General features: G+C 63.0%; 51 protein-coding genes. 44 read left to right on the forward strand and 7 right to left on the reverse strand.

All coding sequences use genetic code 11. The features are described from left to right. A partial coding sequence (locus tag F4Z81_03570) for a bifunctional NADH dehydrogenase FAD-containing subunit/selenide, water dikinase SelD (GenBank protein ID MXW04130.1) occupies positions 1 to 1,241 on the reverse strand: 1,241 nt, incomplete at its 3' end. A 166-nt stretch (positions 1,242 to 1,407) separates the two neighbouring features. Between F4Z81_03570 and F4Z81_03575 the strand changes: the two genes are divergently transcribed. The 9 genes from F4Z81_03575 (at position 1,408) to F4Z81_03615 (ending at position 12,923) form a co-directional block, all read left to right on the forward strand. Further along, a complete protein-coding gene (locus F4Z81_03575) occupies positions 1,408 to 1,941 on the forward strand; it encodes a hypothetical protein (protein MXW04131.1) in 534 nt (177 codons plus the stop codon). A gap of 228 nt (positions 1,942 to 2,169) precedes the next feature. Continuing rightward, positions 2,170 to 2,904 (forward strand): RraA family protein, encoded by a 735-nt coding sequence (locus F4Z81_03580; GenBank protein ID MXW04132.1) that lies wholly within the window; start codon positions 2,170 to 2,172, stop codon positions 2,902 to 2,904. Continuing rightward, positions 2,904 to 4,385 carry a sulfatase gene (locus F4Z81_03585; protein ID MXW04133.1) on the forward strand — a complete coding sequence of 494 codons (1,482 nt, stop codon included), beginning with the start codon at positions 2,904 to 2,906 and terminating at the stop codon, positions 4,383 to 4,385. Before F4Z81_03580 ends, F4Z81_03585 begins: the two co-directional genes overlap by 1 nt. 41 nt (positions 4,386 to 4,426) lie before the next feature. Beyond that, positions 4,427 to 6,223 carry a peptide ABC transporter substrate-binding protein gene (locus F4Z81_03590; protein MXW04134.1) on the forward strand — a complete coding sequence of 599 codons (1,797 nt, stop codon included), beginning with the start codon at positions 4,427 to 4,429 and terminating at the stop codon, positions 6,221 to 6,223. Positions 6,224 to 6,270: 47 nt separating this feature from the next. Beyond that, positions 6,271 to 7,095, forward strand: a complete 825-nt coding sequence (locus tag F4Z81_03595; GenBank protein ID MXW04135.1) for a phytanoyl-CoA dioxygenase family protein — start codon at positions 6,271 to 6,273, stop codon at positions 7,093 to 7,095. Between the two features lie 9 nt (positions 7,096 to 7,104). After that, entirely contained in the window at positions 7,105 to 8,454 is a 1,350-nt protein-coding gene (locus F4Z81_03600) for a sulfatase-like hydrolase/transferase (protein ID MXW04136.1), read from the forward strand. A gap of 46 nt (positions 8,455 to 8,500) precedes the next feature. Further along, entirely contained in the window at positions 8,501 to 9,910 is a 1,410-nt protein-coding gene (locus F4Z81_03605) for a hypothetical protein (protein MXW04137.1), read from the forward strand. A gap of 69 nt (positions 9,911 to 9,979) precedes the next feature. Further along, entirely contained in the window at positions 9,980 to 11,506 is a 1,527-nt protein-coding gene (locus tag F4Z81_03610; GenBank protein MXW04138.1) for a sulfatase-like hydrolase/transferase, read from the forward strand. Between the two features lie 112 nt (positions 11,507 to 11,618). Then, complete coding sequence (locus tag F4Z81_03615; GenBank protein MXW04139.1) at positions 11,619 to 12,923, forward strand: anaerobic sulfatase maturase; 1,305 nt, start codon at positions 11,619 to 11,621, stop codon at positions 12,921 to 12,923. A gap of 69 nt (positions 12,924 to 12,992) precedes the next feature. Here the strand turns inward: F4Z81_03615 and F4Z81_03620 are convergent, their stop codons facing one another. Both F4Z81_03620 and F4Z81_03625 read right to left on the reverse strand, forming a co-directional pair. Next, positions 12,993 to 13,646: a GPP34 family phosphoprotein gene (locus tag F4Z81_03620; protein MXW04140.1), complete on the reverse strand. Its 654-nt coding sequence runs from the start codon at positions 13,644 to 13,646 to the stop codon at positions 12,993 to 12,995. A 184-nt stretch (positions 13,647 to 13,830) separates the two neighbouring features. After that, entirely contained in the window at positions 13,831 to 16,239 is a 2,409-nt protein-coding gene (locus tag F4Z81_03625; GenBank protein ID MXW04141.1) for a TonB-dependent receptor, read from the reverse strand. A gap of 281 nt (positions 16,240 to 16,520) precedes the next feature. Here F4Z81_03625 and F4Z81_03630 point away from each other — a divergent pair, with 281 nt between their 5' ends. Beyond that, entirely contained in the window at positions 16,521 to 17,471 is a 951-nt protein-coding gene (locus F4Z81_03630) for a porin family protein (GenBank protein MXW04142.1), read from the forward strand. Positions 17,472 to 17,651: 180 nt separating this feature from the next. Here F4Z81_03630 and F4Z81_03635 read toward each other — a convergent pair whose 3' ends face one another. After that, a complete protein-coding gene (locus tag F4Z81_03635) occupies positions 17,652 to 17,852 on the reverse strand; it encodes a cold shock domain-containing protein (GenBank protein ID MXW04143.1) in 201 nt (66 codons plus the stop codon). Between the two features lie 256 nt (positions 17,853 to 18,108). Continuing rightward, a complete protein-coding gene (locus tag F4Z81_03640) occupies positions 18,109 to 19,830 on the reverse strand; it encodes a M1 family metallopeptidase (GenBank protein ID MXW04144.1) in 1,722 nt (573 codons plus the stop codon). Positions 19,831 to 19,868: 38 nt separating this feature from the next. Here F4Z81_03640 and F4Z81_03645 point away from each other — a divergent pair, with 38 nt between their 5' ends. Continuing rightward, positions 19,869 to 20,654, forward strand: coding sequence for a phytanoyl-CoA dioxygenase family protein (locus tag F4Z81_03645; GenBank protein ID MXW04145.1), 786 nt, complete (start codon positions 19,869 to 19,871; stop codon positions 20,652 to 20,654). 50 nt (positions 20,655 to 20,704) lie between these two features. Here the strand turns inward: F4Z81_03645 and mtnP are convergent, their stop codons facing one another. Further along, on the reverse strand, positions 20,705 to 21,568 hold the full coding sequence (mtnP, locus tag F4Z81_03650) for an S-methyl-5'-thioadenosine phosphorylase (protein MXW04146.1): 864 nt from the start codon (positions 21,566 to 21,568) through the stop codon (positions 20,705 to 20,707). A gap of 233 nt (positions 21,569 to 21,801) precedes the next feature. Here mtnP and F4Z81_03655 point away from each other — a divergent pair, with 233 nt between their 5' ends. The 33 genes from F4Z81_03655 (at position 21,802) to F4Z81_03815 (ending at position 55,507) form a co-directional block, all read left to right on the forward strand. After that, positions 21,802 to 22,152, forward strand: coding sequence for an NADH-quinone oxidoreductase subunit A (locus tag F4Z81_03655; GenBank protein ID MXW04147.1), 351 nt, complete (start codon positions 21,802 to 21,804; stop codon positions 22,150 to 22,152). Continuing rightward, entirely contained in the window at positions 22,143 to 22,613 is a 471-nt protein-coding gene (locus F4Z81_03660; protein ID MXW04148.1) for an NADH-quinone oxidoreductase subunit B, read from the forward strand. The genes F4Z81_03655 and F4Z81_03660 overlap by 10 nt, the downstream gene beginning before the upstream one ends. Beyond that, complete coding sequence (gene pyrE, locus F4Z81_03665) at positions 22,613 to 23,254, forward strand: orotate phosphoribosyltransferase (GenBank protein ID MXW04149.1); 642 nt, start codon at positions 22,613 to 22,615, stop codon at positions 23,252 to 23,254. The genes F4Z81_03660 and pyrE overlap by 1 nt, the downstream gene beginning before the upstream one ends. Next, positions 23,255 to 23,803, forward strand: coding sequence for an NADH-quinone oxidoreductase subunit C (locus tag F4Z81_03670; GenBank protein ID MXW04150.1), 549 nt, complete (start codon positions 23,255 to 23,257; stop codon positions 23,801 to 23,803). It begins immediately after the preceding gene. 125 nt (positions 23,804 to 23,928) lie between these two features. Next, a complete protein-coding gene (gene nuoD / locus F4Z81_03675; GenBank protein MXW04151.1) occupies positions 23,929 to 25,104 on the forward strand; it encodes an NADH dehydrogenase (quinone) subunit D in 1,176 nt (391 codons plus the stop codon). 1 nt (position 25,105) lies between these two features. Beyond that, positions 25,106 to 25,597, forward strand: coding sequence for an NAD(P)H-dependent oxidoreductase subunit E (locus F4Z81_03680; protein ID MXW04152.1), 492 nt, complete (start codon positions 25,106 to 25,108; stop codon positions 25,595 to 25,597). 4 nt (positions 25,598 to 25,601) lie between these two features. Continuing rightward, positions 25,602 to 26,978 (forward strand): NADH-quinone oxidoreductase subunit NuoF, encoded by a 1,377-nt coding sequence (nuoF, locus tag F4Z81_03685; GenBank protein ID MXW04153.1) that lies wholly within the window; start codon positions 25,602 to 25,604, stop codon positions 26,976 to 26,978. After that, the gene (locus tag F4Z81_03690) at positions 26,965 to 28,596 is read left to right on the forward strand and encodes a molybdopterin-dependent oxidoreductase (GenBank protein MXW04154.1); all 1,632 of its coding nucleotides are present in this window, start codon (positions 26,965 to 26,967) and stop codon (positions 28,594 to 28,596) included. Before nuoF ends, F4Z81_03690 begins: the two co-directional genes overlap by 14 nt. Before the next feature lie 10 nt (positions 28,597 to 28,606). After that, positions 28,607 to 29,659, forward strand: coding sequence for an NADH-quinone oxidoreductase subunit NuoH (nuoH, locus tag F4Z81_03695; protein MXW04155.1), 1,053 nt, complete (start codon positions 28,607 to 28,609; stop codon positions 29,657 to 29,659). Positions 29,660 to 29,675: 16 nt separating this feature from the next. Further along, the gene (locus F4Z81_03700) at positions 29,676 to 30,245 is read left to right on the forward strand and encodes an NADH-quinone oxidoreductase subunit I (GenBank protein MXW04156.1); all 570 of its coding nucleotides are present in this window, start codon (positions 29,676 to 29,678) and stop codon (positions 30,243 to 30,245) included. 29 nt (positions 30,246 to 30,274) lie between these two features. Then, a complete protein-coding gene (locus F4Z81_03705; GenBank protein ID MXW04157.1) occupies positions 30,275 to 30,790 on the forward strand; it encodes an NADH-quinone oxidoreductase subunit J in 516 nt (171 codons plus the stop codon). Between the two features lie 30 nt (positions 30,791 to 30,820). Then, positions 30,821 to 31,123, forward strand: coding sequence for an NADH-quinone oxidoreductase subunit NuoK (nuoK, locus tag F4Z81_03710; protein MXW04158.1), 303 nt, complete (start codon positions 30,821 to 30,823; stop codon positions 31,121 to 31,123). Between the two features lie 39 nt (positions 31,124 to 31,162). After that, positions 31,163 to 33,088: an NADH-quinone oxidoreductase subunit L gene (gene nuoL / locus F4Z81_03715; protein MXW04159.1), complete on the forward strand. Its 1,926-nt coding sequence runs from the start codon at positions 31,163 to 31,165 to the stop codon at positions 33,086 to 33,088. Positions 33,089 to 33,127: 39 nt separating this feature from the next. Continuing rightward, positions 33,128 to 34,708: an NADH-quinone oxidoreductase subunit M gene (locus F4Z81_03720; GenBank protein MXW04160.1), complete on the forward strand. Its 1,581-nt coding sequence runs from the start codon at positions 33,128 to 33,130 to the stop codon at positions 34,706 to 34,708. Beyond that, positions 34,705 to 36,171, forward strand: a complete 1,467-nt coding sequence (locus tag F4Z81_03725) for an NADH-quinone oxidoreductase subunit N (protein MXW04161.1) — start codon at positions 34,705 to 34,707, stop codon at positions 36,169 to 36,171. The genes F4Z81_03720 and F4Z81_03725 overlap by 4 nt, the downstream gene beginning before the upstream one ends. A gap of 78 nt (positions 36,172 to 36,249) precedes the next feature. Beyond that, entirely contained in the window at positions 36,250 to 37,269 is a 1,020-nt protein-coding gene (locus F4Z81_03730; protein ID MXW04162.1) for a polyprenyl synthetase family protein, read from the forward strand. 7 nt (positions 37,270 to 37,276) lie between these two features. After that, the gene (locus F4Z81_03735; protein ID MXW04163.1) at positions 37,277 to 38,152 is read left to right on the forward strand and encodes a glycosyltransferase family 2 protein; all 876 of its coding nucleotides are present in this window, start codon (positions 37,277 to 37,279) and stop codon (positions 38,150 to 38,152) included. 6 nt (positions 38,153 to 38,158) lie between these two features. Continuing rightward, positions 38,159 to 39,145: a radical SAM protein gene (locus tag F4Z81_03740; protein ID MXW04164.1), complete on the forward strand. Its 987-nt coding sequence runs from the start codon at positions 38,159 to 38,161 to the stop codon at positions 39,143 to 39,145. A 94-nt stretch (positions 39,146 to 39,239) separates the two neighbouring features. After that, positions 39,240 to 40,385: a glycosyltransferase family 4 protein gene (locus F4Z81_03745; protein ID MXW04165.1), complete on the forward strand. Its 1,146-nt coding sequence runs from the start codon at positions 39,240 to 39,242 to the stop codon at positions 40,383 to 40,385. An 18-nt stretch (positions 40,386 to 40,403) separates the two neighbouring features. After that, positions 40,404 to 42,329, forward strand: a complete 1,926-nt coding sequence (locus F4Z81_03750) for an ATP-binding cassette domain-containing protein (protein MXW04166.1) — start codon at positions 40,404 to 40,406, stop codon at positions 42,327 to 42,329. Between the two features lie 10 nt (positions 42,330 to 42,339). After that, on the forward strand, positions 42,340 to 43,485 hold the full coding sequence (locus F4Z81_03755) for a glycosyltransferase family 9 protein (GenBank protein MXW04167.1): 1,146 nt from the start codon (positions 42,340 to 42,342) through the stop codon (positions 43,483 to 43,485). A gap of 53 nt (positions 43,486 to 43,538) precedes the next feature. Then, a complete protein-coding gene (locus F4Z81_03760) occupies positions 43,539 to 44,087 on the forward strand; it encodes a class I SAM-dependent methyltransferase (protein MXW04168.1) in 549 nt (182 codons plus the stop codon). Between the two features lie 28 nt (positions 44,088 to 44,115). Further along, entirely contained in the window at positions 44,116 to 44,457 is a 342-nt protein-coding gene (locus F4Z81_03765; GenBank protein ID MXW04169.1) for a DUF4212 domain-containing protein, read from the forward strand. 9 nt (positions 44,458 to 44,466) lie between these two features. After that, the gene (locus F4Z81_03770) at positions 44,467 to 46,320 is read left to right on the forward strand and encodes a cation acetate symporter (GenBank protein ID MXW04170.1); all 1,854 of its coding nucleotides are present in this window, start codon (positions 44,467 to 44,469) and stop codon (positions 46,318 to 46,320) included. 18 nt (positions 46,321 to 46,338) lie between these two features. Further along, a complete protein-coding gene (locus F4Z81_03775) occupies positions 46,339 to 47,124 on the forward strand; it encodes a glycosyltransferase family 2 protein (protein ID MXW04171.1) in 786 nt (261 codons plus the stop codon). A gap of 25 nt (positions 47,125 to 47,149) precedes the next feature. Further along, on the forward strand, positions 47,150 to 47,938 hold the full coding sequence (locus F4Z81_03780) for a glycosyltransferase family 2 protein (protein MXW04172.1): 789 nt from the start codon (positions 47,150 to 47,152) through the stop codon (positions 47,936 to 47,938). Positions 47,939 to 47,958: 20 nt separating this feature from the next. Then, on the forward strand, positions 47,959 to 48,915 hold the full coding sequence (locus F4Z81_03785) for a glycosyltransferase (GenBank protein ID MXW04173.1): 957 nt from the start codon (positions 47,959 to 47,961) through the stop codon (positions 48,913 to 48,915). A gap of 7 nt (positions 48,916 to 48,922) precedes the next feature. Then, entirely contained in the window at positions 48,923 to 49,981 is a 1,059-nt protein-coding gene (locus tag F4Z81_03790) for a glycosyltransferase family 9 protein (GenBank protein ID MXW04174.1), read from the forward strand. A gap of 4 nt (positions 49,982 to 49,985) precedes the next feature. Further along, positions 49,986 to 51,035: a glycosyltransferase family 9 protein gene (locus tag F4Z81_03795; protein ID MXW04175.1), complete on the forward strand. Its 1,050-nt coding sequence runs from the start codon at positions 49,986 to 49,988 to the stop codon at positions 51,033 to 51,035. An 85-nt stretch (positions 51,036 to 51,120) separates the two neighbouring features. Next, positions 51,121 to 52,653 carry an Rne/Rng family ribonuclease gene (locus tag F4Z81_03800; GenBank protein ID MXW04176.1) on the forward strand — a complete coding sequence of 511 codons (1,533 nt, stop codon included), beginning with the start codon at positions 51,121 to 51,123 and terminating at the stop codon, positions 52,651 to 52,653. A 29-nt stretch (positions 52,654 to 52,682) separates the two neighbouring features. Continuing rightward, positions 52,683 to 53,009 carry a 50S ribosomal protein L21 gene (gene rplU, locus F4Z81_03805; GenBank protein MXW04177.1) on the forward strand — a complete coding sequence of 109 codons (327 nt, stop codon included), beginning with the start codon at positions 52,683 to 52,685 and terminating at the stop codon, positions 53,007 to 53,009. Between the two features lie 19 nt (positions 53,010 to 53,028). Further along, entirely contained in the window at positions 53,029 to 53,283 is a 255-nt protein-coding gene (locus F4Z81_03810) for a 50S ribosomal protein L27 (protein MXW04178.1), read from the forward strand. Positions 53,284 to 53,287: 4 nt separating this feature from the next. Then, positions 53,288 to 55,507: a hypothetical protein gene (locus F4Z81_03815; protein ID MXW04179.1), complete on the forward strand. Its 2,220-nt coding sequence runs from the start codon at positions 53,288 to 53,290 to the stop codon at positions 55,505 to 55,507. A 4-nt stretch (positions 55,508 to 55,511) separates the two neighbouring features. On the opposite strand, the gene F4Z81_03820 is transcribed toward F4Z81_03815, so the two are convergent. Beyond that, positions 55,512 to 57,303, reverse strand: a 1,792-nt coding sequence (locus tag F4Z81_03820) for a hypothetical protein (GenBank protein MXW04180.1), incomplete at its 5' end; no start/stop codon positions are given.

Below are 57,303 nucleotides of genomic sequence, written 5' to 3' on the forward strand. Positions count from 1 at the left end.
CTGCCGGCCGGCTCCATGGGCGGCAGCAGGGCGGGGTCGAATTTCCGCATCCAGCGCCGATCGATCCAGTCCTTCAGCCGCCACACCCAGGGGCCGTGGAAGGAGGCGTGGCGACGGCTCGCGACGGCGTTGCGCGTCCCGGTCATGAGCAGTGCGAGCGCGGAACCCTGGGGCCTGTAGGGAACCAGGGATCGGTGCTCGAGCCAGGCATGGAGGTTACGGGCCAGGACCGGTCCCTCCCGGACCGCGTAGACCCCCGATTTGGGCAGGGAACGGGAAGGAAATTCAATACAGTCACCCGAGGCGAAGACGTTGTCGTAACCCATGGCCTGCAGGGAGGGCCGGACGCGGATGAACCCGGCGCCGCTGGTCTCCAGGTTTGTATCTTTCAACAGACCGGGCGGCGCTCCGCCCGTTGCCCAGAGCAGGAAGTCGCAGGGCAGGGACGGATGATCCTCGAAATGGACACCCGTTTTATCCACGCCCATGACTCGATTGCCGGTCAGGCAGGTGATCTCCTTTTCTTCGAGGTACCGTCCGATGATCGCGGCGACACGGGGACGGTGCCCGGTCAGCAAAGTCGTCTGCGAATCCACGAGGGTGATCCGGACGGGCGCAAATTTCGCTCCCCATCTCGAGTGCATGGCGAAGGCCAGTTCCACGCCCGCCGCGCCGCCTCCCGCGATGACGATCCGTAACGGGCCCCCGTCGCTCCGGTGGTTTTTCTCGAACTCGTGAACGCGCTTCAGCAGCAGGCCGAGCGGCCTCGTGGGCACGGCGTGTTCCCGCACGCCCGGGGTGTCCATGCCCCTGGGGATCGAACCGACGTTGATCGAGAGGGCATCGTAGGCAAGGGGTGGTCGGCCGTCGTCGAAGTAAACCTGCTGGAGGTCCGGGTCGAGGCCGGCCACCCGGGCCCGGACGAACCGGATGCCCGCCCAGTTGCAAAGCGGCCTCAATTCCATTTCCATCTCGTCGGGCCGGTACAGGCCGGCCAGGCAACCGGGCAGCATGCCGGAATAGCAGACGGTGGACTCGTCCGAGATGAGCGTGACGCGGATGCCCCCCAGGGCCTTCTTCATGGCCAGCATGCGGATCACCTGCACGTGGGAATGGCCGCCGCCGACCAGCACGAGGTCCTTTTTGAAAGGGACGGTCTGGATCATTAACGGAATATACTTGGCGAGACCGTGCAGCCAAAGTCCATAATGACTTGCGAGACCGTATCGACCATTGACCATGAAGATCTCGGCAGATAACCGAAAATGCCCGTTTTTCGGAGTCGATATCGAAACCTGATCGACCTTGACACGCGCAGTAGATTATCCTGACGATGCGGCCTTCCCTTAACACGGTGAACCGTATGCGAGAGATCCTGAGAAACCTGAACTTCCAAAAGGAGTATCAATGGCATTCAACATCAAAAAGCGCGGCAAGCTGACCTACTATTACCACGGCGAAAACCCGGTGCTGTCGGCCCTGGTTACGGAAGCGCAGCCGGATGGGGACATTAAGATCTACTTCGCCGGTCTCACGGGCGGCTATTCCGCCAAGGGTGTGCTGGAGCGGGATGAACTGATTTCGATGGAACCGGACCAGGAGATCCCCCTGGTCTTTCAAAGTTGGGAGAAGTGGCTGATTGACGCCGGCCTGTGCGAGTCGCTTCGGGATATCGACTTCATCGAAGTGCACGCCTTCGGGTGCCAGCCCAAGTCGCCGAATCCCCTCGTGGACCCGGTGGGTTACGCCGCCGAGCAGGATCGGCTGAAGGAAGCGTATGCCCGGGCGTATAGCAGCTTCTTCAGGGATTGTCTGCCGGACAACGGTGTGCCGTGCCGCTTTACGGTCCATCTCGTCGACGTCCCGGATAAAGCCGCGTCTTACGAGTTCTACTCAACAGCCCTGTGGCAGCGGTCGCTCCAGTCCGGTTCGTCTGATTAACGCGTGTGGATCCGACCCGGCGTGAAAGTTGAAGTCATTCGACCGACCGGGGGCCGGCTGCCGGCTGGACACGCAGTCGATTCGCCGTGCCCGCCGGGCTCGATTACCGGCTTGACACCCCGTCGAATCAGGACCATATTCACCGGGTTCATTCCACCGATTTGACGGACCGATTTTACGGTCTGATTTCCTACCTCTTTTCAGCACGCACCCCGGAAGGAGCGATGCATGCCCACGCGGTCCCCGCAGGAGACGCTGGAGGCGCTGAAACAGTTCGACACCCCTACGATCACCAACGTGGTGGCCACCTATCCCACCCATCCCCTCTGCCTCGGTCTATACAACCCGTGGGCGGTGAACTGGTACACGGACCAATCCATTAAATGCATGTATCCCGAACTCGGGCGCACCGTGGGCTACGCCGTCACCTGCGTCTTCGGCCTGCCCGAGCCGGGTTTCAAGAACCTCTCCTTCATCGATGTCATCGACGCCCTGGACGAATCCCCCGGGCCGACGATTCTCGTGATCCGGCAGAATTTCCCCGAGGAGATCGCCGGAAAAGTGGGATTGGCGGGCGGGAACATGACGGCTTCCGCAAAGGCCGTGGGTTGCGTGGGCGTGGTTTCCAACGGACCGTCGCGGGACATACACGAGATCCGGCCGATGGAGGTCCAGTACCTGCTCAGCGGCGTCACGCCGGGCCACGGGGACCAGGCCGTGCACGCGGTGAACGTGCCCGTATCCGTGGGCGGCATGGACGTGGCGCCGGGCGAGATCATCCACATGGACGAGAACGGCGCGTGCAAGTTTCCCGCCGACAGGATGGACGCGGTGCTCGAGAACGCCACCGCGCTGGCGGAGGAGGAAGAAGCACGCATCGATGCCTTCGAACGCGCCCGGTCGGCTGACGACGTCAAGGCGATCCTGGGCGGACACAGCTACGGCAAGAAAGAAGATGAATAATGAAATGCGTATTCATCGTACTTGATACCGTCCGCCGGGACTACCTTTCAACTTACGGCAACGACTGGGTGCATACGCCCGCCCTGGACCGATTGGCCGAACGGGGCGTCGTTTTCGACAATCACTGGGTGGGCTCGCTGCCCTGCATGCCCGCGCGGCGGGAGTTCATGACCGGGCGGTACAATTTCATCTACCGGGGTTGGGGTCCCATCGAACCCTACGACGATACGCTGCCGGGCGAGTTGCGGAAGAACGACGTCTTCACCCACCTGCTGACCGATCATTACCACTACTTCGAACTCGGGGGCGAGAACTATCACACGGCGTTCAACACCTGGGACTTCTTCCGCGGCCAGGAGAACGACTGGTGGGCGTCCCACGTGGACCGCATGGCCCTGCCCGACTACCTGGGGCAACTCAGCCAGCAGAATTTCGGCAACCGCAAACTGCAGCAGCGCGAGGAGGACTTCTCCGGCCCGAAGACCGCGCAGGCGGCCATCGAGTGGCTGAAGACGAACCGGGCGTCCGACGACTGGTTCCTGCAGGTCGAGATCTTCGATCCCCACGAACCCTTCTACTGCACCGAGAAGTACCGGGCCATGTACGGCGACGATTACGACGGGCCTTTCTACGACTGGCCCAGCTACGACGAGGTCCACGAATCCCCCGAAGCGGTCGAACACATCCGGAAGTGCTACGCCGGACTGCTCACGATGACGGACCACTGGGTGGGCCGGATATTCGATACGCTCGACGACCTGGGACTGTGGGACGACACGTTGGTCGTGTTCACGACGGATCACGGGACCATGCTGGCGGAGCATGACTTCTGGATGAAGAACATCATGCCCCTGTACAACGAGATTGTCCGGATTCCGCTGATCGTGAGCCTGCCCGGCAACGAGCGGGCCGGCACGCGCACCGGAGCGCTCACGCAGACCATCGACCTGATGCCGACTTTTCTCGACTACTTCGATACCCCGCCGCCTCCCCACGTCCAGGGACGTTCCCTGCGGAAGGTGCTGGACGGCGACGGAGGCCGGAAGGACGGCATCTTCGGATATTTCGGGATGGCGATGAACATCACGGACGGAAGGTTCGTGTACATGCGCAACCCGGTCAACGAGGACGCGGGACCGCTGTATGCGTACACGGCCATGCCCACGGGCGGCTTGAACCGCTGGTATCCCAGGGAGGTGTACGACCGGGTCGAAACCGGCCGGTACTTCGGCCACACCTACAACCTACCGTTGTACAAAATCCCCACCGACGGGAAGGTCCCGCGGCACCACCCCGACGAAGCGTCCTACGCGGGGCGGAACCAGCTGTTCGACGTCGCGGCGGACCCGGCACAGCAGCACCCTATAGAAGATCCGGCATTGGAAGCCCGGTTCACAGAACGGATCGCCGGGCATCTGAAGGCCTGCGAGGCCATGCCCGAACAGTTCTCCCGCCTGGGCATCGACCCGCCAGGAGCGTAGGCAGGTCCATCGATCCGCTCGGAGCTTTGGATGGAAAGATCATGAAGAAGACGCTAGTCCTTCGACGTTTCCCGGCGACGCTCCTGCTCGCCTTCGCGCTGATGTTCGTGAACTGCGGCGGCCAGCCTGCGCAGGACGATCCCGATGAAAGTGCTCCCGAGTTGTTCTTCGGCCAGACCGCGGAAATGAAGGAGGCGGCCCACGCCGCGCTGATGGAGCGCCTGCCCGACGACGCCGCGCCCCTGGAGTACCAGGTGTTCCGGTACATGGCCGCGGAACCCAAGAGCATGGACCAGGGCGTCTCGATCTACGTGGCGGGCGGAAGCGAGTTCCACTTCGAGCGTCTCGTCATGTTCGGACTGAACGGGGAGCTTATCCCCGGCGCGGCGCAGTCGTGGGAACCCACTGAGGACGGCAAGACCTGGACCTTTCACCTGCGCCGGGACGGCCGGTGGAGCGACGGCCGGCCCGTCACGGCCCATGATTTCGAATATACCTTCAAGCGGTTTCTCCATCCCAACGCGGGCAACGTCTACGCCTTTCTCTATTACGACATCAAGGGCGCCCGTGCCTACAACCAGCGGGAAACGGACGACGTGAGCACTGTGGGCGTTACGGCCCTGGACGACTACACCCTGGTCATCGAGACGGAGCAGTCCTGCGCCTTCCTGCCCCATATCACCGCCTACCTCACTTCCGCACCCGTCCCGCCCTGGCAGGTGGAGAAGTACGGGGATCAGTGGGCGCTTGCCGGCACCTGCCTGACCAACGGACCCTTCCAGCTCGAGACGTGGAAAACGGGCCAGTACATGACTTTCGGTCTGAACCCCCATTACACCGGATCCAATCCCGGTCATCTCCGCCAGATCGTCCGCATATTCAACGCCATGGTCGGATCGGCCAGCGCGGCGAACGACATGGGACTACTGCCTTACGAGAACGACGAGATCGACGTGATCGACGTCAGCCCCATGGTCTACGGCGGCCTGCGTAACGACCCGGAGTGGAACGAACGGGCGTGGTCCTACGACCAGTTCACGACGATCTACCTGTTCTTCCGGACGCGCGAGCCCCCCTTCGACAACCTCAAGGTCCGCCAGGCCTTCGCCCACGCCATCGACCAGGAGTCGCTGAACGAGACGATTCTCCAGGGCATGATGATCCCCGCCTACACCATGCTGCCGCTCCATTTCCCCGGCTACGTGGGTGACAAGTACCGGGACCACCAGCGGTTCGACGTGGACCTCGCCCGGCAGCTGCTTGCCGAGGCCGGCTATCCGGAGGGCAGGGGATTCCCGCGGATGGATATATGGCTCGCCGACGCCACCCCCGCTTCCGCCATCAGCCAGGTGGCCCAGGCGATCCAGGAGATGCTCAAGGAGAACCTGAATATCCAGATCGGCATCCAGAACACCGAAGGAGCAGCGTACCGGTCGGCCATGTACAACTGGGAGTTTCCCATGAGCATCATCGGGTTCAACTACGACTTCCCCGATCCCCACAGCATGCTGGGCATCATCTGGCGGTCCCAGCCCAGGGGCTACACGCGCCACGACTGGCTGAACCCGGAATTCGACCGGCTGATCGACGCGGCGGCCGGAGACCTGAACCACGAAGCACGCCTGGCGATGTACGACGAGGCCGAGGGGATACTCGCCTCCGAGGCCGCGGCCGTCTTCCTGTGGCATGTCAAGACCTACCAGTTGCGCAAGCCCTGGCTGAAGGGGTTCCGTGAAGACCGGTGGGGCAACTTCCCCAATTACCGGAACGCAAACACGTACTATGACCTCTACATCGGTGAAGAGGCCGTGGAAAGCGACCGACGCATTGACTATTAAGGCGCCGGGGCGACAGGCACGCTTTGACCGAAGGATCGACTACTGACATGGAAAACGGACACCAGTACATCGAGATGACCGATGCGCAGCGGGAACATATCGACCAGTACGGATACCTGGTTATCGAAGACGCCCTGCCTCCGGCGGTCGTCGGGGAGTTGAACGGGGCCATCGACGAAGTGTACGACCGGGCCCGGAAGGAAGGCACGCTTGGGAAAGGCGGCGATCTGAACATGCGGAACTGCATCGTGGCCCACGACGCCTTCCTGCAACTGCTGGACTGGCCGGCGACCATTCCCCTGGCCTGGGGCGCGCTCAGCTGGAACATCCAGATGATCACCTCCCACCTCATCGTACTGCCATCGGGACCGGAACCTACCGAGGAGGCCAAGCGCGGACACGGCATGCACCGTGACGGCGGCCGGTCCTTCGTGGAAATGCAGGAACCCCATCCCCGCATCCTGCTGAAGATCGCCTACGTGCTCAGCGACCAGACGGATCCTTCCTCCGGGGCCACTTCCCTGGTGCCCGGCAGCAACCGGATTACGGGGCAGCCGCCCAGGGACCCGGACACGGGATGGCCCTATGGCGCCATCCAGATGAACCTGCCCGCCGGCAGCGCATTCCTGTTCGAGCAGCGCACATTCCACTGTATCGGACACAACTGGAGCGGCCACGACCGTCGGACCATCTTCATGGGCTATGCGTACCGCTGGGTCAAGCCCATGGATTACATCCAGATGCCGAAGTCCCTCGTGGAACGCTGCTCGCCGTTGCAGAAACAGTTGATCGGCGAGGTGGGAGACGCCCTCAGCTACTACCTGCCGGAAGACGAGGACGTCCCGCTGAAGGCATTCCTCGCCGGGAAATGATACCCGCCCATGTCCAATGTCCTCCTGCTCATCTCCGACGAGCACAACCCTTTCTATTCCTCGGTCTACGGCCATCCTTTTGTTCAGACGCCAGCCATGGACCGTCTCGCGGCGAACGGGGTCGTCTACGATAGCGCCTACTGCCCGTCGCCCCTGTGCACACCCAGCCGGTCCGCCTTCATGACGGGGCGCAGAGTGCACGAGATCCAGGCCTATTCCAACTGCATCCTCGGTGTCGAACCGGACATTCCCACCTACGGAGGCGCCTTGTCGGAACAGGGCGTATACTCCGTGCACGCGGGCAAGACACACGTCTTCGCACCGAGCGGTGAGTTGGGTTTCAGCGAGGTGCGCCTGGGCGGCAGGGAACGAGGCGCCGGCGATCCGGAAATCGGTCGTCGGCCCTTCCGGATCAGGCAGGCAGCCGCAGAACGGGCGGCCCAGTTCGGGGTAAAGGAGTCCCATCTCCGCCTCGACCTGGATCGCGTCGATGCGGCCGTGGACTGGCTGACGCATGTCGCGCCATCGCTGGGGCGACCGTGGACCCTCACGGTAAACATCATCCATCCCCATTTCCCCCATTACACCTCGCAGGAGCTGTGGGATCTCTATTCCCAGGGCGGCGATCTGCCGGAATACGGGGTCGACGAGGATACCGCGAACCATCCCCGCGCCCGTGAAGTGCGCGAACATTTCCAAACGGATCATTTCACCGAGGATCAGGTGCGGGGCCAGCGCCGCGGTTACCTGGCCTGCGTGACCTTCGTGGACCGGCAACTGGCGCGCCTGGTCGAGGCGCTGCAAGCAGCGGGGCTGTATGACTATACCAATGTTATCTACACGTCGGATCACGGCGAGATGCTCGGCAAGTTCGGCATGTGGTGGAAATGCTCCCTCTACGAAGACGCAAGCCGCATTCCCTGCATCGCGGCGGGACCCGACTTCCCGCCCGGGCTGCGGGTTTCGACACCGGTGGACCTCCACGACGTCCAGGCGAGCCTCTTCGCGTCGACGGGCGCAGAACGGCCGGCAGACTGGGTGGGCCGTCCCCTGCAGCATGTGCCCGAGGACGATGATCAGCGCATGGTGTTCTCGGAATACCATGGCCATGGAGCCCGGCACAGTGCTTTCATGATCCGGAAAGGAAAATGGAAATATCTCCATCACATCGGCACGCCCCACCAGTTGTTCGATCTGGAAAGAGATCCCGATGAACTTCGGAACGTGCATGAGGCGCACCCGGCGGTCGCTGCCGACCTGGAACGGGAACTCCGCCTAATCTGCGATCCAGAGACGGAGGACGACCGCGCGGACCAGTTCATCGAGGCGCAGCTCGCGTCCATGGCGTCCGCCGGCTGAGTGAAGACCGCCGACAGACTGACCACCGCCCACCCAACGGAGACCGATGAGCGAGAAACGACTGCTGGGCATCACCGTCCTGGCCGATTTCATCCTGAACGAAGGGGTGGAAGCCGTGCTGGACAACCTGGTGGACCGGGCGGGCGCCACGGCCGTGGCGGTGAATCCCACGGTGACCGCGCCGTCCGAGGAGGGCGTCGGTTCCTTCCAGCCGCCCAGCGACGCCGGCAGCAGTCCCCGCCTCTTCGACCGGCCGCTGTGGGGCCGACGTTCGCTTTGGGTCCGGAGTGCACCGAGTTACAAACCCCGTCTGTCGTATTATGCAGAAACCCCGTACAAGCCCCGTGAACCCAACGAACTGACGGACGCCTGCGGCGACCTGATCGAACGGTTCATCGACGCGGCGCTGGACCGTGGGCTCGAGGTCTATCTGCAGCTGAGCGGCGCGACACCGCCGGGCCTGTCGGACGAGGACCGGCCGCGAAGGCCGGACGGGGAGCTGCCGGACCGCATGGCCGACACGGGCTGCCTCGCCAGCGAGGCGATCCGGGCTTTTATCGCCGCTTACGTGCGTGACCTGCTTGAACAGTATCCCCGCGTAACCGGCTTTCGCCCCGACTGGCCCGAGTATCCCTGTTACAAGCTGGACGAGGCCTTCCAGGACTTCAATCCCCAGGTGGCGCGGTGGGCCTCGGCCAACGGGTTCGACTTCGAAGCCATCCACCGGGACGTGCGGGCGGCCTACGTTTACCTGCACGGAAGGCTCGAAAACCGGGACCTGCTCGACCTCGGCGGCCCCGGCCGAGGCGCGGCGACGCTGGCCGCCGTATTCCGGTCCTTTCCCGGCATCGCGGAATGGCTGCGACTGAAATCCGCCTTGTCAGGCGACCTGCTGCGGCACTGGAGAACGGTCATCACGACGCACGGCGGTCCCGATAAGAAGCTATCGGCCAACGCCTTCATGACGCCACTCACCTTGTGGACCGGCTTCGATTTCCGCGGCGCTCCGGAGACCTGCGACGCGGTGTCCCCCAAGCTGTATACCATGCACTGGTCGGTCATGGTGGAATTCTGGGGAAAGGTGCTGCTGGAACATAATCCCGGCCTGGACGAACGGCTCCTGGTGCGTTCGCTCGCCCACCTCTTCGACCTCGGAGACGAAATCACGGCCACCCGGATCGACGATTACGGGTACCCCGATCCCGATGAGCCCCATCCTATCCCCGATGACGCCCAGCGGCGGCGCATCGAGCAGGTCTGCGCGGAGGTGAACGGGCGCGCGCTCGTCACGCCACTCATGCACGGCTACGGCCCCCTGCATGATTTCGCCCGCCGTTTCCGGGTGGTGGCGGAGAGTCCGGCCGACGGCGTATGGATCAACCGGTACGGGTACCTGAGCGACGACAAGCTGGACGCGGTGGGGCGTATCTGGCGGCAGGCCCGTCGAGCATCTTGAAAACGCGCCCTGGACGTGATCGGCCGGCTCCGGCGGCACATCGACGGCAGACCCGGTAGAGGAAACCCGATGACCCGTCCCAACATCCTCTTCATCATGACGGACCAGCAGCGTTTCGATACGATCGCCGCGCTGGGCAACGAGCATATCTATACCCCCAACATGGACCGTCTCGTGCGGCGGGGCGTGTCCTTTACCCAGGGCTACTCGACCTGTCCTGTCTGCGTGGCGGCGCGGACGACCATCCGTACGGGATGCGATCCGCCCACGACGCGGGTATTCAGCAACGGCCGGTCCGCGCCCGTGCCCGGCCAGGCCGATACGCTCGAGGGCCGGTGCGGAGACTATCTTGCCCGTACCCTTTCGGCCGCGGGCTACCGGACCTTCGGCGTGGGGAAGTTCCACACCTTCCCGTGGAACGAGGACGTGGGTTATGCGTCCCAGCTCCACAGCGAGGAACTCTACGGCAGTGAGGAGCAGCGGCGCGGAGACGCCTACGCGGGCTGGATCGCCCGCGAGCATCCGGATTTCGACTATATCGAAGCGCTCATGGGGGAGCGGACCGAGATGTACTACATGCCCCAGGCAAGCCCGCTGCCCGCCCACTTGACCGTGGAGTCCTGGGCCGCGGACCGCGCGATCGAGGCGCTAAGCGCGTTCGATGACCGGCCGTATTTCGGTTTCGTGTCCTTCATCGGTCCCCATCCGCCCTTCGCGCCGCCCGTGCCCTTCAACCGGATCTACGACCCCGACCGCATGCCGGGGCCCGTGTGCGGCGACCAGAACGTGGACCACCTGGACGAGCAGATTCCCTTCATGAACCGGATCATCTGGGCCGATGAAATCAACGACGCGCTGACCCGCGTCCTCAAGGCCCGCTATTACGGAGAGATCACCTACATCGACGATTGCCTGGGCCGGATACTGGACGCCGTCGAGACCCGCGAGGACGCCGGCAACACCCTCATCTGCTTCTTCTCGGATCACGGCGACCACCTCGGGGATCATACCGCATGGCAGAAGGAGAGTTTCTTCGACGTCTCGGCGCGCGTGCCCTTCCTGGTAAGCTGGCCCGACCGCCTGCCGCGTGACGTTCGACGAGACGACCTCGTTTGCCTGACCGACCTCTTCGGCATCGCTACCCACGCCGCCGGACAGCCTCAGGCGCGCGACGGCGTGGACGTGATTGGAGTGCTAGAAGGAACAGCCCCGCCCAGGGAGACCCTCTTCGGGTATTACGGCGAACCGGGTACGGACCGGTTCAAAATCATGGTACGAAGCGGCGATTGGAAGTATATTTACCTTGCGAACGGCGGCAGGGAGCAGCTGTTCAACACCGCCGAAGACCCGCCCGAAGTTACGAACCGGGCCACGTCCGACCGGGATGTCGCCGACGACCTGTACCGGCGGGGCGTGCAGGCTTGCGGCCATCCGGGCGCCACCGACGCTCTGGATGGCGACCGCCTGCGGTCCTTTCCCTATACGAAGTGGAAGGCCTCCCGTATCTACCAGTTCGACCGGTCGCGGGGCGTGCGGGGGTTTCCAGGTCATCCGCGCGAAGTGCTGGATCCGTGGATCCGGCACGGCCGGCAGTAGTCCCGGATTGGCGGCATGACGTCATGTCGCAGGTTCGTATCTGCAAGAACGAAAAGACCCAGGATTTACCGTGAACCCAGTCGACACAACCACCGCGGTCCCGGCATCGTCCATGCCCTCGGCCGGAGGAGATCCGGTCCCGGTCCCGGCGTTTCACGTGATGATGAAGCCCCGGGGGGCCATCTGCAACCTCGACTGCAAGTACTGTTACTTCCTCGCCAAGGAGGATCTGTATCCCGGCAGCGGGTTCCGCATGTCCGACGATCTGCTCGAGGAATACACCAGGCAGTATATCGAAGCCCAGCAGGTGCCGGAAGTCACTTTCGCCTGGCAGGGCGGAGAGCCCACCCTCATGGGCCTCGAGTTCTTCCAAAAGGCCGTCGAGTTCCAGAAGAAATACCAGAAACCCGACACGCGTATCTACAACTCCCTGCAGACCAACGGCACGCTCCTCGACGCGGACTGGTGCCGTTTCTTCCACGAAAACGACTTCCTGATCGGCCTGAGCCTCGACGGCCCCAAAGCGCTGCACGACGCCTACCGGGTCGACAAGGGCGGCAAGCCGACCTTCGACGCGGTGATGGGCGCGGCGGAGATGATGCAGGTCCATGAGGTCGAGTTCAACATCCTGACCACGGTGCACGCGGCCAACGCGGAACATCCAACCGAAGTCTATCGCTTCATGCGGGACGTGGTGAAGACGCGGTTCCTTCAGTTCATCCCCATCGTGGAACGGGACAACGACACCGGGTACCAGGAAGGCAACGAGGTGACGAAGCGGTCGGTGACGGGGAAGCAGTACGGCCGGTTCCTGATCCGGATTTTCGACGAATGGGTGCGCCGGGACGTGGGGAAAATGTACGTGCAGATCTTCGACGTGTCGCTCGCCGCCTGGTCCGGCCAGAGCCCGGGGCTGTGCATTTTCATGGAGACCTGCGGCGATGCACTCGCCCTGGAGCACAACGGGGACCTCTACGCCTGCGACCACTACGTCGAGCCGGACTACTTGCTGGGCAATATCACCGAGATTCCGATGATGGAGATGGTCCTGTCCGAGCAGCAACGGGCCTTCGGGCAGGCCAAGCTGGACACGCTGCCGCAGTACTGCCTGTCATGCGACGTGCGGTTCATCTGCAACGGGGGATGTCCGAAGAACCGCATCATCACGACGCCAGACGGCGAACCGGGCCTGAACTACCTGTGCGAGGGGTACAAGGCCTTCTTCCACCACATCGACGGCCCCATGCGGTTCATGGCCAACGAACTGCGCCACAGGCGGGCTCCCGCCAACGTGATGACGTACATCCACCGGAAGGAAGCCGAGCTCAGAAGGCAGAAGGCGTTCAAATCGGCGGGGAGAAACGACCCCTGTCCGTGCGGAAGCGGCCTCAAGTACAAGCGGTGCCACGGCAGGTAGTCCGGTGACCGGTCCGTCGCGCACCGCGCCGGAAGTCCATCCTCCGCGCACCACACCGCCACTCGATCCTCACATATAGTAGCCGCGTTCCACCGCGAGGGTGAGGGACAGTTCGATGTCCGAGATCGCCCTGGACATGGCCTGGCCGATGAGGTCCAGCTTGCGCACCTGATCGATGCGATCGGAGGCCTGAGCGAGTTCCCGCGCAGACAGGATCTCTTTGAAGAGGTTGCACGCGTGGGCGAGGTTGATGATCACGACGTCGCGCGGGCTGGGAATCATATCGCTGAACAGCACTTCCATGATGCGTAGCTTGACTTCACGCTCGGCCGTTCCATCGATGATCGGATAGCGCCGCGACCGGAATACCCACAGGAACTGGCCTTCTTCCTTTTTCAGGATTCCCCGTTCGACGAGCCGGTCTATGGCTGTCTCCCGGATGTCTTCGGCGCGGTCGACGACGTGCTCGATCCAGTACCGCGCCCCGTGCGTTTCGGATGACGCCGCGATATCCGCCAGCACGGGGTCGAGAAGATTGTCTCCCAGGGGTTTCGAGTCCACGAGGACCAGCTTGTCGACATCGGTATCGATACGGTTTTCGAGAGCGAGGTCCATCAACACGCCACCGGCGAGACCGTATCGTAACAGACGATCGGGCACGCCCACGAATTTCCCGTCGTCGTCGAGCATGAGCAGCATGATCTCTTCCGCGAATCTTAACATCGTCTCTCCCCGGTCGTTGTTCGGATTTAGTGTGTGCCGCTGGTGTCCCCGTCATCCCTGAGAATTTGATCTGAAACCATAATAACCAGCCACTATTTATTTAACAATATGTAACTTTAATACGTGTCCGATTTCGTGTCCGGTGTCAAGGGAATAAAGCATCTCCAGAACCCGCGGGATCGCTTCAGAAATGGCGCGCAAGTTCCACGCCCCAGTAAGGCGGTTCGTTGACGAATCCGGTCAGGTTGTTGAAATCGATGCCGCCGGTAAGCGATACGTCATCGAAGACGTTTCGGCCGACCAGGGAGATCTCCGTCCCGGTGTTCCCGAACAGATAGGAGAGGCGCACGCCGCATTCCAGCAGCCGGTCGTCCTGGAATTCCACGGATTCGTAGAGAAAGAAGCGCACCGCGCTGCGGTAGGCCAGGTCGGCGGAGGCTACGAGAAAGGACCCGCCCGGCAGGGCCACCGGATAGCGCAGGGCCGCATCCGCGATCCATCGAGGCGCCTGGGGCAGCCCGTTGCCGTCGATCAGGACCGTACCGGGCTCCGGCCCCGGTGGATCCAGCACGGTGCACGGTGCGCCGCAGGGCTGCACGGCGAGTCGCTTGTCGTCGATGCGGGTATGATTGTAACTCAGGCCGCCCGTGACTTGTATCCCGCCCGGCCGCGCAAGGGCCACCTCCGCCTCGAAACCCCGTCCCAGGGTTCTGTCCGCGTTGACCAGCCGGTTGAAGTTGGTCTCGCCGCCTACGGCGGTGAGTTGCTGGTTCCGCAGCCGGTAGTGGAACGCGGACAGGTCGAGGTGGAGCCGCCCGTCCCACAGGCGCATTTTGGCCCCGCCTTCGATGGAGTGTATCGTTTCCGTCCCGGCTATGGAAACCTCGTCGCCGAAGAGCAGGCGGCCCTGGATGCTGGGTGCGCGGAAACCCCGGGCGGCGCGCAGGTAGGTCTGGACCCGGGGCGACGCGGCATATCGCATGCTCAGGTCACCGCTCCAGGCGTTGTCGGTCGGACTGCGCTGGATGGGTCCGATCGTGCCGGCGCCGGTGACCGCAGGCGCCTCGTCCCGCCACGCCGAGTAGTCTTTCGCGTCGCGGGAGAACCGGAGCCCCCCGGCGACCTCCAACGCGTCTCCCAGGTGCAGGGTGGATGCGAGGAACGCGGCCCACGCCTCGGCCTCCTGGTGCTGCCGGGTGAATCCGTCGGAGGTCCCGCCTGAGAGCGTATCGTAGTTGTAATCCTCGATGTCCACCGATTCGTTCAGGTAGTACAGGCCGATTTGGTAGTCCAGGGGCCGGTGTTCCTGGCTCACCAGGCGTAACTCCTGGCTGATCTGGCGCAGGAAGGGGATGCCCCCGGAGGTTTCGGAGGGGAAGGGAATAACCCCCGGTCCGCTCGGTGGGCTGAATACGGCGCCGAAGCCGCCGTCGATATCGCCTCGTGAGAAGCTCTCCAGCCGTTCCAATCCGGTCAGGGACACGAGTTGGTGCCGGTCCATCTGGTACCGCAACTCCATGGACATGCCGTAGGCGCGCAGTTCCTGGCTGTTGCGTCCGTCGATTGCGATCCGGTCCCGGGAGAAGCCGCTCACCAGTCCGCCGCGTCCGGGTTTAATCGCGTTGGCACGGAACGCCCGCGCGGAGCCGTCAAAGTTGCGGGCATGGAGCTTGACCAGCGATTCGAAATCCGGCGACGGTTTCCAGCTCAACTGGAGGCGGCCGGCCAGTTCCCGGTATCCGGCTATGGCTTCATTCGGACCGTCGTGTTCGTTTTCCACCCAGTCGTCCCGCCGTTGCAACAGCACCGAGAGACGCGCTGTGAGCCCGGAGGATCCGAGCGGTCCTGATACCGCTCCCTCGAAAACGGCGCTGTTGAAACGTCCGTAACCCAGGCGGCCGAAACCCCCAGGCGTTTCGGTCGGCCGCGCCGATTCAAGCTTGATGATGCCCGCCGGCGTGTTCCGGCCGAACAGGGTCCCCTGGGGGCCGCGCAATACCTCGATCCGGTCCAGGTCGAAGGCGGGATAGCCCTTCAGCATGACGTTTTCCAGTACGATGCCGTCATAGACCACGGAAACGGGTTGCGAGGCGTTCAGGTCGAAGTCCGTATTGCCGAGTCCCCTTATGTAGATGCGCGGAAAAACCCGGCCGTAGGAGGACTCCAGCTGCAGGCTGGGCACCCGGTTCGAAAGGAATCGAAGGTCCATGCCGGAAGCGCGAAGTGCGGTGGACTTCGCTTCCTGGATAGTGGACAGGGACAGCGGGACTTCGAAGGCTGGCTGCGCACGCTTGCGCGCCGTGACCACGACTTCCTCCATCACGATGGCGGGTTCATCGGGCGGTCTCGTGCTTTCTGTGCCTGCCTGTTCGGACTGCCCGGGAGATTCGGACGGGCTCGGTTCTGCCAGTTCATCGGACTCGGCGGACTGGGCAGGATCCTGGGGCGCCGGTCGGTTCTCCTGCGCGACTGACGCGCCGGCGGTGAAGACGAATGCCAGGCACAGAAACGTACGCAGTACAGTGGAGACGACCGCATCCGATGCAAGCGGCAGCATAGCGTTAAGGGAAGGGTACAAGATGCCGGTTTTCATCTGTCATCGCCCCGGGGTTGTACAGGTTAAACAAGGATGCACCGATGCCGGATACGGCTGCCCGGTAATCAGGCGAATCATCCGGCGCGCGCAAGGATGTCGGAATGAAAAACTGGCTGGATCGTTACGTCCTGTCAAGCCCAACGTCACCGTATGGAGAGAGGTCATACCACGCACCCTGATGATCGGGGACTTCCCTTCGAAAACGCTTGTTGCTAGAAGTGGACAACTCTATTTTCCGGCACAACATAACCACCCCGTTACCAGGAGATCGCATAAACATGAAGACAACCCGCGCCGTACCGGCCCTTTGCATATGCATGCTGGCGTTCCTGTCTTTTCCGGCCGAATCGGCCGCACAGGACCAGGAAGACGAAAGCCGCCGGGGATTCTATTTCGGCATGCAGGCCGGCGTATCCGTGCCTGGAGAATACGAATCCACGAGAACAAACACCAGGAGCGTTCCCACCAACTGCGATCAGTGGCTTCCCGGAGAGATCCTGAACGACGGAACCCCGGTTCCTCTTCCGCTGTCCGAGTGTTCGCCGCGCCTGTTTCCCGGGAGTCCCAACGGATTCGAACTGGGAGAGGGTATCCTGGCCGGTGTCCAGGCCGGGTATGTCCTGAAGGCCCTGCGTATCGAGGTCGAGTATTTTCGCAGAGGCCAGAGCGGGGCTTTCCTTCCGCTGGTCATTCCAGGCGACGCGAAACAGGCCGAGTTCGTGGAACGCAGCGAGAAGATCAGCGATTTCCGGACGGACAACCTCTTCGCGAATCTCTATTACGACTTCCGTGGCATGCTCTCACCCAACGCGACACCTTACCTTGGCGTGGGCGCCGGTCTGGCGCAACAGAAACTGTTCTACTCGGCAGTTTCCGTCCGAACCAACGACCGGGACAGAATGCGTCAACTGGGACGCAACAGCCATGCCGCCGGGCTGGCTTCTCTCGCCGATGCGAAGCTCTCTGACAGGATTTTCAGTTTCCAGTTACTTGCCGGCGTGGACTACGCGGTGGACGAGCGATTCTCGGCCGGCCTGAAACTGCGGTACGGCAGCGTCGGAGAGTTCCTGGATGGTGAAAACCCCTGGAGGTTGCTGCGGGGACATGAATCCACCGTGGGTCCGACTTCGGGAACCGGCTACGATATGCCCGTTCAGTACGAGATCAAGGGAAGCCCCTCGCATTTCTGGGGGATATCCCTGGGGTTGCGGTATCGTATCGGAGGGTAGCGGCGAACGAACTCAATGTCCGGCTGGGTTGGGCAGAAGGGTCGATGCCAGGCGAACACTATCCTGACGAACGCTATCCCGACGAACGCTACAGTAGATTGTCAAATTCACATTAAAAAACGGGCGCCGGAACAGAATGCTCCGGCACCCGTGTCGTTTCGTCTGGGTTCGTTACCGCTTTTACTGCTTTACGACGTTAGCGGCCTGGAATCCCTTGGGCCCTTCCGTGATATCGAACTCGACCGCATCACCTTCCGACAGGGACTTGAATCCCTCTCCCTGGATCGCGGAGTAGTGGACGAAGACGTCATCGCCACCATCGTGCTCGATAAAACCATAGCCCTTGTGGTCGTTGAACCACTTTACTTTACCGACTGCCAATATTGCTCACCACCTTTCAGGCATGTATAGATACATCTACAACGAAGTCCCTGTTCGACTTTCACCCGCATATAGAAAAACGGCAGGACCGTTAGTTCTGATCCGTGCCGCATCGTCTTTTTTATAATACGATCATGCAGGAGACAGAGACAAATCCTGATAAACAATAAACCGTTACTTCTGGAAAAGTCAACATTTTTTTATTGTCACACAGATTGTAACGACAGATCGATCACCATTCGGCTCGTCTGCCCGCTTAGCCATCCCCCCGCCTTACCCGCGCCTCCATCAGCAGCCAGGTATCGGGGTCGACCACGACTTCTCCCGGTGCTTCTTCCAGTTTGAAGCGAAATTCGTGCGACCGCTCACGAAGCTCGACCTGCCGGCGTTCCAGCCGGTCTCCCGCCACGAAGGCGAGGGTTACGGACAGCCTGAAAGTCTCCTGGGGCTGTGTCTGACGCAGGCGTACCGATACCTCGCCGCGCTGTTCGTCCCAGGACCAGGTCACCTCGACCACGGGATGGCCCGCACGGTAGATCCACTGGTCGAAGAACCACCCGAGATCTTCTCCGTGACGGGTTTCCATGACGGACTGGAAATCCCGGGTCAGCACGGTCTGGTCACGGAACCTGGCGTAGAAGTCCCGTATGCCCTCGAAGAAGGCGTCGTCGCCCATCAGGCCCCTGAGCATGTGGAGCACCAGCCCGCCCTTGCTGTAGTTGTAGGCGTTCAGCAGGTCGAACAGGTCGGTTATGCCCGGATTGAAGACAGGCGCCGGCGCGCGGCGGTCCGCGTCGAAAACCCGGGACCGGCTTCGGGCCAGCATTTCGTGAAAACGCTCGTCGCCGTCGGCTTCTTCAAAGAATACAGCGCCGAAGTAGGTGGCGAACCCCTCGCTGAGCCACAAGTGGTGCCAGTCGGACTCGGTCACCGAGTCGCCGAACCATTGGTGGACGATCTCGTGGGCGACCACGGCTTCGTTCCGTCTGGTGCCCGTTATGCTATGTTCCGAGAAGAAGATGGCGCTGGCGTTCTCCATGCCGCCGAACCGGGTGGAAGACTGCACCAGCGCGAGTTTCGCATAGGGATAGGGTCCGATCAGGTCGGTGTAGAAGGCCAGCATGTCCGTGGAACGGGCGAAATCCGTGGTTCCCGCGTCCCGGTCGCCGGGAAACAGGTAGTACGAAACGGGGATCCCCCGCCAGGATCCCGGCCGGACGATGGAAAAGCGGGCCGCTCCGACCACCATGCAGTAGGTGGGGATGGGCGCGTCGGTCTTCCAGTGCGTCCGCTTGCGTTCCGGCGAGACGGCCGTCGTTCCCAGCAGCCGGCCGTTGGCCACGACGTCGTAGGCCGCGGGCGCCGTGACGATGAATTCGACCGTGGCCTTGTCATAGGGATGATCCACCCCGGGGAACCAGTGCCGCGCCCGGTTCGGCCAGTTGTCCGCGAAGACCGACCGGTCGCCGAACTTGTTCGGCTGAATGAACAGCCCGTCCACGGGCTCCCCGCCATACGAGACGATCACCGTGACCGTGTCGCCTGCCGCATAACTTTTCTCGAAGGTTATGTTCAGGCGGTGGTCGCTGTGCGTAAAAACCGCGTTTCTTCCGCCGACCGTGACTCGGCCCACGGTGAGCGGGCCCAGGTCGAGGGGCAGGACGTTCCGGCCGCCGGCCAGCATCTCCGCCTGGATCGTGGTCTCGCCCTGGATGGTCCGGCCGGTTTCGCCGATCTCCAACTGGATCCGGTAGTGGAGGATGTCCACGTCATCCATGCGGGGGTAGCCGTCGTTGGCCAGGGCCGCGCCGGGCGTCAGGCCCAGGACGAGCAGCAACGCCTTCGGAGTGAGGCTGCGGACGAGCAGCACAACCTTCGGAGTGAGGCCGAAGACGAGCGCCGCCGCCGCGACGGTCCACTTGCCGATCCACTTCCTCACGTGGTGTTCCTCCTTGACACGTTCCTCGGTTCGTCCCATATATTCTCCGCACAAACCCACACCAACCGACAGGATGGATGGTCATGGTCCGGCTGACCGACGACGACATCCGGTTTTTCGTACGCGAAGGCTACCTGGTCAAGCGCGGCGTCCTTGATCCCGATCTGATGGCCCGGGGCAGGGAACGCATGTGGAGCAACCTGCCGCCGCCCCTCGAGCGCGAAAAACCGGAAACCTGGATCGGTCCTTTCCCGGAGCCGGTGGACGACGGTTCGTCCCATCGCCATCAGTACATGTGGAAGTACCGCAAGCCGGGCGATGAGGACTGGATGGTTCGCCTCCTCGCCACCGATCCTTCCGTGATGGGCATGGCGGAGCAGTTGCTTGGCGAGGGCAAGCTGGTCGTACCGGACCGGATCCGCGGTATTTACTGCGTCCTGCCCGAAGGCGATGCGCCGCCCCGTCCCATGGGTTGCCACGTGGACGCCCATCCCTTTCACCTCGGCGTCGTGGGTTACATCGACGACGTGGATCCCGGAGGCGGCGGATTCACCGTCTGGCCGGGCAGCCACCGGATTTTCTACCGGGATTTCACCCGGCGCTACGTCTTCGACAAGACGCCCGAATACCTGGCCGACAAGGACGAGGTGAGCGGAATGCCCCCCATGGACTGCCACGGCAAGGCCGGCGACATCGTATACTGGCACCACCGCATGGGCCATTCCGTCGGCCACAACCGGACCGGCCGGATCCGCCAGGCGGTCCTTTACGACTACAAGCGGGCGGACCTGGACGAGAACGCGCCTCCCGGCGACGACATGTGGGTGGACTGGCCCGGCGTCCGTGCCGTTTTGGCACCATGACATGTGGGTGGACTGGCCCGGCGTCCGCCCGTTACACCTCTCCTGATGCGCTACTCGTAATAACGGCCCACGATCGGCCTCAGCTTCTCCAGCGTGCCGACGGGCACCGCGCCGCGGTCGGAAACGATGGCATTGGCCAGCGCGTTGTGACAGCGGCACGTCCTGTCCAGCGGAATGGCCGGCACGACGTGGCGGATGACCTGGCGCGCGTGGTCCACGTTCGCGTGCAGGTTCTCGATGATCATGTCGACGGTCACGGAATCGTGTTCCTCGTGCCAGCAGTCGTAGTCGGTGGAACACGCGATGGCGGCGTAGCAGATCTCCGCCTCCCGGGCGAGCTTTGCCTCCGGCGCCGCCGTCATCCCGATGACCGAAAAACCCCAGCCCCGGTAGACGTTCGACTCCGCTTTGGTCGAGAACTGCGGTCCTTCCATGCAGAGATAGGTGCCGCCGTCGTGCACGGTCAGGCCCGTCGATTCGGCGCCGCGGACAAGCAGCTGGCGCAACGGTCCGCAGAACGGTTCGCCGAGGCCTACGTGCACCACGAGGCCGTCGCCGAAGAAGCTCGTCGCGCGATGCCGGGTATGGTCGTACAACTGGTCCGGTATGACGAAGTCCCGCGGCCGGATATCTTCCTGTAAGCTGCCCACGGCACTTACCGAGAGTATCCACCGGACGCCCAGCGTCTTCAGCGCGAAGATGTTCGCACGCACGTTGATTTCGGACGGCCCCAGGCGATGGCCCCGGCCGTGCCGGGCCAGGAACGCCACGCGCCGGCCCTCCAGGGTGCCGATCACGATGGCGTCGCTGGGGTCGCCGAAGGGGGTGTCGGGCCGAACCTCCTCGAGATCCGTCAGCCCCTCCATTCCGTAGAACCCAGTGCCCCCGATGACGGCGATCTGTGCTTCAGGCATACAGCAACGCTCCGGCTGGTTTGAGAAGTCGATTTCAGTCCTTGCAATGCGCGTGAAATCGTACCGGAATAGACATATAACGAGCCCGCCTTTTTATATCAATAAATAAAAACGATTAGTCCTTGACAACGCACCCCGGCGGTTTATCTTGATCGGCGAGTTCAAGGATAGATGTACCAGGAAGCCGCGTTTCGTCGACCGATCTGTTCTGTACATCACTGAAATTCGGTTAAATGTCATACCTTCCCCTGATCCTGCTCGTAGTCCTCGTACTGATCGTCGCGGCCGTAATCGTTACCCTTTCCTCTTTCATCGGCAGAAAAAAGACCAGCGCATCCAAGCTCGCCTCTTACGAATGCGGCGTTCCGCTGAAGGATTCCGCGCGGAAGAACTTCTCCGTCAAGTTCTACCTGATCGCCATCCTTTTCATCCTTTTCGACGTGGAGATCATTTACCTCTACCCATGGGCCGTCGTTTATGGTGATCTTCAGTTATACGGCGCCGCAGCCATGGGGGTGTTCTTCCTCCTGCTCGTCATCGGATTCCTGTACGAATGGAAACGGGGTGCCCTGGAATGGGATTAGAAGACCAGTTGCAGGAAAACGTCATGACCACCAAGGTCGACGAGATGGTGGGCTGGGCCCGGAAGAACTCGCTCTGGCCGATGCCCTTCGGCACCGCGTGCTGCGCCATCGAGCTCATGGCGACCCTGGCGTCCCGCTTCGACCTGGCTCGATTCGGGGCCGAAGCCATCCGGTTTTCACCACGGCAGTCCGACCTGCTGATCGTTTCGGGGCGGGTGTCCATCAAGATGATGCCCGTACTGAAGAAGATCTACGACCAGATGCCGGAGCCCAAATGGGTCATCTCCATGGGGGCCTGCGCCTCCTCCGGCGGCGTATTCAATACCTACACCCTGGTGCAGGGCGTGGACCAGTACATCCCGGTGGACGTGTATATCCCCGGCTGTCCGCCCAGGCCCGAAAACGTGATCCAGGCGTTGATGAAGATCCAGGAGAAAGTAGCCCAGGCTAAAGCGAACTGATGAACAGAAAAACCATCGCAGAGCTTCTGCTCGACATCAAAGCCGTCACTATCAACGTCGAAGCACCCTACCATTACAGTTCCGGTATCATCTCCCCGATATATTGCGATAACAGGCTGATCATATCCTGCCTGGAAGAGCGCAAGGTGATTGTCGATACGTTTCTCGAGATCATCGACTCCCTCGACACTGCCCCGGACGTCATCGCGGGCACGGCGACGGCCGCCATACCCTTCGCCGCGTGGGTTTCCAACCGGCTGGACCTGCCGATGGTCTACGCACGGTCGGGGCAGAAGGGATATGGCAAGGAACACCGGGTCGAGGGCACCCTGACAGCCGGCCAGAAGGTACTGTTCACCGAGGATCTGGTCACCACGGGGGGAGGCGTCCTGAAGGCCGTCGAAGACGTGATCAAGTTCGACGTGGACGTAATCGGCGTGGTCACCATATTCGAATACGGCCTGCCCGCCGCCACCGAGGGATTCGGGAAAGCCGACCTGCCGAAATGGAGCATGGCGGACTTCGTGACCGTACTGGACGTCATGAGCGAGCGGGGCGAGCTTTCGGCAGACGACCGGGAGATCGCCATGGACTGGCAGTCGGACCCGCGCGGCTGGGGCGGCAAGATGGGGTTCGAATAAATGGGGTCAGCGATGGAAAACCAGGAGGAACGCGAAACCGAAGGCGTTGGCAGTCCTGAATCTGAGCCGGGCGCCGTTACGAAGCGCATCCGTGCCCGGTTCGGCGACGCGTCTGTTGGCACCGGCAACGCGGTGGGTTGCGAAAGCGTCATCGCGGAGCGGGATGCGCTCCTTCCGTTCATGACCTTCCTGAGAGACGATCCGGAACTGTCCTTCGACTATCTCGTCGACGTGACCGCCGTGGACCGCCTGCGGCTGGACGAGGAAATCCGGTTCGCCGTGGTGTACCAGCTCTATTCCTACAAACACAACCGACGTTTCAGCGTCAGCGTGCCCGTTCCGGAAGCGGACTCCCGGATCGGTTCGGTGGTGTCCGTCTGGCCGGGCGCCAACTGGCTGGAGCGGGAAGTGTACGACATGTACGGGATCGTCTTCGAAGGCCATCCCGACCTGCGCCGGATCCTGATGCCCGATGATTTCGGTTCCTACCCCTTGAGAAAGGACTATCCCCTGCACGGCAAGGGGGAACGGGACAACTTCGTTTTCTAGCGCATATTGTGAACGCCGGACCACCGGAAACACGCACCGTGAATACCACGCCGATCGACAAGCTCGCAGAGACGGACCTCGAGGAAATCCGCAACGAACGGGTGTCTTTCGAGCGTACGCCGGACATGCCGACCGAGCACATGATCCTCAATTTCGGTCCCCAGCACCCGGCGACCCACGGGACGCTGCACATGGTGCTGGAACTGGACGGAGAAAAGGTCGCGGGCGCCACGCCCCATCTCGGCTACCTGCACACCGGTTTCGAAAAACTGGGCGAGTACAGGAGCTACAACCAGTTCGTCACGCTGACCGACCGGATGAACTACCTTTCGCCCCTGTGCAACAACATCGGCTATACCCACGCGGTCGAAAAGCTGATGGACATCGAGATCACGCCGCGGTGCCGGAATGTCCGGGTCGCCCTGGCCGAACTCTCCCGCCTCGCCGACCACCTGCTGTGCATCGGCACGGCCGCTCTCGATATCGGGGCCTTCACCGCCTTCCTGTACGGGTTCCGGGCCCGGGAAGTCCTGTACGACCTGTTCGAGGCGGTTTGCGGCACGCGGCTGACCACCAGCTACACGCGTGTGGGCGGGCTCCTGCGCGACGTGCCGGAGAATTTCGCGGAAATGGCCAGGGAGTCCGTGGAAGAGACCCTGCGAGCCACCTCGGAAATCGACCGGCTCCTGACCCACAACCGCATATGGCGCGACCGGACCGAAGGCGTGGGCGTCCTATCGGCGGAAGACGCCGTTGCCTGGGGCGCCACGGGGCCTGTCCTCAGGGCTTCCGGCGTAGACTGGGACATCCGGAAGAACGAACCCTATCTCGGTTACGAAGCCTACGATTTCGACATCCCCATCGGCCGCAACGGGGACGTGTATGACCGCTATCTCGTGCGGATGGAGGAGATCAGGCAGAGTGCGAAGATCGTTCGACAGGCCGTGGCGGACCTGCCTTCGGGACCCGTGAACGCCGACGAGGAACATGCGGTGCTGCCCGAGAAATCGGAAGTGTACGAATCCATGGAGTCCCTGATCTATCATTTCAAGATGACCATGGAAGGACACGGGCCGACACCGCCGGTGGGCGAGGTGTACGCCGCCACCGAGGCGCCGAACGGAGAACTCGGGTTCTTCATCGTCAGCGACGGCAGCCGGGAACCTTACCGGATCCGTGTGCGTCCGCCGTCATTCGTGAACTTTTCCCTATTCCCCATGTTGATCAGGGGGCATATGCTATCGGACGTGGTGGCGATACTGGGCAGCCTGAACGTCATCGCTGGAGAACTGGACCGCTAGAATGGCGACACCGCTCGAATTCACGGACGCGGCGCGGGAACGGGCGGCGGAGATCCTGGACCGCTATCCCGCGGAGTACAGGAAGTCGGCCGTCGTACCGCTCCTCCACCTCGCGCAGGAGGAATGGGGGTACGTCTCGCCCGAGGCCATGGCCTGCGTGGCCGGTCTGATCGGCTGCTCGCCCGTCAAGGTCGCGGAGATCGCGACGTTCTACCCCATGTTCAACAAGGAACCCGTGGGCGAACACGTGCTGGCGGTATGCCATACGCTGCCCTGCGCGCTGACCGGCTGCGGGAGCGTATTCGATCACCTCTCGGAAAAACTCGGCATCGGGCTGGGCGAGACCACGGAGGACGGCCGGTTCACGCTGAGGAAATCGGAATGCCTCGCGGCCTGCGACCGGGGCCCCGTGCTCCTGGTCAACCGGCGCCTGCACACCCACGTTACCCCCGAGAAGGTCGACGAAATCCTCGCGGAACTCGATAAGGGTTAAGGTAATGGCCGCACCGATCGAAATCCTGACGGCGCCCCTCCCGGCGGAAACCGATCCCGGCGACATCGACGCCTACCTGGCCGGCGGCGGTTACGGCGCGGTACGGAAGGCGCTGAAGTCCATGAGCCAGGCCGAACTGATCGAGGAGATCAACGCCTCGGGGATAAAGGGCCGCGGCGGGGCCGGGTTCTCGACGGGCATGAAGTGGAACCTGTGCGCCGACCGGTTTCCCCGGTACCTGTGCGCCAACGCGGACGAAAGCGAACCCGGCAGCTTCAAGGACCGGCTCCTGCTGGAGTCGAAGCCCCACCAGATCATCGAAGGCATGATCATCACCAGCTACGCCCTGGGGATCAACCTGGGATACATCTACATCCGGGGCGAGTTCTTCCAGATCATCGACCAGATGGAAGCCGCGCTGGCGGACGCCCGGAAACACGGCTTCCTCGGCGCCGATATCCTGGACACGGGCTACGACCTCGAGTTGTACGTCCATCCGGGCGCGGGAGCTTACATCTGCGGAGAAGAGACGGGCCTGATCGAATCCCTCGAGGGCAACCGGCCCTACCCCCGGCTGAAGCCGCCCTATTTCCCCGCCGCCATCGGGCTCTGGGGCCAGCCCACGATCGTCAACAACGTGGAGACCATGGCCCAGATAACCACCATCGTCGACATGGGCGCGGAAGCCTACAAGCAAATCGGTTCGGAGGAGGATACGACCGGACCCCGGCTGTTCGGCCTGTGCGGCCACGTGAAGAAACCCGGCATCTACGAGTACGATTCCGATATTACGCTGCGGGAGCTGATCTACGACGCGGCCGGCGGCATCCGGGACGGCAACCGGCTGAAGGGTGTCATTCCGGGCGGCATCTCGGCGCCGATCCTGACGCCGGAAGAGATCGACACGCCCATGGGCTTTGGCGCCCTGGGCAAGCTGGGATCCATGGGCGGTACCGGCGGGATCATCGTGATGGACGAGACCACCAGCATGGTGGACGCCCTGCTCAACGCATCCTCCTTCGCCGCCCACGAGTCCTGCGGCCAGTGCACGCCCTGCCGCGAGGGGGTGCCATGGATGAACGACATCCTGCGGCGTATCCGCAATGGCCAGGGCAGGGACGAGGACCTGGACCTGCTGCTCGACATCTGCAAGCAGATCCACGGCCACACCGTCTGCGTCTTCGGCCAGGCGCCGGGCGTCTGGCCCGTGCGCACCATTCTCGTCAAGTACTGGCCCGAGTTCAGGGCCTGCATCGAACGGAAGGAACTGGTCGTCCCGCCCCTGGAGGAATCCTTTCTGCGGCCCGATCAGTATGAGCACATTCCACCCGTACCCGGCAATTTCCGGCTGAAGACCGAAGAAGCCGATGCCGCCGGATGAGCAGACCATGGCAACCATTACCATAGACGAAAAGCAATACACCGTGGAGGAAGGCCGCAACCTTATCGACGCGGCGGCGGACCTGGGCATCGACATCCCCCATTTCTGCTATCACCCCGGCCTGGCGCCGGACGGCAACTGCCGGATGTGCCTGACCGAGATGGAGATCCGGCCCGGGCAGTTCGGCATCGTCACCTCGTGCACGATACGGATCAAGGACGGGATGAATTTCCGGTTCAATTCCCCGGCGGTGCTGGACAACCGGAAGGGGATCATGGAGTTCCTGCTCATCAACCACCCCCTTGACTGTCCCTGGTGCGACCAGGCGGGGGAGTGCAAGCTGCAGGACCATTCCTTCGACCACGGCCGGGGCCACAGCCGGTTCGTCGAGACCAAGCGCGTACCGCCGAAGAAAGACCTCGGACCGCACATCACGCTGTACACGACGCGCTGCATCCTGTGCCAGCGCTGCACCCGCTTTTGCGACGAGATCACCGGAACTTCGGAACTCGGCGTCGTCCAGATGGGCAGCAAGTCCGAGATCGCGACCTTCGAAGACGTTCCCCTGGACAACAAGATGTCGGCGAACGTGGCGGACATCTGTCCCGTGGGCGCCCTGGTCACCAAGGACTTCCTCTACAAGCCCCGCATCTGGCATTACGACAAGGTGGATACCCTCTGCCCGGGATGCGCCACGGGATGCAACACCACGCTGGAAGTCATGCACCAGAAGATCTACCGGACCAAACCTCGTTACAACGAGGCGGTAAACGGGTACTGGATGTGCGACGAAGGGCGGTTCTGCTACCACGGCTGGCAGGACGCGGACCGGCTGACGGCGCCGCTGATGCGGGTAGACGGTGAACTCGGGCAGGCCACATGGCCCGATGCCATGGACGCGGCCGTCAGCGGCATCCGGACCGTCCTGGACGGTGAAGGGGATTCCGCCATGGGGGTGGTCGGATCGTCCATGGCGACCAACGAGGAGAACTACCTGCTGCGAAAAATGGCCGTGGAGGCCTTCGGGTCGCCGCGGACCGGCCTCGACCGCAAGCCCGATGGAGAAGCGTGGACGTCGAAAAGCGGATTCCACATCGACGCGGACAAGACGCCCAACACCCGGGGTGCCCGCGACATGCTCGGCGCCGGCTCGCTGGAGGATATCCTGCGGGGTATCGGTGACGGCTCGATCCGGGGGCTCTACGTACTGGGCGGCGACATCGGCCGGACCCTGTCGACGGCGGAGGCGGAGGCCTTCCGCAAGCTCGAATTCCTGGTGGTGCACGACGTGTATCGTTCCGACCTCGCCGAACTGGCCGACGTGGTCTTCCCCGGGGCGATTCCCTTCGAGAAGAACGGGACCATGACCAATGCGCAGGGCCGCGTACAGCGGCTGGGCCCCGCCTTCCCGCCGCCCGGCGGCGCGCGGGAGGACGGCGCGATTCTCCGGTACGTGGGACAGCGCATGGGCGTCGAACTGGGCGGGACGGACCCCGCCGGCGTCCTGGAAGAAATCGCCGGAAATGTGGAAGGATACGCGGGACTCACCTATGACCTGATCGGCGATCAGGGCGCCATGACGGGCGGCGAAGGGCCGTCCGAGGCCGCGGGAGGTTAGTGGATTGGTCGTGGACCCCATGATCCTGGAAGGCGCCATTGCCCTGGTCAAAATCGGCATCCTGCTGGGGGTGGTGTTCACCACCGTTGCCTACCTCACCTTCATGGAACGCCGGGTAAGCGCCCTGATCCAGGACCGGCTCGGTCCCAACCGCGTCGGTCCCATGGGTCTGCTGCAGCCGCTGGCCGACGGGATCAAGTTCATGTGGAAGGAAGAGTTCATCCCGTCAAGTGCCGACCGGAAGCTCTTCGCCGTCGCGCCGGCCCTGATCCTCGTGCCGGCCCTGCTGATCTTCGCCGTGATCCCCATAGGCGGCGAAGTGACCATCCCCGCCTTCACCCTCTTCGGTCTGCAGATCCAGGAGACGACGACCACGCTGCAGATCATCGATCTCAACGTCGGAATTCTGTACATCCTGGGCATGACCTCCATCGCGGTGTACGGGATCGCCCTGGGGGGATGGAGCGCCAACAACAAGTTCACCCTGCTGGGCGGGATCCGGTCGTCGGCGCAGATGATCAGCTACGAACTGTCGCTGGGCCTGTCCATCGTCGGCATCCTCATGCTCACGGGGTCGCTCCAGATGAGCAAGATCGTCGCGGCGCAGGACGGATTCCTCGACTGGTTCATCTTCCGCCAGCCGCTGGCCTTCGTCATCTTCGTCATCGCGGCCTTCGCCGAAAACAACCGCCTGCCCTTCGACCTGGTGGAGTGCGAGCAGGAACTCGTAGGCGGTTACCACACCGAATATAGCAGCATGCGTTTTTCCATGTTCATGATCTCGGAATACGCCAGCATGATCGCGGCCTCCGCCCTGATGGCAACCCTCTTCTTCGGCGGGTGGCACATGCCCTTCGAGGACCAGGTCGGCCCGGGACTGGTCACCCTGTACCAGGTGGCCGGGTTCCTGCTCAAGACGGGATTCTTCCTCTTCGTCTATATCTGGGTGAGGTGGTCGCTGCCGCGTTTCAGGTACGACCAGCTGATGGCGATCGGTTGGAAGGTGCTGCTGCCGCTGGCCCTGTTGAACGTCGTAGTCACCGGAATCTGGATGCTGGTCTGATTGGGGAGTGTGATCCATGGCAATCATTGTTGAAGCGCGCAAGATGACCCTGGCGGAGCGGCTTTACCTTCCCGCGGTGATCAAGGGCATGCTCCTGACCCTCGCGCACCTCTTCAGGAAGAAGGTCACCATGCAGTACCCGGAGGTGCAGAAGATCCTGCCGCCCGGATACCGCGGCGCCCACCGGCTAAACAAGGACGAGCAGGACCGGGTCAAGTGCGTGGCCTGCGAGATGTGCGCCGTGGCCTGTCCCGCCGACTGCATCACCATCGAAGGCATGGAGACGGAATGGAACGACCGGGAGAAGATCCCCCGCACGTTCCAGATCGACATGCTCCGGTGCATTTTCTGCGGCATGTGCGTGGAAGCCTGTCCCGAAGACGCCATCGACATGACGGACGACATCGAACTCGTGGCCACGTCGCGGGAGGAGATGATCTGGGACCGGGAACGCCTGCTGAAGAACTACGATGAAACCAAAGATCAGGAGGGCACGCTGGGCCAGGTCCTTCGAAAGAGCCGGGAGGCCTTCACGCGCCCCCGGGGAGATCAGCTTCCCGACCCGGGTGGTCCGGGCGGTCATTGAGCGGCCGGGGACCGCCCCGACGAGATGCCATGGAACTCTACTTCTTTCTTTTTTTCGCCATTGTAGCCGTCGCGAGCAGCGTGGCCATGATCCTGCAGCGCAACCCGATCTACTGCGTGCTGCTGCTCATCATGGTCATGATATCCATCGCCGGCCTGTACCTGATGCTGGACGCCCAGTTCGTCGCGATCATACAGATCGTCGTGTATGCCGGCGCCATCATGGTCCTCTTCCTCTTCGTTATCATGCTGCTGAACCTGAGCCGCGAGGAGGGCGGGGTGTTTCGCATCCAGAAACCGCTGGCCGTACTCCTGGCCGCGCTGCTGTTCCTGCCTGTGGCGGCCATGATCATGTCCTATGCGAGCGGCGGAACGACCCCTCCGGCGGATGGCGGCGGAAACGGATTCGGCGAGGTGGAACAGATCGGAACGCTGTTGTTCACGAAATACCTGCTGCCCGTGGAGATCGCGGCCGTGCTCCTGCTGATCGCCATCGTGGGCGCCGTGGTACTTACGCGCAAGGGCACCGTTTCCGTGGGCGAGTGAGGGGCTGACCGTGCCGGAGTCGACGAAGCCATGATCCCTGTCACCTATTACCTGGTCCTGAGTGCCGTGCTCTTCCTGGTCGGCGCCACCGGCGTGCTGGTTCGGCGGAACGCTATCATTGTGCTGATGGGCATCGAGTTGATGCTCAACGGGGCCAATCTCTCTTTCGTGGCCTTTGCCCGGCAGTTCGGCATGGCCGACGGCCACATCTACGTGTTTTTGGTGATAACCGTGGCGGCTGCCGAAGTGGCTATCGGCCTGGCCCTGGTGATCCTGCTGTTCCGCAACCGCGGAACGGTCAACATCGACGAGGTCCGGTCCCTGCGCTGGTAGCGGTTTAGGCCGGCCAGCCCAGGACCCTTAGTTAACCCCATGACCGAATCCTTCAGTTACGTCTGGCTGATCCCCTTCCTGCCCCTCCTCGGGGCCTTCATCAACGTATTCTTCAACCGGAACCCCCGCGTATCCGGGATGATCGCCTGCGCGATGGTGGCCGCGTCCTTCCTGCTCGCGCTGGGTGTCTTCCTCCAGCTCATAGGGCTGCCGGATGGAGAACGCAGCGTCGACGTGGTCGTCTATTCGTGGATCACGACGGGCACCTTCGCGGTGGACGTGGCCTTCCTGGTCGATCCGCTTTCGACGGTCATGATGCTGGTGGTGACCGGGGTCGGACTGCTGATCCACGTCTATTCCATCGGCTACATGGGCAAGGACGCCTGCTGCGTCCGGTATTTCTCCTATCTGAACCTGTTCATGTTCGCCATGCTCATCCTCGTGATGGGCAACAACTTCCTGCTGATGTTCGTCGGCTGGGAAGGGGTCGGGCTCTGTTCCTACCTGCTGATCGGGTTCTGGTGCGAAAGGCGATCCGCGGCGAACGCGGGCATGAAGGCCTTCGTGGTGAACCGCATCGGCGATTTCGCCTTCATTCTGGGCCTGCTCCTGATCTTCCTGTACGCTGGCTCGCTCACCTATGCCGATGTGTTCGCGGCGGACCCGGCCGTGCTCGCCCCGGTCATCACGGCCGTCACCCTCTTGCTATTCATCGGGGCCATGGGCAAGTCCGCCCAGGTGCCCCTCCACGTCTGGCTGCCGGACGCCATGGAAGGCCCCACGCCCGTCAGCGCGCTGATCCACGCGGCCACCATGGTGACCGCGGGCGTGTACATGGTCGCCCGGTGCCACGCGCTCTTCGCGCAGTCCGCCACGGCCATGACCGTCGTGGCCGTCGTCGGCGCGGTCACGGCCATCTTCGCCGCGTACATCGCCCTGACCCAGTACGATATCAAGCGCGTCCTGGCCTATTCCACCGTGAGCCAGCTGGGGTACATGTTCCTGGCCTGCGGCGTCGGCTACTTCACCGCGGGGATCTTCCACCTGGTCACCCACGCGTTCTTCAAGGCCCTGTTGTTCATGGGCGCGGGCAGCGTCATACACGCGCTGGAACACGCTTTGGAAAAGGGCAGGGATCCCCAGGACCTCCGCAACATGGGCGGGCTCCGCGACCTTATGCCGGTGACCTACAAGTCCATGCTGCTGGCGACCCTGGCCATCGCGGGGATCGCGCCGTTCGCGGGTTTCTTCAGCAAGGACCTGATCCTGCTGGGCGCCTTCGTCAACGCCCCAGTGCTGTGGCTGGTCGGTCTGGCCACCGGAGCCATGACCGCCTTCTACATGTTCCGGCTGCTGTTCATGACCTTCGGCGGCGAGACCCGGCTGAGCCGGGACGAAACCGAAAAGGTCCGCGAGTCGTCCCGCGTCATGACCATACCGCTGGTCCTGCTGGCCGTGCTGTCCACCGTGGGCGGATTCATCGGCATCCCCCACGTGTTCGCAGCGGGCATGGACCGGTTCGGCGGATTCCTCGCGCCGGTGTTCTCCGGGCTGCCGGAGGCGCAGGTTCCCTCCGCGAGCGTCGAGCTGGCCCTGATGGTCCTGGCCCTGCTGGTGGCCGCGGCCGGTATCTGGGGCGCGTACACCGTGTACATTCGCGGCAACAGGGTTTTCGACCGCCTGGTACCGCGGGCGCTGTATACGCTGTCGCTGGAGAAGTTCTACGTGGATGAGATCTACGACACCGTCATCGTGGGACCGGTGAGGAAGATCGCCCGGGGATGCTGGCGCATCCTGGATTCCACGATCGTCGACGGGGGGCTGACCCTGGCCGCGCTCACGGTCCGCAGCATGGGGAACGCGATCCGGTATACGCAGACGGGGGTCGTTCAGAACTACGCGTTGATCATGGTCATCGGCGCGCTCGTGGTCTTCGCCTATATCACCGGTTACCTGGGACCGTAACCCGGGACCGCAACCCCGAAGGAATCGAAGGTACTGTACATGACGGAACTGCCTTTCCTGTCCCTCATCATCTGGCTGCCGGTCGTGGGCGCCGTCCTGCTCCTCTTCGTCAAAGGGGACACGGCCGCCCGGTGGGTGGGATTCGGCGTTTCGGCCCTGGTGCTCGTCCTCTTCGCGGTCTGCTTTGGCGCTTTCAAGGCGCACCTGGGCGAACCGCAGTTCGTGGAGCGCATGCCCTGGATCGAATCCCTGGGCGTGTCCTATCACGTAGGGGCGGACGGTATCAGCATCCTCCTCGCCGGGATCACCGCGCTCATGTGGCCCCTGGCCTTGCTCGGCACCTGGACGATCGTAAGCGAGCGGATCCGGGCCTACCAGGTTTTCATGCTGCTGATGGAAACCACCCTGATGGGCGTGTTCTTCTCCCTCGACCTGTTCCTGTTCTTCCTCTTCTGGGAAGGCATGCTGATCCCCATGTACTTCCTGATCGGCATCTGGGGTTATGAAAACAGCGCGCGGGCGGCCCTGAAATTCTTCCTGTTCGCCGTCTTCGGCAGCCTGCTCATGCTGGCCGCGGTCATCACCCTGGCCTTTCTCCACCACCAGGCCCATGACGTCCTCACCTTCGAGATGGCGGCGCTTTACCAGCTGTCCATACCGCCGGAGGTCCAGTTCTGGCTCGCCCTCGCCTTCATCGCCGCCTTCGCGGTGAAGGTGCCCATGGTGCCCTTTCACACGTGGCTGCCCGATGCCATCGTCCTCGCCGTGGTGCTCGTCAAGATGGCGGCCTACGGGTTCATACGCCTGACCCTTCCGCTGTTCCCCGATGCCCTTACCGAGCTGGCACCCCTGATGTGCGCCGTGGCGGCGGCCGGTATCGTCTACGGCGCCCTGATCGCCCTGGCGCAACGGGATATCCGGCGGATGATCGCCTATTCGACGATCAGTCACGCGGGGTTCGTCGTGCTGGGCGTATTCGCCCTGAACCAGCACGGCATACAGGGCGCGGTCGTGCACATCGTCAGCCTGGCGCTGTCCACGGGCGGACTGTTTCTGGCCGCCATGATGCTCGTCCAGCGTCGGAATACCTGGGACATGGAAGCATATGGCGGGTTGTGGCACACGATTCCGGTGTTCTCCGCTTTCCTGCTCGTGTTTACCCTGGCCTCCGTGGGCCTGCCGGGCCTGAGCAGTTTCGTCGGAGAGTTTCTCATACTGGTCGGCGTGTTCCAGCAGAACATCCTGATCGCGGCCGTCGCGGCCACGGGGATCATCCTGGCGGCCGTCTACATGCTCAGGATGTACCGCAAGGTGGTCTTCGGCCCGTTGACTCGGGAGGAGAACCGGGGGATCAGGGACCTGTCGTTCCGGGAGACGGCCGTGCTTGCCTGCATGACGCTGTTCATTATCTGGATCGGGGTGTATCCCAATCCTTTCTTGAGGACCATGGAGGCTTCGGTGCAGAAGCTGCTGGTCCAGACCCACCGTCTCGCCGAAACGCCTCCGGCCGGGATGGTCCCTTCGACCATCGAATCGATGGCGATGCCGGCGGATCCGGCCGGCCCGGGTGATCCGGCCGGCCTCGATGCCAACCCTGAAACCAGCCAGGATACGCGATGAATACGGCCCTGCCCGCCATAAACCTCTACGCCGTGTTGCCGCAGATCGTGCTCGTGTCCGCCGCGACCGTGGTCCTGATCGTCGGCCTGTTCGAACGGTTTCGCAAGGGGATCCCTTATCTTTCCCTGCTGCTCCTGGCGGTATCCGGCGTCTTTGCCGTGAACCAGCTGGGCCGGGCACCCGTCGCCTTCTCGGATACGTCGCCCATGATGGTGATGGACGACTTCAGCCTGGTGGCCACCCTGGTGTTCATCGCCGGCGCCATCTTGACCGTGTTGGTCTCCATCTCCTATGCCGAAGCCCGTTCCATCGACCGCGGGGAGTACTATGCGCTGCTCATCTACGCCGTGTCCGGCATGAGCATGATGGCGGCGAGCACGGACCTCTTCACCTTTTTCCTGGGTCTGGAAGTTCTCTCCATTTCGCTTTACGTGCTGATCGGATTCGAACAGCGGGACGCCGGATCGAACGAAGGAGCGCTGAAGTACTTCCTGCTGGGCGCTTTCGCCAGCGGATTCATTCTTTACGGCATGGCCCTGCTCTACGGCGCGAGCGGCAGCACGGAGTACGAGGCCATCGCGCGCACGCTGGGCGAGGAGCGCGGTGACGCCGTGAATCTCCTCCTGCTCGGCGGATTGGGCCTGCTCCTGGTCGGGATCGGTTTCAAGATCTCCATGGTCCCGTTCCACGCCTGGACGCCGGACGTGTACCAGGGCGCGCCGACGCCTGTCGCGGCTTTTCTGTCCACCGGTTCCAAGGCGGCCGCCTTCGTGGTGTTGATCCGGCTGCTCGGTTCGGTTTTTCCCGGCCTTCAGATGGAGTGGATCCCGCTGATCTCGGTGCTGGCGGTCCTCACGATCGCCGTCGGCAACGTCGTGGCGCTGGTTCAGACGAACCTGAAGAGACTGCTGGCCTACTCGAGCATCGCCCATGCCGGCTACATGCTGCTGCCGCTCATGGCCGACAGCCAGGACGGCAGTGCGAGCATCGTCTTCTACCTGATCGTGTACACGGCGATGAATCTGGGCGCCTTCGGGGTGTTGGCCGTGCTTGCCGCCCGCGGGATTCCCTGCGCGACCATGGACGACCTGGCCGGCCTGGGAAGCCGCCGTCCGCTCGTCGCCGCGGTCATGGCCGTGGTCATGTTTTCCCTGGCCGGCATACCGCCCACGGCCGGGTTCATGGCCAAGTTCTACCTCTTCAGTGCGCTGGTATACGGAGGATACGTGGAACTGGCCGTGATCGGCCTGCTATTCAGCGGCGTGTCGTTGTACTACTACCTTCGCGTCGTGGTATGGATGTACATGCGGCCCGCGGCCGAAGCGCCGGCCGAAGCCGCCGGCCACCTGTCCTACAGCGGCATGACCGCGCTTTGCCTCTCCGCCCTGGCCATCCTGGCTGTGGGCGTTTTCCCCTCCGTATTGCTTCAACTGGCCGAGCGGGCAGTCATGACGCTGCCGTAAGCCTGGCCGTTCCGCCGTTTCCACCCATGGGCCGGCATCGGCGAATTGGGTTGACTTCCGGACGGTTTCACGCCATATATTCAGGTATTTCAGCGGGCGCCAACGCCAGCCAACCGGAGGGCATTCATAGACTTCCGAACCATCAGCGCGCCGGTCCAGATCCATCTCGACCAGTTTGAGCAGAAGATCAGCGAGATCTCCCGGTCCGACGTGGAGGTCATCAACCAGATCTGGGCCCACCTGGTTCGCACCAAGGGAAAACGGCTGAGACCCGCGCTGGTATTTCTTTCGGCCTCGGCATACGGTACGCCGTGCCGGGAGACCATGCTGGCGGCGTTCATCATCGAGCTCTGCCACACCGCGACGCTGATTCACGACGACGTGGTGGACCGCGCGACCACGCGCCGCGGTCTGCCCACACTGAATTCCAAATGGGACAACCACGTTTCGGTGCTTATGGGCGACAACGTGATCGCCAGGGTGTTGACGCTGATCGCGAAACTCGACTGTTCGCGGATCACGGCGAAGATCGCGGCATGCGTGGAACGGCTGACCGAGGGCGAGTTGCACCAGGCCATCCGCCGGTTCAACATCCGGACGACCGAGGCGGAGTACTATCGCATCATCAGCAACAAGACGTCCTCGCTCATCGCGTGCGGGTGCGATTCCGGAGCATATCTCTCAAGCCGTTCGGCCGAGACGGCCTGCCGGTTCGGCGATTTCGGCGAGAAGCTCGGCATGGCTTTCCAGATCACCGATGACATCCTCAATTTCACGGGAGACGAAGACGTCATTGGAAAACCGAGGGGAAACGACTTCCGCGAAGGGACGGTCACCCTGCCGTTGATCCACGCCCTCCGGAACGCTTCCACCGAAGGCAACAGGCGCGTGGAGCAGTTGATGAAGGAGGAATGGAGCGACCGCGTCTGCGACGAGATCGTCGAGTTCGTCCACGTCCACGACGGCATCCGCTACGCGAAAGGCAAGGCGCTGGCCTACGCGGAGGAAGCCAAGCGTAGCCTCCGTGACGAGCCGGAGACCCGGGCGAAGGACGCGCTCCTGAACATGGTCGACTACGCCATAGAACGGGATCGATGATGCAGGTATGGATACGATATCCGTAATCGTCATTACCTATAACGAAGAACCGCATATCGATACCTGTCTGCAGAGCGTTTCCTGGGTGGACGAAATCGTGGTGGTGGACTGCGGAAGCACCGATCGGACGGTCGAGATCTGCAACGGCCACGAAAAGGTCCGGTTGTATCACGAAGACCGGCACGGCAGCGGACAGCAGAAGCAGCAGGCGCTGGACCGGGCGGTTTCCGAATGGGTGTTGAACCTGGACGCGGACGAGCGGCTCAGCGAGCCGCTTGAGTTGGAGATCCGAAGCCTTCTCGCGTCACCCGCATCCTGCGACGGCTATCATGTGCCCAGGGAGAACTACTTCCTCTCCCGGCACATCCGCCATGCGGCCGGCTGGGGAGACGACCGGCCGCTCCGGCTGTTCCGCCGGAGCAAGACGCAGGTCACCCGGACCCAGGTCCACGAGACCTTCTTCGTCGACGGGTCTACCGGCTGCCTCGATGCACCGCTGGTACACGATGCCTATACCAGCCTGTACCAGTATATCGAGAAGCTGAACGAGTACACGTCGATCGAGGTGAGGAACCGGCTGAAAGCGCGGCCGGACCGTAAGATAACCTGGGTGCACATCGCCATCGCTCCCCTGGGCGCGTTCTGGAAGTTGTACGTGATGAAAAGAGGGTATCTGGATGGGATGCAAGGACTTCTGCTATGCCTGCTCTCATCGGTTTCGGTCATGTCCGGGTACGCGAAGACCTGGGAATACGGGATGTACAGGAAGCGGGGCGGCCGGATGTTTCCGCCCATACGAACCGAAGAGGTACGGACCCGGCAGCCGGGCTACAACCGGCTGATCCGGGGTGGCGACGACGAATTCAACTGGAAGGACGACTGACCACCGATGGGCCTTAAAGACTCCCTTTACAAGACGGCTTCCCGGTACGAGCCGGTTCAGCGGGTCCTGCGCAATGCCATTGTTGCGCGGAAACTGCGGTTTCCGGAAGTGATCAGTATCGAGGGGTCGAGTTACTGCAACGCCGACTGCATCATGTGCCCGCGTGAACTGTTGAGCCGCAAGAAGGGCAACATGTCCATGGACCTGTACCGCAAGATCATCGACGAATGCGCCGAAAACGCCCGGTACATCCGGCTCATACAACCCTTCATGTTCGGAGAGTCCTTCATCAACAAGAAACTCGTCGACATGATCGCGTATACGAAGCAAAAGCTGCCCCGCGTGCCGGTCAGCGTAAGCACCAACGGTTCCCTCATCACACCGCAGAAGGCGCAGGAGCTCATCGATTGCGGGCTGGACAAGATCAACATCGACATCGACGGGGCGACGGCGGAGACCTTCGAGGCGGTGCGCGTCGGGCTCGACTATGAACAGGTGGTGGAGAACGCACGGTACCTGATGGAACTGAAGCGTTCCGTCCGCAGCAAGACGCCGGAAATCACGGTAACCATCATCAACATGGCCGAGACCCAGCACGAGATCGACGCGTTCAGGGACCTCTGGAAGCCCATCGCCGACCACGTGGTAGTGCAGAGCTACACGACCTGGACGGGCAGCGTGGAAGACAAGAACGTGGGCGACCAGGCCGAGGCGTCGGCCGCCGGCGGTTTCACCTTCCCCTGCAAGCATCCCTGGGAGGAGTTCGTCATCGCGAACGACGGCCGGGTATCCATCTGCTGTCTCGATTTCGACTTCAAGGTGGAAGTGGGCGACGTCTCGAAGCAGTCGATCAGGGAAGTCTGGAACGGTGCGCCGATCCAGGAGATCCGCCAGAAGATGATCGAGAACAGGTATGACGAACTCGAGATCTGCAGCCAGTGCAACAACTACATCTTCCAGACGGAATGCGCCTGGCACCAGGTGTGGAAATGATGCCGGAGGAAGTGATACTGGCGGACTCGCCGGGATACCCGTAATCGTCCCCGATCCGATCCCGATCCCCGATTCCATCGATTAAAGGATTGCCATGACCGGCATGGCACCCGCGCGCATCCTGCAGGTATGCTCCTCCCTGGCCTGGGGCGGTACGGAGATGCACGTTCCGATCCTGTCGGCAAAACTTCGGGACCGCGGTCACGACGTGCGCCTGGTGCTTCATCCAAAAGGATCGATTGTCGGCGAGGCCCGTGAACGGGGCTTCACGGTGGAATCCGTCCCCATCGGTGGTTACGTGAATCCTCTTTCGACCTGCGCGCTTCGGCGCTGCATCCGCCGCTTCCGGCCCGGCGTCCTCCATCTTCACCTTTCCCGCGACCTCTGGCAGGCCGTGCCCGCCGCGCGGCTGGCAGGGTTCGGGGGACCGCTCCTGCTCACCAAGCACGTCGGTTCCTACGTAACGAAAAAGGATCCGCTTCACCGCTGGCTGTACCGGCGCGTTTCCCGCGTCATCACGGTATCGGAGACGCTGAACCGGAACGTGCGGGAGACCTGTCCCGTCCCGCCGGACCGCGTGGTGACGGTGCATCCGGCCCTGGACCTGGAAAGATTCGATCCGGCCCGCTACGACCGGGAAGACACGAGAAGATCGCTCGGGATCACCTCCGAAGCGCGGTTGGTGGGGACCGTGGGCCGTGTGTCTCCGGGGAAGGGCTACGAGGAGTTCCTGCAGGCCGCCCGGTTGCTTCGGGACCGCCATCCGGAGTTGCCCCTGCGGTTCGTCGTGGTGGGCGAGGCGAGCTACGGCGAGGAAGCGTACCACGACGGAATCGTTCGACATGCCCGGGAACTCGGCCTCGGTGAAACCGTGCTGTTTACGGGCTTCAGGCGTGATATTCCCGCCTTGCTGTACGCCATGGACGTTTTTATATTCCCCTCCAGAGCGGAGGGATTCGGCGCGACGGTCATCGAGGCGATGGCCATGGGCGTGGCCTGTGTATCGACCCGGTCGGACGGCACGCTGGACACCGTGGAGGACGGCGAAACGGGCCTGGTCTTCCAGGGCGGCGACGCGGAGGGGCTTGCGCGGTCGGTCGAATCGCTGCTGATGGACGAGCGTCTGCGCGCGCGTATCGCGGAGACCGGCCGCGCACGGGCCAGGGCACGCTTCAATCTCGACGCCATGACCGACCGGGTGGAAGCGCTCTACGCCGCCTCAATGGCCCCTCCCGCCTGACCCCATAATCGACCCCCCATGAATCTGTATCTCCGAGTACTTTCCTACGTAAAACCCTACTGGTACTTCATGGCCGGCGCCATGGTATGCATGGCCTTTTTTGCGCTGACCAGCAGCGCCACGGTCTGGGTGGCCCTGCCCTTTCTGCAGACCCTCTTCGGCCAGGAAACCGTCCAGACGGTTCCGGACGGGCAGTCCGGGCAGGACGGGCGGTCCGGACTGCCCGGGCAGGGCGGGCAGCTCGGCGTGGCGCAGGATTCGGCGAACCGGCTGGAACAGCGCACCGGGATGACGGGCCTGCGCGAGACCTTGAAGGAACGCACCAACGACCTGATCAGGCGGCCGACCAAGCAGGCCACCCTCGAGCGCCTCTGCCTGATCATCCTGTTCATCCTCCTGCTCAAGAACATCAGCAGTTACCTGCAGGCCTACCTGATGGCCTACGCCGAGAACGGGGTCATCAAAGATCTCAGGAACCACCTGTATATCCATCTGCACCGCCTTTCCCTGTCCTATTTCCACCGGGAACGCACGGGGGAGCTCATCTCCCGCGTATCCTACGACGTCATGAAGATCAACGGCACGATCTCGGCCGCCTTCGGCACGCTGGTCAAGGAGCCCATGCTGGTCGTGGTCTTCCTCGCGATCCTCCTGATCCTCAGCTGGCAGTTGACGCTGGTCTCGCTGGTCTTGCTTCCCCTGAGCGTCCTCGTCATTACCACGGTAGGCCGGCGACTTCGCCGGAGCAGCACGGCCTCCCAGGAGGCCATGGCCGACCTGACCTCGACGCTCCAGGAGACCGTGGCCGGCGTGCGGGTGGTCAAGGCCTTCAACATGGAGTCCTTCGAAATCGGCAAGTTCAAGCGGCAGACGCAACACTACTTCCGCACGTTGCTCCGCCTGACTCACATGCACAACCTGGCCAGCCCCGTCACGGAGATCCTGGGCGGCGCGGTGGGCCTGGCGATCCTCTGGTACGGCGGGCGGCAGGTGCTGGAAGGCGGCCTGCTGGCGCCCGAGGACTTCCTGACCTTCTTCCTGGCCCTCTTTTCCATGATGAAACCGGTCAAGGAACTCGGCCAGGTGCACAACCGGATCCAGGAGGGGATCGCGGCCGCCGACCGCGTGTTTTCCGTGCTGGACACGGCCCCGGAGATCACGGACGCTCCCGGCGCGGCCCCGTTGCCCGACCTGCGGCGTGAGATCCGGCTCGATCGCGTGACTTTCCGTTACGATACGGTCTCCGATCCCGCCCTGGAAGAGATCGACCTGGTGGTCCGATCGGGCGAGACCGTGGCGCTTGTGGGACCCAGCGGAGGCGGCAAGTCCACCCTGGTGGATCTCGTCGCGCGGTTCTACGATCCGACCGGGGGGCGCATCGAAATCGACGGGAAAGACCTGCGTACGGTCACCGTGGCCTCCCTCCGGGAGAAGATGGGGATCGTTACCCAGGACGTGATCCTCTTCAACGACACGGTCCGCAACAATATCGCCTACGGCGTGGTGGACATGCCCCTGGACCGGATTCGGTCCGCAGCGGCCGCCGCGAACGCGGACGCCTTCATCGAGCAGTTGCCCGATGGGTACGATACGTTTCTCGGGGAGCGGGGCGTGCGCCTTTCCGGGGGGCAGCGCCAGCGCATCGCCATCGCCCGGGCCATCCTGAAGGATCCCCAGATTCTCATATTCGACGAGGCCACGTCCAGCCTGGACACCGAGTCCGAGCTGCTGGTCCAGGAGGCCATCGATCGGCTGATGAAGGGCAGGACGGCCCTGGTCATCGCCCATCGCCTGTCGACGGTGCAGAAGGCGGACCGGGTGGTCGTGGTCGACCGCGGCCGGATCGTCCAGTCCGGCGTCCACGCGTCGCTGGTCCAGGAAGACGGCCTGTACCGGAAGCTCTACAACCTGCAGTTCCGGGACCAGGAACCGGTCGCGGATTAACGGACGGCCGATGATGTGGTATCCTATCGAGAAGCGACTCAAGACCCGGGTGCTCAAGTGGCTGGCCAGCCATCCACTGGGCAATCGCCGTACGCCGCCCGGCGAGGTCGACATCGAACGCATCGGCCGGATCCTGATTATCCGGCAACACGATCAGTTCGGCGATTTCCTGCTGACCACCCCCGCGATCCACGCGCTGCGGGCGCGGTTTCCCGCCGCGCACCTCACCCTGGTGGTCCGCGCCTACCTGTACCCCGTGGCCCGAAACAATCCGGACGTGGACGAGGTCCTGCTGTTCCACGAATCCGGTTTCCGCTGGCGGCCCCGGGACATCCGGTCTTTCGTCGATCTCATGCGGAACCCCGTCGACCTCGCCGTCGTGTTCAACACGGTTTCCCATTCCCTGTCCAGCGACCTCATCGCCTGGCTTTCGGGCGCTTCCGTGGTCATGGGACCCGAAACGCCCACCTTCGACCACCTCGACCACAATCCTTTCTACACGATCAACGTGCCCGTGAATCTCGATCCCAGGCACCAGATCCAGCGGAACCTGGACGTGGTGCGGCACGTGGGCGCCGATACGGACGACCTGTCCTACCGTTACGCCATGGCTGCGGAAGAACGGGCGACCGGCAGGGCGGTGATCGATGGCCTGGACGGAGATCCCGGGAAGCCCGGAGGCCCCGTGGTCGCCGTCCACTTCGGCACCGGGGACGCGAGGAAGCGATACCCCGTGGAGCAGCTGGCCCGTGTCTGCGATGAGTTGGCCGCCCGGCGCTCCGCCCGGATCCTGATCATCCCCGCGCCTGGAGAAGAAGGACTGCTGCGTGCGCTGCGCGAAGCGGCATCCGCTCTGTTGCACAGCGCGCCGTCCCTTTCGCTGCGGGAGGTCGCCGGCGTGATCCACGCCGCGGACCTGCTCGTATGCAACGACACCGGGGTCCTCCACCTGGCCGCCGCCGTGGAGACGCCGACCCTGTCCTTCCACGCCACCAGCGATCCGGCCTACTGGAAGCCGCCCGGCCGAAGGCACCGCGCCTTCTACGCCGCCAGTCAACGGATCGAGGAGATCCCGCCGGACCGCGTGTGCCGCGAAATCATCGCCATGCTCGACGATTCCGGTAGCGGCGAATCGGGCGAGATCATCCGGCTCTGAACCCGGTCCGTGACGGCCTAATTCACTTGACACGACCCCAGCCCGATCATACCATGTTGCCCGCTCAGGCGAACGCCTCCATGGCACGGGAACGGGTGAACATGGCGACCAAACTCGATCTGGGCTGCGGACCTTTCGGGAAGCTGGAAGGGGCCGTCGGCCTGGACATCAACGATGCGGCGCACGTGGACGTCGTGCACAGCCTGGACGACTACCCCTATCCCTTCGACGACGCACAGTTCGATCACGTCGAGATGTCACATATCCTGGAGCACATCCTCCAGCCGGCCCGGGCCATGGACGAAGTGTACCGCATCGCGCGGCCCGGGGCTTCGATCCGCATCGTCACGCCCCATTACTCGTCGCAGCTGTCCTATGGCGACCTGACGCACTATCATCACTTCGGCTACGTGACGATCACCCAGATGTGCCGGGACGGACGGTTTCGGATGGACGAATGCAGGCTGATCTTCAGCGACGTCTACCGGGTACTGGGCATCAGCCTGCTCGCCAACTGGTTTCCCCGCCGATGGGAGAAGTACCTCGCGTTCATCTTCCCCGGCATGTACGTGGAGGCGAAGCTGACCGTAGTCAAGCTCTGAACGGTTAGGGATGAACCGGAGGACCGACATGTCTGATTCGACGGATTCAGCCGGCAGCAGGGCCGCCTCGACGGATTCAGCCGGCAGGAAGGCCGCCGCGGCGCTGCGCCGCTACTGGCGGGCGAACATACGGATCATGGCCGTGCTGCTCGGGCTGTGGGCCCTGGCCGGACTGGGGGCCGGCATCCTGTTCGCGGACGCGCTCAACGCGTACCGCATTTCCGGCACCGGCTTTCCCCTGGGGTTCTGGTTCGCTCACCAGGGCAGCATCATCGTCTTCGTGCTGCTCATACTGGCCTACTGCCTGTACATGAACCGCCTGGACAACCGGCACCGCCGGGAACTCGAAACCACCAGGCAGGAAGGGTAGGCGCGGGCGATGTCGGTACAGGCTTGGACCTATTTCTTCGTAGCCCTCTCTTTCGGCCTCTATCTCTTTATCGCGTGGCGTACCCGGGTCCGGGACACCCGGGGCTTCTACGTCGCCGGTCGGGGCGTGCCCGCGGCGGCCAACGGCATGGCCACGGCCGCCGACTGGATGAGCGCGGCGTCCTTCATTTCCATGGCCGGGCTGATTTCCACTATGGGATACGCCGGCGGCGTCTATCTCATGGGCTGGACGGGCGGCTACGTGCTGCTGGCGCTGCTTCTCGCACCGTACCTTCGCAAATTCGGCCACTATACCGTACCGGACTTCGTGGGAGACCGCTTCGCGTCGGACCTCGCGCGCGTGGTGGCCGTCTCGTGCGCCATTTTCATCAGCTTTACCTACGTGGCGGGGCAGATGCGCGGCGTGGGCGTCGTCTTCAGCCGGTTCCTCGAGGTGGACATCCATATCGGCGTCATCATCGGGATGGCCATTGTCTTCATCTACGCTACGCTCGGGGGAATGAAGGGCATCACGTGGACCCAGGTCGCCCAGTACTGGGTGCTCATCACCGCCTTTCTGATCCCCGCCATCGCCATCAGCATAAAGCTCACGGGAAGCCCCCTGCCGCAGGCGGGGCTCGGCAGCACGCTGGAGCCTTCGATCGCGGGCGAGACGGGCGTATACCTGCTGGAGAAGCTCAACCAGATACAGGCTGACCTGGGGTTCAGCAGCTACACGGCCACCTTCGTGGGAGGGTGGGACAAGGTCAACGTATTCTGCGTGGCCCTCGCGCTCATGGTGGGCACGGCGGGCCTGCCCCACGTGCTCGTCCGGTTCTATACCGTCAAATCGGTCAAGGCGGCCCGGTGGAGCGCCTTCTGGGCGCTGCTCTTCATCTCCCTGCTTTACCTTACCGCGCCCGCGACCGCGGCCTTCGCGCGGTACTACATGATCGACAGCCTGAACGGGAAGACCGCTCAGGAACTTCCGTCCTGGTTCGAGAACTGGGAGAAGACCGGCCTGATCCTGTGGATGGACGACGGAGACGGCGTCATGCGGTATTCGGCCGGAGACGACAACGAGATTTTCCGCGGCGGGTCCCTGTCGCACACGGAACTGTCCTCCATCCAGGTCGACCACCAGTCCTGGCTCGATTCGGACGGCGCCGCGGGGGCGGATGGGCGCACGGCCCTCAGGGCCCGGGGGCTTTCCGGTCCGGACCGCGACATTATCGTGTTGGCGACGCCGGAAATGGCCGAACTGGCCAGCTGGATCATCGCGCTCGTCGCGGCCGGCGGCCTGGCGGCAGCCCTGTCCACGGCCAGCGGGCTGCTGCTCGTTATTTCGTCCAGTGTTTCCCACGACCTGTACTACCGCGTACTGCGCCCGAACGCGAGCGAGAGCCAGCGCCTTTCCGTGGGCCGTAGCGTGATCGGCGTAGCCGTGATCGTGGCCGGTGTATTCGGTATCTACCCGCCGGGTTTCGTCAGCCAGGTGGTAGCCTTCGCCTTCGGCCTCGCCGCCGCGAGCTTCTTCCCCGCCATCGTACTGGGCATTTTCAGCAAGCGCGTGGGTACGATACCCGCCGTGTGCGGTATCCTGGCCGGTATCGGCTTTACGGCTTTCTACATCATCGCGTGCGTGTTCTTCGGCATGGAAACCTGGACCTTCGGGCTGTTCGCCAACGGCATCAGCCCCCAGGGGATCGGGACGATCGGCATGCTGATCAACTTCGCCGTGACCCTGGGGCTCACGCCGCTATTCCCCAGGCCCGGCAAGGAAATCGAGGCCATGGTCGACTCTGTCAGGGAGCCGGAAGACGCGGGACCTGCGGTGATGATCGAATCGGCCCCGGAACATTGATCCGCGGGAGCCGGCGCCATGTCCCTCTCCGTCATTATCATCGCCCGGAACGAAGCTCCGCGGATCGAAGCCTGCCTGCGGAGCGCGCGGTTCGCCGACGAGATCGTGCTCGTGGATTCGGGGAGCGACGATGATACCGTCGCCATCGCGCGGGAGTACGCCGACCGTGTCGTCGAATCGGAGTGGCTGGGCTACGGACCGACCAAGCAACTGGCCCTGGAGCACGCCACGGGCGACTGGGTGCTCTGGCTGGATGCCGACGAGCGCGTTCCGCCGGAACTGCGGGATGAAATCCTCGCCGTCGCGGCAAAGGAGGACCGCGCCGGTTACCGGATCGCGAGGAAGACGCTTTTCCTGGGACACTGGATCCGGCATTGCGGATGGTACCCCGATTACGTGCTGCGCCTTTTCCGGCGCGGGGCCGATCCCCGGTTCACCGACGACGAGGTGCACGAGGCGCTGCGCATCCGGGGACCGGTCGGCGATCTGAAGCACCCCATGATCCACGATACCGATCCCACCCTCCACCACTACCTGGACAAGTTCAACAGCTTCACCAGTCTCGGCGCCCGCCAGCTCTACCGGTCGGGCAGGCGTTTCCGTTTGACAGATCTGGTTTTCCGTCCGATTTTTACCCTGTTCAAAATGTACGTGTTGCGTAGAGGTTTTCTGGACGGCCTGCCGGGCCTCATCCTGTGCGGCCTTTCCGCCTGTTACGTTTTCACCAAGTACGCCAAGCTCTGGCACCTTCACCTCCGGGGCTCCGCCGACGCCGAATCGGGCGCGGGGGGCCGATCCTCCTGAAACCGCGCATTCACCGGCGTTTCTCATGCAATCGCTGTCCGTCGTCGTGATCACGTACAATGAGGAGCGCAAGCTCCGGCGCTGCCTGGACCCGGTCTCCTGGGCCGATGAGATCATCGTGGTGGACAGCGGCAGCACCGACGGCACGGTGGAAATCGCGGAATCCTGCGGAGGACGCGTGTTTCAGCGGCCGTGGCCTGGTTTTGCCGGCCAGCGGAACTTCGGCATGGCGCAGGCCCGCGGCGACTGGATCCTCTTTCTCGACGCGGATGAATACGTCACGGAAGGGCTCGATGCGCGGGTCCGAGACCTGCTGCGGTCCGGCGGGGATTTCGACGCGTACAAGATCCACCGCCAGGAACACTTTCTCCGGTTTCCCATCCGGCACGGAACGCTCAACCCGAGCTACCAGCCCCGACTCCTCAAAAACGGAAAGGGATACTGGACGGGAGGCGCCCACGCCCATATCGAGGTAAACGGCCACGGCGAACTGGGGCTGATCCACGAAGATCTCTACCACGATTCGCACAACACGCTCTCCGATTTCATCGCCCGGATCGACCAGTACACCTCCGTGGACGCGGAGGAGCGGATCAAGGCGGGACAGCGCGTGGGACGGCTGCGACTGGTGTTTTCTCCCCTCGGCATGGCCTGGAAATGCTACTTCGTCAAAAAGGGATTCAGGGACGGTTTTCCCGGTCTCCTCTTCAGCCTGTGCATGGGGATCTATTCGTTCCTGAGGCTGGTAAAGGTCTGGCAGGGCGAAACCGGGGCGGAGGAGCGCACGGACGGTCCGGCAAAGCCCTCCGCGTGACGGCCGATTCGGATTGAGTCATGGCACAGCGCGAACGATGCAGTATCGTGATCCCGACGTGGAATGCGGGCTATCTGGTCGAACGGTGCCTCCGTTCATTGAAAGACCACGGGGCAGCGGACCGGGCGGAGATCGTGGTGGTGGACGACGGCAGTACGGCCGACACGGCCGTAAGGACGTGGGCGACCTGTCCGGACGCGGTCCTGGTCAGGCACGACGGGAACAGGGGGTTCGCCGCAGCCTGCAACACAGGGGTGTCGCGGGCTTCGCACGAGGTCGTGGTCCTGCTCAACAACGACGTCGTCGCCACCGGCCCCTTCCTGGATCCCCTCCTTTCCCATTTCCGTGACGATCAGGTGTTCGCCGTCAATCCCCGGGTCTACCAGGTCGGGGACGGGCGTCCCGGCGGCGGTCTCGTGCGAGGCGCCATGCACTGCGGCCTGCTGCGGCTGAGGTGGGCGGAACGCGAGTCCCTGCGAGAAGGCCGTGCACTCACCCTCTACGCCAACGGGGCCGCCATGGCGGTATCCCGGTCGAAGTACCTGGCACTGGGCGGATTCGATACGTTGTATGCCCCGTTCTACTCGGAAGACCTGGACCTGTCCTACCGCGCGTATCAGCGGGGTTGGACGGTGCTTTACGAACCGGAAAGCCGGCTCACCCACGAACACGGCGCGACGATCGGCGCGCGGCACGACCGGGCCTTCATCGACCGCGTCAGCGCGAGAAACCGAATCCTCTTCGTGTGGCGCAACATGCGGGACCTCAGGTGCCTGGTGTCGCATGTCTTCTGGATGATGGCTCGTTTCCTCGGCGCGGTGCTGAAGGGCGACCTGACCTTCCCGCGTGCGCTGATGGACGCGGCGCGTCTAAGGGATGCGGTAATGAAGCGGCGGCGGTCCGACCCGGCTCCAGTAGCAACCGACCGCGAGATCCTGGGGTCGACGTCCGGGTGGGCGGGCCGCGAAAAACCCTAGAGGTCCTATGGACGCCCCGAAGGCAAGACGAATCCTCATTTCCCGTTTGCGCTTCATCGGCGACGTGGTGCTGACCACGCCGGTGATCAGGGCGTTGAAGCGGCATTACGGGGAAGCCGAACTCTACTACCTCGCGGAGGCGGGACCCGCGGCGGTCCTCGCCCGGAACCCTTACCTGGAAGAGGTGATCGCGCTGCCGGACGAACTCCTGCCTGGCCGGTCCGTGCTGACCCGCTGCGGGGAACAGTTGCGCTTCCTCCGTGCCCTGCGAAAGCGCCGTTTCGACCTGGTGATCGATCTCTTCGGCAATCCGCGCAGCGCGCTGCTGACCCTGGCCACGGGCGCCCGGATGCGGGTCGGTTATGACGTACGGGGAAGGGGCGCGGCGTACAATGTCAAGATCAGGCGGTCAGATTCTCTCCGGGTAGTGGATGCCTACCTGGATGCGGTCCGCACGATCGGCGTTCCCGCGGATGACGACCGCACCGAGGTCCACTTCTCCTCCGAAGACGCGGCGTGGGCCGATTCCTGGCTCGCTGAGCGGGGCGTGGACGGCGACCGCCCGATCGCCGCGCTGAATCCCGGCGCAAGCTGGCCGGCCAAAACGTGGAACGCGGGCCGATTCGCCGAACTGGCCCGCCGGATGATCGAAGCGCTGGACCTCCGTGTACTGGTGGTCGCGGGACCGGGGCAGCGGGAGGCCATGGCCAGGTTGGCCGGCATGGCGGGCGACGCCTGTCCCGTCGTGGAAACCGGTTCGCTCACCCGGCTGGCCGCGTTGATCCGGAGGTGCGACCTGTTCGTTTCCAATGACTGCGGGCCGATGCATATCGCCGTGGCCGTGGGAACGCCCACGATCGGCCTTTTCGGTCCGAGCAACCCGCGGATCTGGTTTCCCTATTCACAGGCCGAAGGGCACGTCGCCCTGGAAGCCGGTGTGGACGACTGTTGCGGCCGCGATTTCTGCGTCCGGCCTGTCGCATGCATCGAATCGATATCACCGTGCCAGGTGCTGGAGGCCGCGGAGTCCGTCCTGCGCGGGACTTCCAACCGTTCGGCGGAGTAGGCCTATGCCCGAAGATCCCAGGCGCATACTGGTCATCAAACTGCGGGCCACCGGGGACGTCGTCCTGGCGACGCCCGTCATCGAGAACCTGAAGCGGCGCTTCCCACGGGCCCGCCTCTCCTTCCTGACGGAGGAGGCTTCCGCCGACGTCCTGCGGTGGAATTCCTTGCTGGACGAGCTCATCGTGCTGCCCCTGCGCCGGTGGGGAAGCCTGGGCGTCCGTGGTTCCTGGCGCGAGCAGGTACGGTTCTATCGTAACCTGCGCCAGAGACGCTTCGATCTCGTATTCGACCTCTTCGGCAATCCCCGCAGCGCCTTGCTGACCTGGCTGACCGGGGCGCCGGACCGGGTCGGTTACGCTTTCCGGGGTCGCCGCCACGCCTACACCACCGTAGTCACGCCCTCAGGCCGGCCAGGGCACGAGGTCCTGTTCCACCTGGAAGCTCTGGAGGCGCTGGACATCCCGGTGGCCGCCGACCGGCCGCGTGTCACCATACCCGGGACGGCCGGCGAGAAAGCAGACGGCTGGCTGCGGGAGCACGTCCCGGGCGGGCGTGTGTTGATCGGACTGAATCCGGGCGGAGGTTGGGCCATCAAGCGCTGGCCGCCGGAGTTTTTCGGCCGCCTGGCCGACGCGCTGATCGATGAATACGGCGTGGACGTGCTGATCCTGTGGGGGCCGGGCGAGGCAGGGCTCGTCGCGCGGGTAACCGGCGCCATGCGCAACCGCCCCCTCGTGCTTCCGGAGACGACGCTCGCCGAACTCGGCGCATTCCTTAAGCGCTGCGGCCTGCTGGTCAGCAACGACAGCGCGCCGATGCACATGGCCGCGGCGCTGAACGTTCCCACCGTCGGTATCTTCGGTCCCACCGACCCCCGCGCGCAGGGGCCCTGGGGCGACGGTCACGGCGTGGTGCGGAAGGAAAGCGTCGACTGTCTCGGCTGCAACCGGATCAAGTGTCCGATTGGCAATATATGCATGACGACGCTGGAACCCGGGGAGCTGCTGGAGAAGATACGCGCGTATATTCCGGTCGGAATAGTCGGAACTTGACACCACGCCACCCGAATGTTATATTTAACTACTTTGGAACATTTACGTTAACCGGCGCTTAAGGGACCATACAGAAGGTTGATATTTGCGGAAAGACATCATAGTTGAGACGGCCACGCACGAAACACGCATCGCGATGCTCGAGGATAACCATCTCGTCGAGCTGCTGGTCGAACGCCCGGAACACGAGCGCGTGGTCGGGAACATCTGCAAGGGCGTAGTGACAGCGGTCATACCGAGCATTCAGGCGGCCTTTGTGGATATCGGCCTGGACAAGGCTGCCTTCCTGCAGGCATCGGACGTAACCAGTGGGGCCGACTGGATTGATTTCGATGACGACGAGAACCAGGATTCCGGATCCGGAAGGAGCAGGGACCGGGAGTACCAGATCCAGGAGATGGTCAAGGAAGGCCAGGAAATCGTCGTCCAGATCACGAAGGAGTCCATCGGCACCAAGGGACCGCGGGTCACTTCCCAGATATCCCTGCCGGGAAGGTTCCTCGTGCTGGTTCCCCATGCCAATTACGTCGGCGTTTCCCGGCGTATCGACGACTGGAGCGAAAAGCGCAGGCTGAGGGACCTGGCCAGGAAACTCAAGGACGACGACTTCGGGGTCATCGTGCGGACCGCTGCACTGGGCAAATCGGATTCCGAGTTGAAGAACGACCTCAAGCAACTGACCAGGACATGGCGGAATATCGAGAAGGAGGTCGGGAAGACGCCGGCGCCCGCCATGATCCACAAGGACGTCGAAATGACGTCCGGGATGATACGCGACCTGTTCACGCCCGACATCGACAGCGTGATCATCGACTCGAAGGCGGTATACAAGGAGATCCTGGCCTATCTAAAGGGCGTGGCCCCCCAACTTCGCGAGCGCGTCCACATGTACGACGGGACGGCGCCGGTGTTCGACGCCTACGGGATCGAGAACGAGATCGGCAAGGCGCTCCATCGGAAGGTATGGCTGAAGAACGGCGGCTACATCCTCATCGAACCCACCGAAGCGCTGGTGACGATCGACGTGAATTCAGGACGGTACGCGGGGTCAAGGGGACACGAGGAAACCGTGTTCCAGACCAACCTGGAAGCCTGCGCGGAGGTGGCGCGGCAGCTCAGGCTCAGGGATATCGGGGGTATCATCGTCATCGATTTCATTGACATGGAAGACCGCGGGAACCGGCGCCAGGTGCACCAGGAAATGGAGAAGGCCATGTCGCACGACCGTGCGCGGACACGCATGTCCAAGGAGATCAGCGAATTCGGGCTGATCGAGATGACCCGCCAGCGGATTCGCCCCAGCCTGCTGTTCACCTTCAGCGAGGCATGCCCGGTGTGCGACGGGACCGGCCGAATCATGTCGCGCATCACCATGGTCACCCAGATCGGCCGGTGGCTGAAGCGGGCAAAGCCCGGCCTGAGAGAACGAAAGCTCAAGCTCAAGGTGCATCCCACCGTGGCGTTGAGTCTGCATGAGAACGGACGGGAGAAACTGGTGAACCTGCAGGACGAGTACAAGATGCAACTTCAAGTCGAGGAAGACCCGTTCCTGCACGTGGAGGAATTCCGCGTGTTTTCGGGCAAACGGGACCTGGACGTGACCGACGAGTTCAAGTAAGCGGACCAAACGGACAAGGAGCGAAATAGATGTACGCTGTGATCAGATCGGGCGATCAGCAGTTCAGTGTCAACGAGGGAGATACGATCCAGGTCGAGAAGATCGCCGCCGAAGTGGGAGACGAGATCACCATCGACCAGGTGCTCCTCCTGGGCGGCGGAGAGACGCTGGTCGGCACGCCGACGGTAGCCGGGGCCACTGTGACGGCCAAAGTTACCGAGCAGGGCCGCCATCCCAAGATCGTGGTGTTCAAGATGAAACGCCGTAAGAACTACCGCCGGAAGAGAGGGCACAGGCAGCCGTATACCGCGCTCGAAATAACCAGCATCAACTACGACCCAAGCGCATCCAACTGATCGGAAAGGATTTTCGCAGATGGCCCACAAGAAAGGTGTAGGAAGTTCTCGCAACGGAAGAGACAGCAACCCCAAGTTTCTCGGCGTCAAGACCGGAGACGGCATGCGCGTCCGGGCTGGCAACATCATCGTCCGGCAGCGGGGAACGCGGATTCTGCCCGGAGAAAACGTGGGGCGCGGCAACGACGACACCCTCTTCGCCTTGACGGACGGCATCGTCCAGTTCCGCCGGTACGGGAAGAAGCGCACGCAGGTCCATATCGCCGACGGGTGATCCCATGGCGATCGACGCCGACGCCGTCGTTCGGAAGGCGAAAGCCGGGATCTCCGGTTTCCTCGAAGAGCAGTTCCGCCGCGGGCTGATCGACGAAGGGCTCTACGAACAGGCCCGTCTGAACGTACTTCCGAATCTTCGCCGCTGGTTGACCGACCCTCACATCAGCCGGTTGTCCCCTCGGCTCGGTGAAGGACTGAGAAGTGCTGTCGAAGCGGCCAGATGGGACGAACTGGTCGAAGCCTACGTGGACGAGATCAAGTTCGGCACGGCGGGCATACGCGGCAAAGCCGCCATGTCGGACGAAGAACTGCTGATCCTCGCCCGGGACGGCACGGACGCCCCCATCCTCAAGGGGCCGAATACCCTCAATAACATCGTTCTCCTGCTGAAGTCCGCGGGCGTCGCGAAGTACGCGACCGCCCATGGACTCCGGTCCATCGTCATCGGCTATGACAGCCGGGTGGCGGGCCAGGATTTCGCCCGGCTGGTATCCGGGGTGTTCCTCGCGGAGGGGCTGAAAGTCTACCTCTTCGACGAAGCCTGTCCGTACCCGGAAATGACCTTCGCCATACCTACGCTGGGTGCCGATATGGGCATCCTGATCTCGGCGAGCCATAACGACCGTAGATACAACGGCTACAAGCTCTCCGCCGGGACGGGATCGCAGTTTTCTCCCCGGGAACGATCCGTCATCTACAACGACTACATCCGGAAAACGACCCCGGCCCAGGTCGCGCTCCTGGGCTTCGATGACGCCGGGGTCGATCCGGGGCACCCTGAAGACCCTCGTCGTGACGGAAACAGGCTCGTGTTCCTGGGCGGCGCCGCGCCGTTGGCCGGATTCGACTATCTAGGCCGTCCCCTCATAGATATCCACGGGATGTACCAGGACCAGATCCGGGGATTCATTTCCGATGTCGCGATGATGAAGTCGTGGGCGCCCTCCATTGGAATCGGGTACTGCGCGTTTCACGGGGCCGGACGAAAGGCCGTGCCCCGGCTGCTGAGTGATTTCGGTTTCACCCGGGTGGACACGGTAACCCGCCACCGGTTGAACGAGCTCAACGGGCTCTTCCCCGCCTTTCAGGACCATCCCGAACAACAACCGGACCCGGGTGATCCCACGGCGTCCGATATCGCCGTCGACGCCTTCGTCGAACAGTACGGCGCGGATGCCATGGAAGCGCTCGAACTGATGATCGGGACCGACCCGGACGCCGACCGGGCGGGGCTCGTGGTCAAGGTCCCCCGGGCCTGCCGGAAATACCACGACAACCGGTCCCATGTGCTGCTGTCGGCCGACGACGCATGGTCTCTGCTGCTCTGGTACCGCCTGTCGCAGGGTGCCGGGAGTACGAAGGCATTTCACCCGCGGCCGGAGGAGTCGTTCATCGTGCTTTCCCACATCACGACTGACGCACTGGTGCGGCTCGCACGGAAACACGGCGTCGGCGTCGTAAAGACCTGGGTCGGGTTCGGCTTGATCGCCAACGCGGTGGAACGGGTGTGGTCGGGCGACGACCTATCGGATCCCCGGTTCAAAGATATCGTCTATCAGACCGTGGATATGGAGGGCATGCCCCGACGCTGCAACGTGGGCTGCCTGGAGCAGAGCAACGGGTTCAGTATCCTGGGAGGACCGCCCGCCACGGCCGCGGCCATGGGAAGCAACGGCCACGTGCGTGACAAGGACGGTGTCTTCGCCGCGATCCTGCTCGCCGAAGTGGCGGCCTATGCCGCATCCCATGGGACGACGGTATACGAACTGATCGACGAACAGATTTACCTGGATCCCGATATCGGGTATTTCGCCACCGACGTCGTTCCGGTCCCGCGTTGGGGAGAATTCAAAGGATTGGAAGGGCTGACGCGGAAGATCGGCATTCTGAGACGATGCGCGGAGCTGGGACAACGCGTGCGGGACGGCGAGTCCCTTACGCTGGACGGTCTCCCGGTGCGGTCATCGGAGACCTTCGTGGCGGGCAAGTACGCGGATGCGCACCAGTGGCCGGGATTTCCCGACGAGGGCATTCGATTCTATTTCGACGAGGAAAGACTCAACTACCTGACCGTGCGGCCGTCGGGTACGTCGCAGTGCTTCAGGTTCCACATCCAGTTGAAAGCGGAGAACCTGTCGCGAAGCGGTCTGGCGCGGCAGAAGTACGAGACCAGGATGCGCGCCCGGAGGATCATCTACGCGATGCGCGACCTGATCATGTAGCGTGCTATATGGCGAAGAAATCCCTCAGGTTGTTCTCGATTACGGCGTCTTCACGCAGCCTGGTAAGCCACTCCTGGTACAGTTGATTCTGCTTCTGGATCAGCAACTGCCGTTTCAGGTTCTCCTTCACCATCTCGTAGGTCGTTTCATCAACCGGTTCCCTTTCCACCAGTTGAATCAGGTAATAACCCCGTTCCCCTTCAACCACTTCGCTGAGCTCGCCGGTCTCCGACAACTGGAAGGCCCCCTTGATGAAATTCAGATCCTGCCCGATTTGAGGGATGAAGGCCTGCTGCCGCGTTATGGGATCCGTGGTGGCGACCCGGTCCGCCATTTCACCGCTTAACGCGTCCAGGTTGACGCCGGCGAGGCCCGCCCGGACCTCTTCGCCGCGGAGCCTGGCCTGTTCCATTTTCCCGTTCCGCACGAGGATCGATCGGATGCGCAGTTCCACTTCCTCGAGGGGCAGCACGCCCGCCGGTTTTTCACCGGCGTTTTCCAGGACGTAGAAACCGCTGGTGCTCTCCAGTACCTCTCCGATTTCACCGGGTTCGGATGCGAAGGCGAAAGACGACGCGCCGACCAGGTATCCGATGCCGGGGATGAACCCGTCGGGGCGGTCGGCGAAAAACCCGGTGGATTCGACCTGGAAGGAATCCGGCATGGCGCCGGCCGAACGGACCGCTTCCTCCAGACCACTTTCGACGGCCCGGGCCTGAAGCTGTCTCGCCTGGTCGTTCAGCGCGCTAAGGGTCTGCTGTCCGGTCATGGTCCTCAGGAGTATATGGCGCGCGCGGACCTGTTCCTCGCCGTCCCGGACCGCGGTCTCTTCCACCTTGATGATGTGCCAGCCGTACTCCGTCTTCACGGGATTCGAAATGGAACCGGGCGGCGTTTCAAAGGCGGCCGTTTCGAAGGCCGGGACCATGTCGTTTCGGCCGAAGAAGCCCAGGTTTCCTCCCTCGGAAGCGTTGGAGGTGTCCTCGGAGAAGTCCCTGGCCAGGGTTTCGAAATCGGCGCCGTCGGCAAGCTGGTCGTAAAGCTCGTCGATCTGTCGTTCGACACGCTGGGAATCGGCCACGCTCGGTTGCTTCGGAATCATGACGTAGGATAATGAAACCCGGTCGTCCTCCAGGAACGCTTCGGGATGCTCCGAATAGTACGCGGCGATATCTTCATCGGTGATCGATTCCGGTTCCACGGCCTGGTCTTCCGGATCGAACAGGAGGTATCTGGCCGTAAGCCGCTCGTTCTGGTTCACGAAGGCCTGCCGGACTTCCAGATCCGTTACGCGGGCGCCAGATACCACGCGGCTGACGAGCTTTTGCCTGGGCAGCAGCATGCGGTACTGGTCTTCGAGAAACGTCCAGCCTTCGACTGCCGGATCGTTCAGTGCCTGGAGGTACTTGGTCTGGTCGAATTCGCCGTCCGTCTGGAACATTTCCTCCTGCCTGATGTACTCCGGCGGATTCGTGCGGATCGCCTCCAGAATCTCGGCGTCGGTTACGCTGATGTCCTGCTGACCGATGCGCTGTTGGAGCAACGTGAGGTTAACCCGCCGGTCCCACACTTCGTTGATGATTTCGCGGCGACGGAATTCGTCCACGCTGCCGCCCTGCTGCTGGCGGTCGATTTCCTGCTGGCGTTCCACTTCAAACCGCATTTCCTCGTAGGATACCGATTCTCCGTTAATCGAACCCACGGCATTCTGCCCGCCCGGGCCCCGGCCGGTCATGTCGGCGCCCCATTCAAGGCCGATCAGTCCCCCGACCGCTATCACCAGGGTGGTGATGGCG

The sequence above is a fragment of the Gemmatimonadota bacterium genome, assembly GCA_009835325.1.
Classification (GTDB): Bacteria; JAAXHH01; JAAXHH01; order JAAXHH01; family JAAXHH01; genus JAAXHH01.

Bases quoted from the DNA above. Each gene is read 5' to 3' on its own strand.
- F4Z81_03690 (MXW04154.1), top strand. From the start codon at position 26,965: ATGCCGCCGGATGAGCAGACCATGGCAACCATTACCATAGACGAAAAG.
- F4Z81_03810 (MXW04178.1), top strand. From the start codon at position 53,029: ATGGCCCACAAGAAAGGTGTAGGAAGTTCTCGCAACGGAAGAGACAGC.
- F4Z81_03735 (MXW04163.1), top strand. From the start codon at position 37,277: ATGGATACGATATCCGTAATCGTCATTACCTATAACGAAGAACCGCAT.
- F4Z81_03645 (MXW04145.1), top strand. From the start codon at position 19,869: ATGGTCATGGTCCGGCTGACCGACGACGACATCCGGTTTTTCGTACGC.
- nuoL (MXW04159.1), top strand. From the start codon at position 31,163: ATGACCGAATCCTTCAGTTACGTCTGGCTGATCCCCTTCCTGCCCCTC.
- F4Z81_03630 (MXW04142.1), top strand. From the start codon at position 16,521: ATGAAGACAACCCGCGCCGTACCGGCCCTTTGCATATGCATGCTGGCG.
- F4Z81_03770 (MXW04170.1), top strand. From the start codon at position 44,467: ATGTCGGTACAGGCTTGGACCTATTTCTTCGTAGCCCTCTCTTTCGGC.
- F4Z81_03785 (MXW04173.1), top strand. From the start codon at position 47,959: ATGGCACAGCGCGAACGATGCAGTATCGTGATCCCGACGTGGAATGCG.
- F4Z81_03580 (MXW04132.1), top strand. From the start codon at position 2,170: ATGCCCACGCGGTCCCCGCAGGAGACGCTGGAGGCGCTGAAACAGTTC.
- F4Z81_03705 (MXW04157.1), top strand. From the start codon at position 30,275: ATGGAACTCTACTTCTTTCTTTTTTTCGCCATTGTAGCCGTCGCGAGC.
- F4Z81_03595 (MXW04135.1), top strand. From the start codon at position 6,271: ATGGAAAACGGACACCAGTACATCGAGATGACCGATGCGCAGCGGGAA.
- nuoK (MXW04158.1), top strand. From the start codon at position 30,821: ATGATCCCTGTCACCTATTACCTGGTCCTGAGTGCCGTGCTCTTCCTG.
- F4Z81_03680 (MXW04152.1), top strand. From the start codon at position 25,106: ATGGCGACACCGCTCGAATTCACGGACGCGGCGCGGGAACGGGCGGCG.
- F4Z81_03765 (MXW04169.1), top strand. From the start codon at position 44,116: ATGTCTGATTCGACGGATTCAGCCGGCAGCAGGGCCGCCTCGACGGAT.
- F4Z81_03745 (MXW04165.1), top strand. From the start codon at position 39,240: ATGACCGGCATGGCACCCGCGCGCATCCTGCAGGTATGCTCCTCCCTG.
- F4Z81_03760 (MXW04168.1), top strand. From the start codon at position 43,539: ATGTTGCCCGCTCAGGCGAACGCCTCCATGGCACGGGAACGGGTGAAC.
- F4Z81_03640 (MXW04144.1), bottom strand. From the start codon at position 19,830: ATGGGACGAACCGAGGAACGTGTCAAGGAGGAACACCACGTGAGGAAG.
- F4Z81_03620 (MXW04140.1), bottom strand. From the start codon at position 13,646: ATGTTAAGATTCGCGGAAGAGATCATGCTGCTCATGCTCGACGACGAC.
- F4Z81_03740 (MXW04164.1), top strand. From the start codon at position 38,159: ATGGGCCTTAAAGACTCCCTTTACAAGACGGCTTCCCGGTACGAGCCG.
- F4Z81_03605 (MXW04137.1), top strand. From the start codon at position 8,501: ATGAGCGAGAAACGACTGCTGGGCATCACCGTCCTGGCCGATTTCATC.
- F4Z81_03575 (MXW04131.1), top strand. From the start codon at position 1,408: ATGGCATTCAACATCAAAAAGCGCGGCAAGCTGACCTACTATTACCAC.
- F4Z81_03670 (MXW04150.1), top strand. From the start codon at position 23,255: ATGGGGTCAGCGATGGAAAACCAGGAGGAACGCGAAACCGAAGGCGTT.
- pyrE (MXW04149.1), top strand. From the start codon at position 22,613: ATGAACAGAAAAACCATCGCAGAGCTTCTGCTCGACATCAAAGCCGTC.
- F4Z81_03720 (MXW04160.1), top strand. From the start codon at position 33,128: ATGACGGAACTGCCTTTCCTGTCCCTCATCATCTGGCTGCCGGTCGTG.
- F4Z81_03590 (MXW04134.1), top strand. From the start codon at position 4,427: ATGAAGAAGACGCTAGTCCTTCGACGTTTCCCGGCGACGCTCCTGCTC.
- F4Z81_03655 (MXW04147.1), top strand. From the start codon at position 21,802: ATGTCATACCTTCCCCTGATCCTGCTCGTAGTCCTCGTACTGATCGTC.
- F4Z81_03795 (MXW04175.1), top strand. From the start codon at position 49,986: ATGCCCGAAGATCCCAGGCGCATACTGGTCATCAAACTGCGGGCCACC.
- F4Z81_03610 (MXW04138.1), top strand. From the start codon at position 9,980: ATGACCCGTCCCAACATCCTCTTCATCATGACGGACCAGCAGCGTTTC.
- F4Z81_03790 (MXW04174.1), top strand. From the start codon at position 48,923: ATGGACGCCCCGAAGGCAAGACGAATCCTCATTTCCCGTTTGCGCTTC.
- F4Z81_03625 (MXW04141.1), bottom strand. From the start codon at position 16,239: ATGAAAACCGGCATCTTGTACCCTTCCCTTAACGCTATGCTGCCGCTT.
- nuoD (MXW04151.1), top strand. From the start codon at position 23,929: ATGCCGACCGAGCACATGATCCTCAATTTCGGTCCCCAGCACCCGGCG.
- F4Z81_03615 (MXW04139.1), top strand. From the start codon at position 11,619: ATGCCCTCGGCCGGAGGAGATCCGGTCCCGGTCCCGGCGTTTCACGTG.
- F4Z81_03750 (MXW04166.1), top strand. From the start codon at position 40,404: ATGAATCTGTATCTCCGAGTACTTTCCTACGTAAAACCCTACTGGTAC.
- rplU (MXW04177.1), top strand. From the start codon at position 52,683: ATGTACGCTGTGATCAGATCGGGCGATCAGCAGTTCAGTGTCAACGAG.
- F4Z81_03780 (MXW04172.1), top strand. From the start codon at position 47,150: ATGCAATCGCTGTCCGTCGTCGTGATCACGTACAATGAGGAGCGCAAG.
- F4Z81_03585 (MXW04133.1), top strand. From the start codon at position 2,904: ATGAAATGCGTATTCATCGTACTTGATACCGTCCGCCGGGACTACCTT.
- F4Z81_03815 (MXW04179.1), top strand. From the start codon at position 53,288: ATGGCGATCGACGCCGACGCCGTCGTTCGGAAGGCGAAAGCCGGGATC.
- F4Z81_03725 (MXW04161.1), top strand. From the start codon at position 34,705: ATGAATACGGCCCTGCCCGCCATAAACCTCTACGCCGTGTTGCCGCAG.
- F4Z81_03775 (MXW04171.1), top strand. From the start codon at position 46,339: ATGTCCCTCTCCGTCATTATCATCGCCCGGAACGAAGCTCCGCGGATC.
- F4Z81_03755 (MXW04167.1), top strand. From the start codon at position 42,340: ATGATGTGGTATCCTATCGAGAAGCGACTCAAGACCCGGGTGCTCAAG.
- F4Z81_03700 (MXW04156.1), top strand. From the start codon at position 29,676: ATGGCAATCATTGTTGAAGCGCGCAAGATGACCCTGGCGGAGCGGCTT.
- mtnP (MXW04146.1), bottom strand. From the start codon at position 21,568: ATGCCTGAAGCACAGATCGCCGTCATCGGGGGCACTGGGTTCTACGGA.
- F4Z81_03660 (MXW04148.1), top strand. From the start codon at position 22,143: ATGGGATTAGAAGACCAGTTGCAGGAAAACGTCATGACCACCAAGGTC.
- F4Z81_03600 (MXW04136.1), top strand. From the start codon at position 7,105: ATGTCCAATGTCCTCCTGCTCATCTCCGACGAGCACAACCCTTTCTAT.
- nuoF (MXW04153.1), top strand. From the start codon at position 25,602: ATGGCCGCACCGATCGAAATCCTGACGGCGCCCCTCCCGGCGGAAACC.